At 71.2% G+C, this 56,462-nt stretch carries 51 protein-coding genes, 1 tRNA gene and 1 pseudogene (2 of these 53 cut by a window edge); 34 read left to right on the top strand and 19 right to left on the bottom strand.

Annotated elements, in window-relative coordinates; all coding sequences use genetic code 11:
- From ACGFYY_RS23355 to ACGFYY_RS23345, 3 genes are all read right to left on the bottom strand, one after another.
- A protein-coding gene (locus ACGFYY_RS23355) for a hypothetical protein (RefSeq protein WP_393711989.1) crosses the window boundary here: on the bottom strand, positions 1-228 show its 5' portion. It extends 15 nt beyond the left edge of the window; only the first 228 of its 243 coding nucleotides appear in the window; the start codon lies at positions 226-228; the stop codon falls past the left edge of the window.
- A 67-nt stretch (positions 229-295) separates the two neighbouring features.
- Positions 296-1,240: a ParB/RepB/Spo0J family partition protein gene (locus ACGFYY_RS23350; protein ID WP_393711987.1), complete on the bottom strand. Its 945-nt coding sequence runs from the start codon at positions 1,238-1,240 to the stop codon at positions 296-298.
- 191 nt (positions 1,241-1,431) lie between these two features.
- Entirely contained in the window at positions 1,432-1,755 is a 324-nt protein-coding gene (locus ACGFYY_RS23345) for a hypothetical protein (protein WP_393711985.1), read from the bottom strand.
- Positions 1,756-2,333: 578 nt separating this feature from the next.
- Between ACGFYY_RS23345 and ACGFYY_RS23340 the strand changes: the two genes are divergently transcribed.
- The 4 genes from ACGFYY_RS23340 to ACGFYY_RS23325 all read left to right on the top strand — a co-directional run bounded on the left by ACGFYY_RS23340 (position 2,334) and on the right by ACGFYY_RS23325 (position 5,447).
- On the top strand, positions 2,334-2,798 hold the full coding sequence (locus ACGFYY_RS23340; RefSeq protein WP_393711983.1) for a helix-turn-helix domain-containing protein: 465 nt from the start codon (positions 2,334-2,336) through the stop codon (positions 2,796-2,798).
- 228 nt (positions 2,799-3,026) lie between these two features.
- The gene (locus ACGFYY_RS23335; RefSeq protein WP_364852386.1) at positions 3,027-3,665 is read left to right on the top strand and encodes a hypothetical protein; all 639 of its coding nucleotides are present in this window, start codon (positions 3,027-3,029) and stop codon (positions 3,663-3,665) included.
- Positions 3,666-3,678: 13 nt separating this feature from the next.
- Entirely contained in the window at positions 3,679-4,836 is a 1,158-nt protein-coding gene (locus ACGFYY_RS23330; RefSeq protein WP_393712054.1) for an MAB_1171c family putative transporter, read from the top strand.
- Complete coding sequence (locus ACGFYY_RS23325; RefSeq protein ID WP_393711980.1) at positions 4,833-5,447, top strand: phosphatase PAP2 family protein; 615 nt, start codon at positions 4,833-4,835, stop codon at positions 5,445-5,447. Before ACGFYY_RS23330 ends, ACGFYY_RS23325 begins: the two co-directional genes overlap by 4 nt.
- 59 nt (positions 5,448-5,506) lie before the next feature.
- Here the strand turns inward: ACGFYY_RS23325 and ACGFYY_RS23320 are convergent, their stop codons facing one another.
- Positions 5,507-6,454, bottom strand: coding sequence for a hypothetical protein (locus ACGFYY_RS23320; protein WP_364852390.1), 948 nt, complete (start codon positions 6,452-6,454; stop codon positions 5,507-5,509).
- Between the two features lie 629 nt (positions 6,455-7,083).
- Between ACGFYY_RS23320 and ACGFYY_RS23315 the strand changes: the two genes are divergently transcribed.
- On the top strand, positions 7,084-8,736 hold the full coding sequence (locus tag ACGFYY_RS23315; RefSeq protein WP_393711978.1) for a tyrosine-type recombinase/integrase: 1,653 nt from the start codon (positions 7,084-7,086) through the stop codon (positions 8,734-8,736).
- A 104-nt stretch (positions 8,737-8,840) separates the two neighbouring features.
- Here the strand turns inward: ACGFYY_RS23315 and ACGFYY_RS23310 are convergent.
- Positions 8,841-8,913: transfer RNA gene (locus ACGFYY_RS23310), tRNA-Arg, on the bottom strand.
- A 306-nt stretch (positions 8,914-9,219) separates the two neighbouring features.
- On the opposite strand from ACGFYY_RS23310, the pseudogene ACGFYY_RS23305 reads away from it, so the two are divergent.
- The 8 genes and pseudogenes from ACGFYY_RS23305 to ACGFYY_RS23270 form a co-directional block, all read left to right on the top strand.
- Positions 9,220-9,645: pseudogene (locus ACGFYY_RS23305) on the top strand (class I SAM-dependent DNA methyltransferase); the annotation flags it as partial.
- A gap of 443 nt (positions 9,646-10,088) precedes the next feature.
- Positions 10,089-13,142: a HelD family protein gene (locus ACGFYY_RS23300; RefSeq protein ID WP_393711976.1), complete on the top strand. Its 3,054-nt coding sequence runs from the start codon at positions 10,089-10,091 to the stop codon at positions 13,140-13,142.
- Between the two features lie 410 nt (positions 13,143-13,552).
- Positions 13,553-13,918, top strand: a complete 366-nt coding sequence (locus ACGFYY_RS23295) for a hypothetical protein (protein ID WP_393711974.1) — start codon at positions 13,553-13,555, stop codon at positions 13,916-13,918.
- Positions 13,915-15,177, top strand: a complete 1,263-nt coding sequence (locus ACGFYY_RS23290; protein WP_393711972.1) for an RNase A-like domain-containing protein — start codon at positions 13,915-13,917, stop codon at positions 15,175-15,177. The genes ACGFYY_RS23295 and ACGFYY_RS23290 overlap by 4 nt, the downstream gene beginning before the upstream one ends.
- Before the next feature lie 22 nt (positions 15,178-15,199).
- Positions 15,200-15,850 (top strand): contact-dependent growth inhibition system immunity protein, encoded by a 651-nt coding sequence (locus ACGFYY_RS23285; protein WP_393711970.1) that lies wholly within the window; start codon positions 15,200-15,202, stop codon positions 15,848-15,850.
- 1,184 nt (positions 15,851-17,034) lie between these two features.
- Positions 17,035-17,193, top strand: a complete 159-nt coding sequence (locus tag ACGFYY_RS23280) for a hypothetical protein (RefSeq protein WP_393711968.1) — start codon at positions 17,035-17,037, stop codon at positions 17,191-17,193.
- A complete protein-coding gene (locus ACGFYY_RS23275) occupies positions 17,193-17,468 on the top strand; it encodes a hypothetical protein (RefSeq protein ID WP_393711966.1) in 276 nt (91 codons plus the stop codon). Before ACGFYY_RS23280 ends, ACGFYY_RS23275 begins: the two co-directional genes overlap by 1 nt.
- 51 nt (positions 17,469-17,519) lie before the next feature.
- Positions 17,520-18,248 (top strand): 4'-phosphopantetheinyl transferase superfamily protein, encoded by a 729-nt coding sequence (locus ACGFYY_RS23270; protein ID WP_365275171.1) that lies wholly within the window; start codon positions 17,520-17,522, stop codon positions 18,246-18,248.
- A gap of 99 nt (positions 18,249-18,347) precedes the next feature.
- Here ACGFYY_RS23270 and ACGFYY_RS23265 read toward each other — a convergent pair whose 3' ends face one another.
- The 4 genes from ACGFYY_RS23265 to cseB all read right to left on the bottom strand — a co-directional run bounded on the left by ACGFYY_RS23265 (position 18,348) and on the right by cseB (position 24,072).
- Positions 18,348-20,930: an ABC transporter permease gene (locus ACGFYY_RS23265; protein ID WP_393711963.1), complete on the bottom strand. Its 2,583-nt coding sequence runs from the start codon at positions 20,928-20,930 to the stop codon at positions 18,348-18,350.
- Positions 20,931-21,098: 168 nt separating this feature from the next.
- On the bottom strand, positions 21,099-21,872 hold the full coding sequence (locus tag ACGFYY_RS23260) for an ABC transporter ATP-binding protein (protein WP_393711961.1): 774 nt from the start codon (positions 21,870-21,872) through the stop codon (positions 21,099-21,101).
- Positions 21,873-21,934: 62 nt separating this feature from the next.
- Positions 21,935-23,302: a sensor histidine kinase gene (locus tag ACGFYY_RS23255; protein ID WP_393711959.1), complete on the bottom strand. Its 1,368-nt coding sequence runs from the start codon at positions 23,300-23,302 to the stop codon at positions 21,935-21,937.
- A gap of 41 nt (positions 23,303-23,343) precedes the next feature.
- Positions 23,344-24,072: a two-component system response regulator CseB gene (gene cseB / locus ACGFYY_RS23250; protein ID WP_393711957.1), complete on the bottom strand. Its 729-nt coding sequence runs from the start codon at positions 24,070-24,072 to the stop codon at positions 23,344-23,346.
- A gap of 362 nt (positions 24,073-24,434) precedes the next feature.
- Here cseB and ACGFYY_RS23245 point away from each other — a divergent pair, with 362 nt between their 5' ends.
- A complete protein-coding gene (locus ACGFYY_RS23245) occupies positions 24,435-25,373 on the top strand; it encodes a beta-ketoacyl-ACP synthase III (RefSeq protein ID WP_365275183.1) in 939 nt (312 codons plus the stop codon).
- Positions 25,370-26,146, top strand: a complete 777-nt coding sequence (locus ACGFYY_RS23240) for a thioesterase II family protein (RefSeq protein ID WP_393711954.1) — start codon at positions 25,370-25,372, stop codon at positions 26,144-26,146. Before ACGFYY_RS23245 ends, ACGFYY_RS23240 begins: the two co-directional genes overlap by 4 nt.
- Before the next feature lie 71 nt (positions 26,147-26,217).
- Here the strand turns inward: ACGFYY_RS23240 and ACGFYY_RS23235 are convergent, their stop codons facing one another.
- Positions 26,218-27,495, bottom strand: coding sequence for a M6 family metalloprotease domain-containing protein (locus tag ACGFYY_RS23235; RefSeq protein WP_393711952.1), 1,278 nt, complete (start codon positions 27,493-27,495; stop codon positions 26,218-26,220).
- A gap of 269 nt (positions 27,496-27,764) precedes the next feature.
- Between ACGFYY_RS23235 and ACGFYY_RS23230 the strand changes: the two genes are divergently transcribed.
- From ACGFYY_RS23230 to ACGFYY_RS23215, 4 genes are all read left to right on the top strand, one after another.
- Entirely contained in the window at positions 27,765-28,511 is a 747-nt protein-coding gene (locus ACGFYY_RS23230; protein WP_393711950.1) for a TetR/AcrR family transcriptional regulator, read from the top strand.
- Positions 28,512-28,573: 62 nt separating this feature from the next.
- Positions 28,574-30,118 carry an MFS transporter gene (locus tag ACGFYY_RS23225; protein WP_393711948.1) on the top strand — a complete coding sequence of 515 codons (1,545 nt, stop codon included), beginning with the start codon at positions 28,574-28,576 and terminating at the stop codon, positions 30,116-30,118.
- A 102-nt stretch (positions 30,119-30,220) separates the two neighbouring features.
- Positions 30,221-31,000 carry a dioxygenase gene (locus tag ACGFYY_RS23220; RefSeq protein WP_393711946.1) on the top strand — a complete coding sequence of 260 codons (780 nt, stop codon included), beginning with the start codon at positions 30,221-30,223 and terminating at the stop codon, positions 30,998-31,000.
- 518 nt (positions 31,001-31,518) lie between these two features.
- On the top strand, positions 31,519-32,496 hold the full coding sequence (locus ACGFYY_RS23215) for a sigma-70 family RNA polymerase sigma factor (protein ID WP_365275201.1): 978 nt from the start codon (positions 31,519-31,521) through the stop codon (positions 32,494-32,496).
- 80 nt (positions 32,497-32,576) lie between these two features.
- Here the strand turns inward: ACGFYY_RS23215 and ACGFYY_RS23210 are convergent, their stop codons facing one another.
- Complete coding sequence (locus tag ACGFYY_RS23210) at positions 32,577-33,542, bottom strand: helix-turn-helix transcriptional regulator (RefSeq protein WP_393711943.1); 966 nt, start codon at positions 33,540-33,542, stop codon at positions 32,577-32,579.
- Between the two features lie 62 nt (positions 33,543-33,604).
- Between ACGFYY_RS23210 and ACGFYY_RS23205 the strand changes: the two genes are divergently transcribed.
- Entirely contained in the window at positions 33,605-35,167 is a 1,563-nt protein-coding gene (locus tag ACGFYY_RS23205) for an MFS transporter (protein WP_393711941.1), read from the top strand.
- 486 nt (positions 35,168-35,653) lie between these two features.
- Positions 35,654-36,604, top strand: coding sequence for a 1-phosphofructokinase (gene pfkB, locus ACGFYY_RS23200; protein ID WP_393711939.1), 951 nt, complete (start codon positions 35,654-35,656; stop codon positions 36,602-36,604).
- Positions 36,605-36,611: 7 nt separating this feature from the next.
- On the opposite strand, the gene ACGFYY_RS23195 is transcribed toward pfkB, so the two are convergent.
- The gene (locus tag ACGFYY_RS23195) at positions 36,612-37,382 is read right to left on the bottom strand and encodes a DUF6227 family protein (protein WP_393711937.1); all 771 of its coding nucleotides are present in this window, start codon (positions 37,380-37,382) and stop codon (positions 36,612-36,614) included.
- Positions 37,383-37,574: 192 nt separating this feature from the next.
- Here ACGFYY_RS23195 and ACGFYY_RS23190 point away from each other — a divergent pair, with 192 nt between their 5' ends.
- Complete coding sequence (locus ACGFYY_RS23190; RefSeq protein ID WP_365275216.1) at positions 37,575-38,216, top strand: vitamin K epoxide reductase family protein; 642 nt, start codon at positions 37,575-37,577, stop codon at positions 38,214-38,216.
- 115 nt (positions 38,217-38,331) lie between these two features.
- Here the strand turns inward: ACGFYY_RS23190 and ACGFYY_RS23185 are convergent, their stop codons facing one another.
- On the bottom strand, positions 38,332-38,742 hold the full coding sequence (locus ACGFYY_RS23185) for a rodlin (protein WP_030717249.1): 411 nt from the start codon (positions 38,740-38,742) through the stop codon (positions 38,332-38,334).
- Positions 38,743-39,013: 271 nt separating this feature from the next.
- Here ACGFYY_RS23185 and ACGFYY_RS23180 point away from each other — a divergent pair, with 271 nt between their 5' ends.
- Entirely contained in the window at positions 39,014-39,478 is a 465-nt protein-coding gene (locus ACGFYY_RS23180) for a hypothetical protein (protein WP_365275220.1), read from the top strand.
- A gap of 154 nt (positions 39,479-39,632) precedes the next feature.
- Positions 39,633-39,872, top strand: a complete 240-nt coding sequence (locus tag ACGFYY_RS23175; protein WP_365275223.1) for a chaplin — start codon at positions 39,633-39,635, stop codon at positions 39,870-39,872.
- 84 nt (positions 39,873-39,956) lie between these two features.
- On the opposite strand, the gene ACGFYY_RS23170 is transcribed toward ACGFYY_RS23175, so the two are convergent.
- From ACGFYY_RS23170 to ACGFYY_RS23150, 5 genes are all read right to left on the bottom strand, one after another.
- Positions 39,957-40,301, bottom strand: a complete 345-nt coding sequence (locus ACGFYY_RS23170) for a hypothetical protein (protein WP_033223795.1) — start codon at positions 40,299-40,301, stop codon at positions 39,957-39,959.
- 191 nt (positions 40,302-40,492) lie between these two features.
- The gene (locus ACGFYY_RS23165) at positions 40,493-41,641 is read right to left on the bottom strand and encodes a chaplin (RefSeq protein ID WP_393711933.1); all 1,149 of its coding nucleotides are present in this window, start codon (positions 41,639-41,641) and stop codon (positions 40,493-40,495) included.
- Between the two features lie 122 nt (positions 41,642-41,763).
- Positions 41,764-41,997, bottom strand: coding sequence for a chaplin (locus ACGFYY_RS23160; protein WP_393711931.1), 234 nt, complete (start codon positions 41,995-41,997; stop codon positions 41,764-41,766).
- Between the two features lie 252 nt (positions 41,998-42,249).
- Positions 42,250-42,660: a rodlin gene (locus ACGFYY_RS23155; RefSeq protein ID WP_030761735.1), complete on the bottom strand. Its 411-nt coding sequence runs from the start codon at positions 42,658-42,660 to the stop codon at positions 42,250-42,252.
- Between the two features lie 118 nt (positions 42,661-42,778).
- Positions 42,779-43,033: a chaplin gene (locus ACGFYY_RS23150; protein ID WP_393711928.1), complete on the bottom strand. Its 255-nt coding sequence runs from the start codon at positions 43,031-43,033 to the stop codon at positions 42,779-42,781.
- 102 nt (positions 43,034-43,135) lie between these two features.
- Here ACGFYY_RS23150 and ACGFYY_RS23145 point away from each other — a divergent pair, with 102 nt between their 5' ends.
- The 9 genes from ACGFYY_RS23145 to ACGFYY_RS23105 all read left to right on the top strand — a co-directional run bounded on the left by ACGFYY_RS23145 (position 43,136) and on the right by ACGFYY_RS23105 (position 54,547).
- Positions 43,136-44,299, top strand: a complete 1,164-nt coding sequence (locus ACGFYY_RS23145; protein WP_393711926.1) for a DUF3344 domain-containing protein — start codon at positions 43,136-43,138, stop codon at positions 44,297-44,299.
- 19 nt (positions 44,300-44,318) lie between these two features.
- A complete protein-coding gene (locus tag ACGFYY_RS23140; protein WP_393711924.1) occupies positions 44,319-45,506 on the top strand; it encodes a glycosyltransferase in 1,188 nt (395 codons plus the stop codon).
- Complete coding sequence (locus ACGFYY_RS23135) at positions 45,503-47,023, top strand: exopolysaccharide biosynthesis polyprenyl glycosylphosphotransferase (RefSeq protein WP_393711921.1); 1,521 nt, start codon at positions 45,503-45,505, stop codon at positions 47,021-47,023. The genes ACGFYY_RS23140 and ACGFYY_RS23135 overlap by 4 nt, the downstream gene beginning before the upstream one ends.
- Positions 47,023-48,447 (top strand): O-antigen ligase family protein, encoded by a 1,425-nt coding sequence (locus ACGFYY_RS23130; RefSeq protein ID WP_393711919.1) that lies wholly within the window; start codon positions 47,023-47,025, stop codon positions 48,445-48,447. Before ACGFYY_RS23135 ends, ACGFYY_RS23130 begins: the two co-directional genes overlap by 1 nt.
- Positions 48,448-48,665: 218 nt before the next feature.
- Positions 48,666-50,489 (top strand): murein biosynthesis integral membrane protein MurJ, encoded by a 1,824-nt coding sequence (gene murJ, locus ACGFYY_RS23125; protein ID WP_393711917.1) that lies wholly within the window; start codon positions 48,666-48,668, stop codon positions 50,487-50,489.
- A complete protein-coding gene (locus ACGFYY_RS23120) occupies positions 50,479-51,255 on the top strand; it encodes a polysaccharide deacetylase family protein (protein WP_393711915.1) in 777 nt (258 codons plus the stop codon). Before murJ ends, ACGFYY_RS23120 begins: the two co-directional genes overlap by 11 nt.
- A complete protein-coding gene (locus ACGFYY_RS23115) occupies positions 51,252-52,520 on the top strand; it encodes a glycosyltransferase (protein WP_393711913.1) in 1,269 nt (422 codons plus the stop codon). Before ACGFYY_RS23120 ends, ACGFYY_RS23115 begins: the two co-directional genes overlap by 4 nt.
- Before the next feature lie 72 nt (positions 52,521-52,592).
- A complete protein-coding gene (locus ACGFYY_RS23110; protein WP_393711911.1) occupies positions 52,593-53,408 on the top strand; it encodes a lipopolysaccharide biosynthesis protein in 816 nt (271 codons plus the stop codon).
- Positions 53,405-54,547: a GNAT family N-acetyltransferase gene (locus ACGFYY_RS23105; protein WP_393711909.1), complete on the top strand. Its 1,143-nt coding sequence runs from the start codon at positions 53,405-53,407 to the stop codon at positions 54,545-54,547. Before ACGFYY_RS23110 ends, ACGFYY_RS23105 begins: the two co-directional genes overlap by 4 nt.
- Before the next feature lie 5 nt (positions 54,548-54,552).
- Here the strand turns inward: ACGFYY_RS23105 and ACGFYY_RS23100 are convergent, their stop codons facing one another.
- Entirely contained in the window at positions 54,553-56,259 is a 1,707-nt protein-coding gene (locus ACGFYY_RS23100; protein WP_393711907.1) for a glycosyl hydrolase, read from the bottom strand.
- Positions 56,260-56,409: 150 nt separating this feature from the next.
- On the opposite strand from ACGFYY_RS23100, the gene ACGFYY_RS23095 reads away from it, so the two are divergent.
- Positions 56,410-56,462: the beginning of an ATP-grasp domain-containing protein gene (locus ACGFYY_RS23095; RefSeq protein ID WP_393711905.1), read on the top strand. The gene runs 1,417 nt beyond the window's last position; the window shows 53 of its 1,470 coding nt (coding positions 1-53); the start codon lies at positions 56,410-56,412; its stop codon lies beyond the right edge, outside the window.

Below are 56,462 nucleotides of genomic sequence, written 5' to 3'. Positions count from 1 at the left end.
GAACAGCTCCGACTGCCCGGCGCCTGGCGCCCGCCGAGCTCCCGGCGCGTGGGGGGCCGCTGGTGCTGGCGGCTCCTCGCCGAACAGAGCGTCCGTGCCGGATCGGTGCTGCGCCGCGACGATGCGAGCCGGCCCCGGTTCGACGGCCAGCGTCAGCGGAGCCTTGGTGTCGAAGTCTGCCGTGGTCATGCCCGCCCAGCTGCTCGGCGTGCCGGTGTTGTCGTTCATCGGTTCCCTCATCGTGATGGTCGGTTGAGGCCAGGGGCGGGGCTTGGGAGCCCCGCCCCTGTCGGCATCAGGCCGCGACCGGCTCGGCCTGCTCGGTGTGCTCCTCGGCCTCGGCCTCGGGGTTCACCAGAATCTCCCGGGCCTCCGCGTGGGCCTTGGCCTGCTTGAGCTGGAACCGGGCCTTGGTCAGCGACTCGGCCACCCGGTCCAGCTGCTCCAGCCGCTTGCCGACCTCGCCCTCCAGGGCCTCGGCGAGCTTGAGTTCGCTGGTCGCGCCGATCTCGTCCAGCAGCACGCGGATCTGCTCGATCTTGTCGAGCGTGGTCTTCGTCTTGCGCTGCGAGGCGGCGCGCTTCTCCTTCTGCTCCGGCGACAGGTCCTCGGTGATCATCAGGACTTGCTGGTTCTGCTGCTGCTTCATCGCGAAGGCGAAGTGCACGACCTGGTTGTCGCTCTCGAACTCGCCGCGGGTGAACTTGGTCAGCAGGGCGCCCTGGTTGGCGAGGCTGAGCTGAGCGATCTGCACGGCCGCCTGCGTGCCGATCTTGCCCTCGGAGACGATCTTCTGGAACTCCAGCCGAAGGTTGAGCAGCTGGAGGCGGAGCCTCACGTAGGCCACGGTCTTGCCGAAGTCTGCGGCCACCGTCGCCTCGGTGGCGCCCTCCTCCTCGTCCAGGATCCGCTGGTAGGCGTTGGCCTCCTCGAAGGGCGTCATGTCCTCCCGGGTGACGTTCTCGGTGACCGACCGCTTGAAGGCGCGCAGGTCGTTCTTCTCGGAAATGACCGAGACCTTGATGGTGGTCTTGCCGAGGAGCTGGTGTGCCCGCCACCGGCGCTCGCCGGAGACGATCTCGTAGCCCTTGCCCAGGGGGCGGACCTCGATTGCGGTGATCAGGCCGTACTGCTTGATGGAGGCGGCCAGTTCCTCCAGGGCCTCCTGGTTGAAGTACTCGCGCGGCTGGCGCTCGTTGCGCTGGACCTGGGACATCTTGACGGTGCGGATCGTGGACATCTCGTGCTCTCCAAGAGGTAGTCGGTGTGGCTTCCCGCCCTCACCTTGTATCTAAATTCTACTACCTATTAGGGGGCTGTCCAGCTCGGGGGGATCCTGGGAGTGTGACCCCTGTCACGCATGTTGGGGGTGGTGACCTGCGGAAACGTGAAAGAGGGCGCCGCTGATCCGGCGCCCCCTCGGTCTGAGCCCTACGCGGCCAGTAGCCCCCCGGTCTCCACGCGCTCACGCCACGCCCGAACTTCCACCGGGGCCCCGGGGAGCAGGGCGGCGGCGCAGTCGTGACGGATTGGACAGCTTCTACACAGGCCGGCGGGGGAGCCTGCGCTCTGCATTGCTGCGGCGGCCGACCGGCACGCCGCGCTGCTCCACGCGATCGGCCGCGCGAGCGGCTCGGTCATGTGGCCAAGATCGCTCAGCATCATCAAGGCGCGCGAAGCGTCGGCCGGTGTGCCGGCCGCGCCTCCTTGCCGTGGCTGCTGAGACAGCGCGATCACGCGCTGCACGTCGATCACGTGCCCCCCAAGGGTCGGTCGAGGCATTGGTGCGGTCCCGCCTCGATAGCCCCGGCGTCCCCCGCGGACGCCGTTCTTGATCCGCGCAGGTCGGGGGAGCCTGATCTCCCAGCCTGCGCGGAGGCCGCCGAAGCTGGCCCGCCGGCCGGTGTCCGCTTGTGGCGGATCGGGTCGGTCGCGGGGAAGCTCGGCGGGCTGATGTCTTCTCGGCCTCGCTGTCTGCGAGGAGAGGTGGCCGCCTCAGGGGCGGTCGGTGTGCCGTAAGGGCGTCCGGCGTGCGTGCACGTACTGCTCCGATGTCAGGCCCGGGCCGCAGCGCCGGGCAGGGCTGATCGGCCCCCGCGTGGAACACGGTTATCCCAGGTCACGCGCGTGGCGCTCACCTGAGAGGGGTCGTTGACAACAGAACATAAGTCCCGGGACCGACACACTGTCAAGTCAGCAAGACAGCCATGGGGCGGGGTGGCCGCAGAACTGTCAAGCAAGCTAGATATCCTTGGAGACCCCGCAGGACAGCCCCGCCAGGGGCGAGAACAGATAGGACGGCCATGGGGAAGCACGCTCCCCCCAGCCGTGGTGTGATCGGCGACCGACTTGACCACCTGATCAAGGAGGTGCACCCGAAGGACCGAGACGCCTTCAGCGAGCGAGAGATCGCACGCAGGATGGCGGAGAAGGCGGCCCCGGGCGAACCGACCCTGACCCACGCGAGCATCAGCAACATTCGAAACGGCACCACGCGCAACCCAGGCGTCGACAGCCTCAGGGCGCTGGCGAAGTTCTTCGGCGTACCCGTCGCCTACTTCCTCGACGACGACGTGGCCGAACTCACGGACCGGCGGATGGCAGAGCTGAAGGCGGCAGCCGAACGGGCGCGAGAGGTCGAGAGCCTTGCTCAAGTCCTGGAGGACAACGACGTACGGGCGATCACGTTTCGCCTCAACGACCTTTCCACAGCGTCGCTTCACAAGGTCGCCGGGTTCGTTGAGGGCATGCGCGCGTCCGAGGGCCTGACCGACCACACCGACCGGAAAGCCCGCTAGCGCACCCCTGAAGATCTTGGATTCTCGGCCCCGCGTCTCACCGCTCGTTTCACCAGGTGAAATAAGGCGAAAGGTGTCAGCGGGGGCGGTTACTCTTGGCCACGACGCCGGAACAGCCAGGCGTTACCAGGGGAGCAGTGTCGGTGAGTCCGGCCAACGGCCGGATTGTGGGGCACGATCATGTGGTGGAGCAGGCGACGCCGCCATAGCGACCCACTCGCCGAGATCGTGGCCAAACTTCAGATGCCGCGACCGTTCGAACTCCACAGCTTTCTCGAGGCCGTATCCGCAGAGCGAGGCCGCCCGCTGATCATCGCCGAACTGAAGGAAATCAACCCTCTGATTCCCTGCGGCATGTGGATGAGCACGAGCGAAGCCGACCACATTCTCTACAAGCCAGCCGCCAGCCCGATCCTGCGCACACAGATCGTCTTGCACGAACTGGCCCACATGCTTCTGAACCACCGCGGCCCGGAGTTCAGCCTCCATGCGTCGACCACACCGACCGACGAGGACGTACGGCGGACCACCGAGGCGATGACGTCCCTCCTTGCGGACGAGGCGCACGCGTTCGGAACAACGGCCCCCGTCCTGCCCGCAGCAGCAGTGATGCGGGCGGAGGCTGCCCGGATCCGGGCCGCAGTCACCGAGACCACCGCCGAGGACGAGGCGCTGGGACTCGACGCGGACGCCATGTTCGCGCTGCTTGGCCGGACCAAATACTCCGCTCCGCAAGAAGCCGATGCCGAAGGTCTGGCCACCCTCATTCACGAGAGAGCCAGCCGAACCGAGGCGCGCTCCAGGACCAGCGACGGATCAGACGTCCTGGAACGACTCAACGACGCATTCGGTCACCCCACCCAGTAAGAAAGAACGACCCATCAAAACCGCAGTAGTCATCGCCCTTTGGGTAGTGGCCTTTTGGCGCCTGCCCGCAGCCATCCGAATTCCACGACAGCGCCCCCTGTGGACCGCGTTCGCGTGCGTAGCGGTGGCGTCCACGATCGCTCGGCCGGCGGTCAAGAGCATCATGATCTTGCCCATCGGGATAAACAATCTCGCCACCGTGATCCAGCACATCCTTGGGATGGGCGGGAGCACGGCTGTGCTCTTCTTCGTCATCGCCATGGCCAAGCCGGACGCCCTACGGTGGGGCCGGCCGCTGCTCTACTCCTGCGCCGCCTTCGGCTCGGCCCTCCTGGTGGTGTTCTTCGCACTCACCCCCCGCCCGGAGGAGACCCACAACTTCTTCGAGGCGAACCTCGGGCAGCCGATGGGTACCGCCTACTGCCTGACCTTCCTCGGCTACCTGACGATCGCGATGACCATCGCATCGTGGCTGTTCCTGTCCTACGGCCGACGCGCGGCCGGAACTTCCCTCAGGGTCGGGCTGCGGCTGCTGGGCGCAGGAACCGCCTTCGGAGCCCTCTACACCGGCTGGCGGATCGGCCACATGACGACCCGGCTTGCTGGTATCCCCTTCGTCACGGATGACGACACCGCCCAGTTCGTGGCCGACCTCGTCGAGTACGCGAGCATCGCGCTGATCATCCTCGGGAACTCCGTTCCCGCGGTCGGTGTGCTGTGGCGCACGATCACCTACAGGCGAGCCCTGACCGAAGTGCGCCCCCTGTGGGCTTGGCTAATCGAGGCGGCCCCCGGCGTCGTCCTGGATGAGCCCGTGGGCCGCAGCCCGCGCCTCCAGCTGCACCGGCAACTCATCGAAATCTGGGACGTCGTCCTCATCCTCAGGGCCCACGCATCCACAGACCTGATCGCCGCCGCCCGCCGCGAAGCCGAAGCTGCCCGGCTCGACCCGCAAGCCACCGACCGCCTCGCAGAAGCAATGTGGATACGCGCGGCCTGGCTGGCTGCCGTCCAAGGAGCGGAGCCGCGCACGGACGAGTCCGAGGCGACCGCCGCCGAGATGGACACCGACTTCGACGCAGAGGTGCGCAACGTACTCGGACTGGCCCGAGCCTTCCGTGACCCGCGCACCACCGCGTTCGCACACCAGCACCAGGAGCAGCCCGCATGACCACCACTCCCATACCCGCCGCCCCGGCGCCGGCCAGCGCGAAGAGCCCTCTGACCGCAGTGGGTACCGATGTCCTCGAACCACGCACGTGGATCGTCGCCGTCACCGTGCTCCTGGGCTGGCACGCCGACCAACTGGCGGGCGTCGCCTGGGGCCTCATCGCCGCCCTGTTCTGCGGGGTTATCCCCATCCTGTGGATCAAGTGGGGGCAGCGTCGCGGTCACTGGGGGGACCGGCACGTGCGCCGCCGCCAGGACCGTTTGATCGTCATCCCCGGCATCATCGTCTCGGTCACCGCGTGCATCGCGCTCATGGTCACCCTGGGGGCACCTCGCGAGATGACTGCCCTCATCGTGGCCATGCTCGCCACCTTGTTCGCGATCCTCGCCGTCACCACAGCCTGGAAGATCAGCGTGCACACCGCCGTCTCGGCCGGCGCGCTCGTCATGCTCACCCTCGCCTACGGTCCCTGGACGCTCTCGGCCGCGCCGCTCGTCGCCCTCGTCGGATGGTCCCGTGTCGTACTACGGGATCACACGCTCGCCCAGGTGCTGGCCGGGACCGGGCTGGGTTCCGTGCTCGCCGGCGCGGTCTTCATCTGGCTGCGCTGAACAGCACAACACGAGGCGGGCCCGACCATCGGTCGGGCCCGCCTCGTCGTCCCGCCAGCTCAGCTGACTGACGTACGCCAGTCGATGCGGATCCGGCTGCGCGGGTCCACTGCCCCACCGCCGGCCGCGAGGACGTGCACCTTCGCCACCGACAGCATGACCAGACCCCGCTGGCTTGCCCGCGGCGCGGTGTTCCACCAGCCGACCACGTCGCGCGGATCAGACAGGGGGACGCTGGTGATCTGCTCCAGGAACCGCAAGCGGGCCCGGGAAGCCGCCAGGTCGTCCTTGGTGGCCTTCTCGGCCGCCTTGTACGCGTCCGGCACCATCTGCTGGCGGAACGCCTTCAGATTGGCGAAGCGGCTGTCGGCGTCCTTGATGTGGGCGGCAAGCCGCTTAGCCTCCTCGTGCGCGTCCTGCTGAAGGCGCACCAACTTCTCATGCTGGCCCGGCCGGAGCAGATCGGCCAAGACCTCCTCGGCCACCACCGGCTCGAGACGATCAGCGTCCATGCGGATCTTGCCGCAATCCTGGCACCGGTAGTTCGGGCCTGCGTCTGCGTTGACCCGGCCGCCGGTCAGGTCGAAGCCGCACTCGTCGCAGTCAGCGATGCCCTTCGTCAGCAGGTAGTCGTAGGACTCGCGCCGCTGCACAGGTTCGCCCCGGATGGCGGCGCGTGCCTCCAGCAGGCCCCGCTGCTCGTCAGGCGTGAGCACGGTGTCCCCGAAGCCTTCGATCGGGTTGCCTTCGCTGTCGAGGCCAGCCATCCGAGGGTTGGAGAGCGTCTTCATCAGGGTGTCCCCCCGCCACAGCCCTCCCAGAGGGGTGCGCCCGCCCGTCTGGTTCACCCAGTCCGCCACCGCGTTCTGCGACTCAGGTGGATCGACGATCGACAGCCGCGATGCCGCGCGCCGTAGGAACGCCGCTTCCGCGTGGACGAGCCCGCCCCCGCCGTTGGCGTATCCGCACAGCCTCGCCATATCCCGCTGATCTCCGATCGTTCCCACCCTGATCGACTGCCGATGAGGGGGCGATCTCTATCTAATAGGCCAACGTCTGTGATGCATAACTCGCAGCCCGCCTACAACCTTCCTGCGACGGCATATCGCCAGGTCGGGGCGCCAAACGGTTGTAGATATGTGGCGGAGGTCACAAACGGCAGGGGCTTGGGACCGCACCCTCCGGTGCGCCGTCCACGCGAAAACACCTGATGGCCCACCCCTTCCAGGGGTGGGCCATCAGATATAGGTCAGCGTCGATCTCAGGGGTGGATCCTGAGCACTTCCCACAGGGAAGCAGTCGCAACGCGGCATGTCGCACCCAGAGGGATCACTCGAGCCGGGAACTGATCCGCCTTGATGAGGTCGTACGCCTTGTCCTTGCCGATTCCCAGAGCCCTCGCCGCGGTCGTCACGCTCACCGTCGGCGGTAGTCCCAGCAGCTCCGTCATCGTCATGGGCTCCGACCGAACCCCGCTCGCCGGCCGCTCCGCATACTCAAGGACAGAAGAGGACATAGGTGGTCACATCCTTCGCCCCCGCGCCACCTGGCGACAAGCCTACTGTGCCGAACGAAGCGTCCCGCTCGCTACAGAAGGATGAGGACACGTAAGGAAGCCCAGCTCAGAGGGGGACGCGTGTTCAAGGGTTCGACCTACAAGCGATGCAAGTGCACCGCGCCGAAGCTCGACGCCGCCGGCGAGCCGATCATCAAGGCGAACGGCGAGTCCGCCACGCGCGAGCTGGGAGCTGAATGCCCCGACCTCAAGAGAAAGGAACACGGCTCCTGGTACTACTACGTCAACCTCTCCGAGTTCCCCGGCACGGGCAACCGCCGCCCCCGAAAGGGCGGGTTCCTCACAAGCAAGGCCGCCGAGAAGGCCGCCCAGAAGCTGTGGGACGAAGCCAGCAACGGCATCGACGTCGACTCCAAGGAGACCGTTGAACAGTTCCTGCTCCGCTGGCACGGCACCCGCGTCGACCTCAAGGAGAGCGTCCGGGAGTACCACCACGACTTCATCCACCGCCTGTACATCCCCAGCTTCGGCGGAGTGCTCATGCGCGATCTGCGCACCAGGCACATCCAGGCGATGTTCAAAGAGATCTGGGCCTTCAACGAGATCAAGAAGGCCAACCGCACGGCCGCCGAGGTGGCCAAGGTCGAGGTCGACGAAGCCCACCGGGCCTGGAAGCAGGCCCCCAAGCCCCGCCCGCCCCACCTGCGCGAGAGGTGGACCGTAGCCCGTGCCGCCCTCAAGGAGGCGTACGCGAAGCCCCGGCAGGACACCGGGCCCGGCCGACAGGAGAAGTTCCACCAGTGCCTCTCAGGCGCGATGGCCTTCGCCGTCGGAGAGAAGCTGATCACGGAGAACTGGTGCGACTCGGTCGTCATCCCCAAGTACGAGAAGCCCGACCCCCTCGTGTGGACGCCCGAGCGGATCGCCCGCTGGCGCGAGACTGGTGAGGTCCCCGGCCCCGTCATGGTTTGGACCCCGGAGACGACCGGCGAGTTCCTGGACCTGGCCGTCGACCACCCCATGTACGTCATGTGGCATTGGATGACCTTCCGAGGCCCTCGCCGCGGCGAGGCCACCGGCCTGCCCTGGACGGAAGTTGACCTCGATCAGGGGTACGCCAACCTGGTCGCAACGCTGGCCGTCCGATCCTCGTACGAGACCTACGCCGAAACTCCCAAGAGCAAGGCCAGCCGCCGCACGGTCACCTTCGACTCCGTCACCCTGACGCTGCTCGCCGCCTGGCGGGAGTCGCAGAAGGGCCAGCGTGAGCGGTGGGAGCTCAAGCGCGCACAGTGGAAGGCCGACAACCCCGACAAGGATCAGAAGTACGGCCCATTCGTCGACTCGGGCAAGGTCTTCACCATGGAGGACGGCCGCCCCTGGAACCCCAAGCACGTCAGCCAGACGTTCGAGCGGTTCCTTGAGCGCCACGATCTCCCGCCGATCCGCCTGCACGACCTCCGCCACTGCGCCGCGTCCCTCTCGCTGATCGCAGGCCTGAGCATGAAGGCGATCCAGCTGCTCCTGGGCCACGCCAGCTTCAGCCTCACCGCGGACACCTACACCTCGCTCATGCCGCAGTTCGACAAGGCGAATGCCGACGCCACCGTAGCTGTCGTCCCGCGCGCCCAGGCGGCACCGCCCACGAGCCCCGGCGGGGGACAGTCGCAGCCCGGAGAGACGCCCGAGCCTGCGCCGGCCGCCGATCCGGCGCCGCGCCTGGTGTTGATCAGTGGTGCATCGGACGCGGAGGGTCAGGGGATCGCTGCCTAGCGTGCTGTCCCCCCTGTGTCCCCCGGGAACGCCGAAGGGCCCTTGGATGTCAGATCCAAGGGCCCTTCTCGGCACTCAAACGCCTGTGACCAGGCAATTCTCTGTGCCCTCGGCAGGATTCGAACCTGCGACACCCGCTTTAGGAGAGCCGTGCTCTATCCCCTGAGCTACGAAGGCGGGGGCTTGACGAAAACCTTGCCGGAAACCCCAGAGGGGTTCTGCGCACTGCTTCGACAAACACACTGGTCAGATGATGTACGCACACTCAGGTGGAGAAGCCCTCGCGGACACTTTCCCGAGCACGCGCTTGGTAGCCAACTGACCGCTGACAGCCTAGCGGATCGTGCTGGGAGTAGGCGCATGGATTCCCGCGGGAGCGGGGCTGGGGTGAAGGGATGGCCGTGACCTGCGCGTTCTGAGCGTCTGGGGTGTCGGGCGGGGAGACTCGGGGCGCCGCGGGTGCGAGGAGGGGCGGCTGGAGTGTGGGGCGGATCTCGCATCGCCATCGTCTTCAACGGCTCCCCGCTGTTCACGGGCGCGGCTGATTCCGGCGAGTCCAAGATCCGCCGCTGGATCCTGGAGAACGACTGGCTGGAGGCGATCATCGCCCTCCCGGACCAGCTCTTCTACAACACCGGCATCTCCACGTACTTCTGGATTCTCACCAACCGCAAGGACGCCGACCACAAGGGCAAGGTCGTCCTCCTGGACGCGCGCGACCAGTGGGTGAAGATGCGCAAGTCGCTCGGCGACAAGCGCAAGGAACTGGGCGACGGGACGAACGGCCGCCCCGACCACATCGGCGACATCACCCGCCTGTACTCGGAGGCCCTCCAGGTCGCCAAGGACCCCGAGCACCGGCTGCACGGCAAGGTCAAGCTCTTCACCAACGAGGACTTCGGCTACCAGAACCGCGTCCCCGTCGGCATCACCACCACCCCAACCGACCGGACACTGCGCTCCGCGGATAGCGGCAAGCGCATCAAGAGCGACACCGAGCGCGGCTTCCACCGAGCCGAATACCTCCAGCAGATCCCCCAGGCCAGCCTCACCCACCAACTGCTCTACCCGTACCGGGCCGACTCCGAGTCCGTGCACAGCCAGTTCGACCTCAGCCTCTGGAACCGCCGCATGATCGCCTACGGCGTCGAACGCCAGAGGATCTTCGTCCTCGGGTTCGCCCTCTCCCAGAACGCAACCAGCCACCAGATCCACCTCCAAGCCCGCAGCAGCGCCCAGCAGAAGCTCCGCGTCGCCTGAGGCACTCCGACCCAACGACGGCCGCACCCACCCCGGGGCGCGGCCGTCGCCGCATTTGCAGCCCCTCCAGGGGCAAGCGGAGCAGAACGGACGTGGTCCTGCGCCGTCAGCTCCGCTGCGTACAGCGCATCGTCGAGGGCTACTTCGACGAGATCTCCCCGCCGGCACCCGCTCTCGTACCCGTACCCGAGCCCGTCGGCGCACCCGAGTCCGCCGACGTACCGGTGCCCCGTCGGGCTGCCGACGACAGCGCGGCGGAGGAGGTGGAGACGGCCCTCATCCCGGAACGTACGACAGCCCCCACGCCCGGCGATGTCGTACGACGGCAGCGGCGTAAGACACTCCAGCCGGACGACTTCCTGCTGCAGGAGCTCCAGCGGTCGCGCGGCGGCCGGATGAGGGACATCGTCGAGACCATCCGCCGCGACCAGATGGCGCAGGTCACCGGCTCGCCTGCGGACATCCTCGTCGTGCAGGGCGGCCCCGGTACCGGCAAGTCGGCGGTCGGTCTCCACCGGGTGACCTGGCTCGTCAACAACGAGCACTTCAAGGCTCAGGACATCCTCGTCATCGGCCCCCACCAACGGTTCCTCGACTACGTCGGCCAGGTCCTCCCCACTCTCGGCACCCGGGACGTCAACGCCGTCCAGCTGGACCGCCTGTGGGAGGGTGAGACCCTCGGTGTGGATTCTCCGAAGGCGCGTCTGGCGAAGTCGGGGGAAGGCATGGCGGCCGTGCTGCGGCGCCGTGTCGAGAGTGACTACCGTCCCGAGGCCCTCGACGCCCTCACCGTCGTCCCCTCCTACGAGGGCGACGAGCCCGGGGTTGTTGTCACTGCCGGCAGTACGACCCTCCGTGTGCCGAAGTCCGAGGTGCTCGCCCTCCTCGACCAGGCTCACGCCGGCGACGGGCCCTTCCGGGAGCGGCGGGACCGCTTCCGCGGCCTGTTCGTCGACCGGCTTCTCCAAGAGCTCGCCGATGTCGCACCGCGCCGCGGACAGGCCGGCATGATCCGCCGCGACCTGGAACGCAACCGCCGGGTCGAGCGCCTCGTCGAACGTGTCTGGCCCTCCCCCGGCCCCCGGGAGGCCCTGCGCAGCCTCTACGACTCGGCCGACCTCCTGCGGGACTGCGCCGACGGCATCCTCGACGAGGACGAGCAGGCAGCCCTGCTGCGGGCGCGCGCCGCCAGCGCCGACGCCGACCCCTGGACCCTCGACGACCACGTCTGCCTCGAAGAGCTTCGCGTGCTGATCAGCGGCGAGACCCCGCCGCGATACGGCCACATCGTCGTCGACGAGGCCCAGGACCTCACGCCCATGCAGGCCCGCTCCCTGCGGCGGCGGTGTGCCGTGGGCGGCTCCATGACCGTCCTGGGCGACCTCGCGCAGGCGACGGGCGCCCACACCCCGACGAGCTGGGACCTGCTGGGCGCACTCCTTTCCGACCACGGCGACTGGAGCGTGGCTCAGCTCACCACCAGCTACCGCGTCCCCGCCGAGATCATGGAGTTCGTCGCCCCTCTCGCCCGCGTGGTCGCCCCGTCCCTGCCATATCCACAGGCCGTCCGTGAGGCGGGCGTGGACGCCGTGCGGACCGTGGCGACCGAACCGTGGAAGCTGCTCGACGACACCGTCGCCCACGTGGCACGACTGGTGCGCACCAGCGACGGCAACAACCCCCGCTCCGTTGCCGTCATCGTCCCCGACGACTCCGACTGGCTGGACGCCATCAGCCACCGGATCCACGAGGGCGGCGACATCGCCGAGCGCGGTCGCGATGCCGTGTCCGTACTGGCCGCCTCGCAGGCCAAGGGAATGGAGTACGACCACGTCCTGGTCGTCGAGCCCGCGACGATCGCCGACCGTGGTCCGGCCGGGCTGCGCCAGCTGTACGTGGCCCTCACCCGCAGCACTCAGAGCCTGACCGTCCTGCACACCGCCGCGTTGCCGGAGGCGCTCATCGCCTCCGCGGACGACGCCGAACCCGCGGCACCGGACGTCCGGCCGGCGGGCGCGGCGGAAAGCCTTCCCCGGATCGGCAGCGATGTCCGGGTCGAGGTCGTAGGCCACGTCTCCGGCGGTCGCTACAAGGTCAGGCCGACGTCTCCGGTGATCGGTCGGCCGCTCGTGCTCACCGTCCGCCAAGGATCGGTTCCCCCGCGGCGGGGTGACGAGCTGGACTGCTGGGTGTTCGCGAACGACACGAGCCAGACGGTGCTCACCGCAGATCAGCGTGGCCGGTCGCCCGTCTCGGAGCGAATGGCGGGGCGCTATCTCGCGGCGCTGGACGTGCTGAGAGAGCTGACCGGCAGCGACGGCGACGTTCCCGACACCCGCAGCCGCCTCTCCGAACTTCAGGGCATGGCCAACCGCATCCTGCGCCGGGACCAGGCCGACTGGGTCGATGTACTTCACCTGTTCGGTGATCCGGACAGGGAACGACGCGGAGTTCTTCGAGACCTTGCCGCGACAACCAACCGTGCGCTCAAGGAGGGCACTTTCGACGCAGGCCGGCTCGCGGAGGGGCTGGATGCCTCCGGCTGGGCAGGGCCCCTCGCTGCAGCACGGCGAGAGCTCCAGGAGCGCTTCAGCATGGCGACGAGGCCGAACTCCGACGGCGCGACCCCCGTCGTCCCGACGCAACCCGATCAGAAGGAAGAGGTGCAGATGACCGCCGCGGACACCGCCGCCGCAACACCGGCTGCGACCACGAAGGACGGTTTCCTCCGCGCGCTGGAAGCGGCTGCCGGGGCCGACCGTACGTGCAGGAAGCACGAGGCTGTCCGTCATGCGCTGAAGGCATCGCTTCTCTGGGCGGACCTGCAGCCGACCGACTCCTCGGTCGTCGACGTCAGCTGCGTCACCCAGCACGGTCTCTTCCTCTACGAGGCCCTGGGTGCAGGCTGCTCCACCTATGCGGACCTGCGATCGGGCGCGACCCGGCTGCTCGAGATCAACCACACGCTGCCCGAGCCGGCCGACGGTCTCTACCTTGTCCTCTCCGAACCGCCTTCCGAGGACTGGTCTGTAGACACGATTCGCGACGTCTTCCGTGTCAATGTCATCTGGCGCAGCCCGACCGGTTGGGGCGGAGAGAACGCGCACACCGCCTTCGGCCACTCCGGGGTGAGTAATCACCAGTAGCCGTCGGCCTTTCTTTGCTGAGCGCCTGCGAGTTGTGCCCCTGGCTGCCAGGGCCAGCGCTTCAGCAGGCGCAGGCAAGAACTGAACTTGGCCCTCGGGAAGCCACTTCTCGATGTATCCGGTGGTCAGCGGGACGATGTACTCAGGGTGGATCTCCCGCCCGTCCCTCGGTGTCGCTGATGCGGACGATGAAGGTACGTGGCGCACGCGACCGGGTTGACGTGTGCTGGCAACACCACTGTGCGGTCCGCGGCGATCTTGAATGCGATCCGCTGGACCGCCTGACGCAGTCCCCCGAACCTCCCTGACAAGAACAACTTGATCTTTGCTTGTTCTTTGAGCTGTCCGCAGTTGCGAACGTCCGGCCGCAGTTAGGGTCGTATGGCTCGAGCGCCACGGGAGGGGATGCGGTGGGCGACGAAGGCAAGATCCTTGACATCAAGACGGCGGATCTGAAGGCGACAGCGCCGGTTTTCCACGATCAGAGCGAGGCGCTCGGCACAGCCCTGGGCACGCTTGCCGCCTCGCTGGCGAAAGCCGGGGCCGCTTGGGGAGACGATGAACCGGGCAAGGAGTTCTACACCAAGTACGGGCCGATCGTCGCCCAGATCGAGAAGTCCGCAGGCATCCTCAAGGAGGGCCTGGCGAGCATCCACACAGCGATGACGGACATGGCAGACGGTCACATAGAGAACGACGCCCTGGTCGGGGCCATCTTCCGCAAGGTCGCATCCGGGCCCCAGAGTGGGTCCGACACGGCGGGTCACCAGCAGTGAGTACCGGTGACAAGGTCCGGGAGATCATCACCGACGTCACCGGAATCGAGTGGCCCGCGGCCGACGTAGGCAAACTCCGTGCCATCGCGAACGCCTGGCGCACGTTCGCCGACGACATGGAAGACGTCGCAGCAGCCGCCAACAAGGCGGCTCAAACACTGATTCACAACAACACCGGCGAGGCCATCTCGGCGTTCGCCGACCCCTTCTGGGCCCGCTACTACCGGGACAAGAAGGGGTGGCTCCAGGACCTCGTCGACGGCCCCCGTTCCCTGGCGGCCGGGATCGACCAGTACGCCGATGCCGTAGCTGACGCGAAGAAGAAACTCGACCGCGAACTGGAGATCGCCGGCGCCGTCATCGTCGCCGGCACGGCCCTCGCGTTCTTCACCCTCGGCGCCACCGAAGTTGCCGCGGCGGCGGCCACCGCCACCATCGTCGAACTGGCGGCAACCGTGGGCGTGGCACTCACGACCGAAGTAGCCGCGATCGCCGGCACTGTCTTCGCGACCGCTGCCATCGCGGGCATCGAATCCGTCACCGTCGACCTCGCCGTCGCACAACCGCTCAAGATAGCCGCAGGGCTGCAGATTGGCTTCAACCTCGACGAGGCGCAGGACGCCGGAGTCTACGGAGGCCTTACCGGCGGAGCCTTCGGCGGAGCAGGGAAGGCGTTCCAGCTCGCGAGGGAGGGCGGTGGATGGACCAGTCTCCTGGGAGGTGTCCGTCTGCCGGGCTATACCCCGGAGTTCGCGCTGCCCAGCGGGCTCGCGGTCGAGGCGGGCGATCTCGGGATGCTCCTCCGCGACGGAGAGCCGAACGCCTGGCCTCGAAGTAAGCGCAAGGGGCCCGTAAATCCCAAGTACCGTGCCGATATAGCCGGTGACGAAGGAAACAACGGTTCGCATACCATCGAGCGGCACGTGACGATGACGACACGCGACCTGCGCGCGCGTCTGCGAAGCACCCCTGGAATGGACGCAGCATCCAGATACATAGACGAGGCCTCGGCCCAGAGGTTCACTGATGCCGCGATGCTTAAACACCAGAAGGAGATCGGCGAATGGCTCGCTAACCCCAGGAGAAAGAAGATGGATTTCTCCGAGTACTTCGACGAGGCAACCGGGATGAGTCTGACCCGGGAGAACTTCAAGCGCGGAACCGCCGCACAATGGGTGAACGGAGTGCAAGTGGTCCTGAAGCGCGATCCATCCGCTGCGAGCGGCTACCGAGTCCTCACGTCATATCCCATTCCATAGCGCGAGAGTAAGGCATGAACTGGTGACACCGTCGAACGATCGTTTCCGTGAGCTGCGCCAGCTGCTGCGCTCCTACGAAGTGACCGGCTACGTCTTCGATGACACGGAGGATCGCAGCGGAGCTGCGCTCAGCGCCTACCTCAGGCAAGCCGCGATCGAGCCCGCGCGCGCAGCCGAGGCGGCAGCCGAGATCGATGATCTCCTCGGGACGGGCCTGTTCAACGAAGAGGTCGCGGACGACGTCGACCTCCTGCCCCATATCCACCCTCCCCACGGGATGACGGTGGAGGGCTGTCTTGCCGTGATCGGCGGTCACCTCCGGCAGTTCCTCGCGGAGCCGGTGGCTCCGTCCCAGACGGCTCCTCAGACCGCATGGGAATGGAAAGAGCGTTTTCCTGAACTCTCGCACCTGCTGGGGGCGTACTTCCACCAAGACTTCTCGCTGGAGTACTCCTCGCACAGGGAGGCTCTGGACGACTACACTTCAGACGCTCCGGAGAGCGACCTGCGGAAGTTGGCGGATGAGATCCATGAATTCCTCAGCCTCAATGAATCCGATCAACTGCTCAAGAGGTCGGCGGCGACACTGGGGCTCGGCATTCTCCCGCCCAAGGGTGTGCGGCTGCGCCAATGGCTGGCAGACGTGCGGGAGATCATTCTCCACCAGATGTAGGCACGAGTGAACAGGCTGCACCAGCTACTGCGAGAGGCCGTCACAGGTCAGCAGCGGCTCCGCCAACGGCCCTGAGTCGTGCCACGCTTCCTTCAAGGCAGCAGGGGGCCTGATGATCACCGCAGTTCGCCACCGGCTTGAGAGGCGTGAGTAGGGCCTGGCCCGCGGTAATTGGCCGTCGCTGCGGTCCGACATCGTCCTGGTGGGCGACCTGCGTGTCGCACACGGAGGCGAGCCGGGGAATCTGCGGCGGGGTACGGCCACCATCTGAGCGAGACCAGGGAGCCGCCGTTGAGGGAGGCCAGTAGGGCAATACGCGTCGTGGGTACAGAGGTCTCGTGCCAGCCCGCGCTGGGGGCATATTCGACGACGCTGCCTACGCCCGAGAGCCCCTGGAAGGCTCTGCCGGCAGAGAAGCACTCCCTCACCCTGAGGCTGCCGATGGCCGAGGCGGCACAGTCGTAGCGATGTGATCACTGAACGCATCGATTGCGGCCTGCAGACTCTGGGAGCGGTAGTGCCCAAGAGCTCGTGTGGGTTTACCGGGCGTGTGCATTTCAGGGGGAGACCGTGCCCGTCAGAGCGAGGCTTTCCCGGGACGACGGCACCGGCAGCCCCATCTGGTCCGCAAAGGACAACCTGGTCGTGTGGGAGCGGGTCATCCTGCAGATGGAATCCGGTTGGGCTCCCTCGGGCTGGTATCCGGCCGACCTCTACCGGGAGAGGCTGGAAGCCCGAGACGAGCTGGCCGGCATCGGTGCTCGCTTCCCGCGCGAGGTCACCGAGCTGCTCGGCAAGGCGTTGGAGGAACTGGAAGGGCGGTTCGCCGCAGCAACGAAGGAAGATCCGTCAGGGAGCGTTCGCAGGGAACTGACCGGCTCGTCCGGAGGACGGGGCCCCGGTTGGCTGGTGGTGGCATCGTCGGCCGGAACCCACGCCGTGGGAGCAGGTCTGACTTCGTGCAGATCAGCCGGACCTGGGCTTGTACGCCCCGAGCAGGTGCGAGATCGGCTCGTAGGACTGCCGCCGGCAGCTTGGCCCTGTCTCCTGCCCATGTTGCGCAGTGTCCGGCCGGCACTGATCGGATGGCACCACGAGCGACCTGCACTGGTTCGGCCGTTCGCCGTCGGCAAGGATCGAGGCAACGGAAGAGACTGCCGCAGCACGTCGACAAGGAGCAGGCCATGACGCGGACCGCCGAAGCCGAGAAGGCGGCGCACTCGCCTCCGGCACGAAACTCCGCGGACGCGCCCGCGCTGCCTGTCCACCGGCCGCGCCACCCGCAGTTGCCGATCCCTCCGATCCACGTCGAGCGGCCCGTGACGAGCGGGGTGGCGTTCTGATGACGGTCTCCGTGTCCGACGCCGTCGTGTCGGACGTGGGCGCCCGTCGGTTCACGCGGTTCTGGACCGCGCAGACGGTGTCGCAGGTCGGCCAGCGCTTCGGGATGGTGGCCCTGCCCGTGGTCGCGATCGAGACCCTCCACGCCGTGGCGGCGATCCTGGCCGGATGGCTCGGCTCGCACATCGGCATCGTGCCCAGCCTGTGGATCGGTGTGGCCGGTGCCTGCCTGACGGCACTTCCCATCATCGGGATGGACCGGCTGATCCGCGGGTAGCGGGCGAGGCGTGGACCTTTCTGATCCAGAGGCCTTGGATAGGATTTCCGGATGATCACACCCGCAGGCCTCAGCTCCGTCGCGATGCGGCTCGACCGGCCCGTCGGGGCACAGTTGATGCCCACCCTCGGAGAGGCGCTGGTGCGGTTCGTGGACGCCGCGACGCAGGCCCCCTTCGCGGAACGCCTCGCGCCCGACGTGCTCGACGAGGCCGAGCGCCGCCGCGCCGACCGGTTCGTGCGCCCCCAGGACCGCGGCTCCTACCTGGTCGCGCACGTGACGCTGAGGCTGCTGCTGGGCGCCCTCCTCGACACCGCGCCGCGCGATCTGGTGATGGCCCGCGACACCTGCCCCGAGTGCGGCGGCCCGGACGGGCGGCCGGTCCTCGTGGGCGGCCGCGCCCACTTCTCCCTGTCGCACAGCGGCGACGCGGTCTTCGTGGCCTGCGCGTCCACGCCGGTCGGGGTGGACGTGGAGGCGGTGCCTACGCCGCGGGTGGTGGCGCAGAGCGTGGAGTTCTTCCACCCCGACGAGAGCGCGGAACTCGCCGCCTTCCCCGAGGCCGAGCGCCCCGCGGCGTTCGCCCGCCTGTGGGCGCGTAAGGAGGCCCACCTCAAGGGCACCGGAGCGGGACTGGGGCACGACGGCCACCGGAACTACCTGGGGACCGGCCCGGCCGCCGATTCCGTCCGCCCGCACTGGTCCCTCGCGGACCTGCCGGCCCCCGAGGGCTACGCCGCCGCACTCGCGCTGCGCGCCCCTTCGGCGCACTGGCGCTGAGGGGATCTGACAGGCCCGGCCGGTCCCCGGGGCGGGGCGGACTAGGTCGGCGGTGCTGCCGGGCGGCAGGATCCCGTCCCCCGGGAACAGGGCTGGGTACTACAGCTCGGCGACGGCCTCCAGCGGGCTCAGGGCCGACGCGCGGCGGGCCGGCAGGGCGGCCGCCACCACGCCCGTGGCGAGGGAGATCAGGCAGACCAGGAGCAGCGTGCCCCAGGGCAGGGTCAGGGAGTAGTCCTTGAGCGCGCCGTTGGTCAGGGCGCCGACCGTCCAGGCCCCGAACAGGCCGGTCGCCAGCCCCAGCAGGGTGCCGAAGGCGGCCACGGTGAGGGATTCGAGGCGGATCATCCGGCGGACGCCGGCGCGGTCCAGACCGATGGCGCGCAGGACGCCGATCTCGCGGGTGCGGTCCGACACCGACATGGCCAGGGTGTTCATGATGCCGAGGGCGGCGATCACGCCACCGATGGCGAGCAGGCCGTACGTCAGGGTCAGCAGGGTGCTCAGGGATCCGGCGGCCTGCCGGACGAGTTCCTGCCGGTCCTGGACCTGGAGCAGCGGGTTGTTGCCGGTGGCGGTCCGCAGCCGGTCCTTCGTGGCGTCGTCCGTGGCGCCGTCCGTGCGGACGAGGACGCGCTGGACGGAGCCGGGGGTGAGGGCCTTCTCCTGGACCTCGGTGCGGGCGCCCAGGGCCTCCTGGGCGGTGGGGTTGTCCTCGTAGACGCCGACGACCGTGTACGGGGTGAGGCCTTGGCCGGGCCCGCCGATCCGGGCGCCGATCCGGTCGCCGGCGCCGACGCCGTTCTCGTGGGCGAGTGTGCGGGAGAGGGCGATGCGGCCCGGTCCGAGGTCCTTCAGGGAACCGCTGACGAAGTCCAGCCTCATGACGGACGGGGCGGCGGCCGGGTCGATCCCGGAGATCCCGCGGACGCCACCGCCGATGAAGAGGGTGGAGTCGGAGACGGCGGTCGCCGTCCGCACGCCGGGGGTGGCGGACACCCGCTGGACGGCGTCCGGGTCGATGTCGGCCGACGAGGTGTGGGTGCTGATCACGTAGTCGGCGCTGAGACCGGCGGCGGCCCGCCGGTCGAGGGCCTGCCCGGTGGAGTGGCCGATGACGGAGAGCCCGGCGACCAGGGCGGTGCTGATCATCAACGCGGAGGCGGTGGCGGCGGTGCGCCGAGGGTCGCGCAGCGCGTTGCGGTGGGCGAGGTGGCCGGTGATCCCGAGGCGCCCGGTGAGCCGGCCGCTCAGCCGGAGTACGGGGACGGCGAGCAGCGGAGCCAGCACGATCACGGCGACGACGAGGAGGGCGCAGCCGAACATCGCGCTCCGCAGGTTCTCCTCGGAGGCGTCCTTCACGCCGGCGAGGGACAGCAGCAGGCCGGCGCCGAGGGCGAGCAGGAGGGCACCGGCCGCGCCACGGACCCGGGACGCGGCCGCGGTGGGGGGCTGTTCGGCGGTGCGCAAGGCCTCGACCGGGGCGATCCGGGCGGCCTTGCGGGACGGCAGCCACGCGGCGAGCACGGTGATGCCCACCCCCACGGCGAGCGCGGCCACCACCGGGAGCGGGCCGATCACCAGGGGGCCGTGGGGCAGCGCCTCCCCGGTGGTGCTCAGGATCCTCGGCAGTACGGAGGCGATCCCGAGGCCCAGCGGGAAACCGAGGGCCGAGGCGGCGAGGCCGAGGAGGACGGCCTCCCAGAGGAGGGAGCGGACGACCTGGCGGCGGGTGGCACCGATCGCGCGCAGCAGGGCGATCTCCCGGGTACGCCGGGCGACGAGCATCGTGAAGGTGTTGACGATGAGGAACGACCCGATGAAGAGGGCGACTCCGGCGAAGACCAGCGACAGCTTCTCGTTGCCGCGGGTGAGCGTGTCGACGAGGACGGCCTGCTGGGCGGCCTGGGCGGTGCCGGTGGTGGCCTCGGCCCGGCCGGCGGGGAGCAGGGCGGCGACCCGGCGGGAGAGTTCGGCCTGGTCGGCGCCGGGTACGGCGGACAGGTCGATCGAGGTGTAGCGGTCCGGGGAGGCGAACAGCCGCTGTGCGGTGGCCTTGTCGAACAGGGCGAGGGTGCCGCCGGCCGTCACCCGGGTGTCCCGGGTGGTGACGATGCCGACGAGCCGCTTCGTCATGACCGGGCCGTCCGTCGCCAGGGTGATCCCGTCGCCGATACGGAACCGGCCGGCGGCGGCGGTGCCGCTGTCCACGGCGATCTCCGTGCCGTCGCGAGGGGCCCGACCCGCGGTCAGCGGGTGGCGGCTGTCCTTGCCGTCGGCGCCGGGGACGTAGGCGGCCGCCCGGTGCGCCCAGATCCTGCCGGTGCGCAGGGGCGAGCCGTCCGCGGCGTTCAGGGTGGCCAGGCCGTCCGCGGACGGCCGTACGGCGGCGACGCCGGGCAACCCGGCCAGCTTGCGGGCGAGTTCGTCGTCGAGCACGGTGGCGTGCTCGTCCGCGACGGGTCGGTCCGCGGGCGCCGTGCCGGGCGGGGGGTCCTTCGGGGTCACGGTGACCGCGATGTCGGCGTAGTCCTTGGAGACGGCGGCCCGGTGGGCGGCGGTGGAGGAGTCCGCGAAGACGAGGGTGCCGGAGACGAAGGCGACGCCGAGGGTGACGGCGAGCACCGTCATCAGCAGCCGGGCCTTGTGCGCCAGGACGTTGCGCAGGGCTGTTTTCAGCATGGGTGAGTGACTTCCGGAGGCGGGGAACAGGCGGGGCAGGGGCGGGAGCAGGGCCGGGGCCGGGGCTGGGGCCGGGCCGGGGCCGGGCCGGGGCCGGGGCCGGGCCGGGCCGGGCCGGGGCCGGGGCGGGACGCGGGAGGAGCACGGGCCGACGCCGGAGGGGGAGGGTCAGCTCGTGCGTGCGCGGGTGTCGAGCTGCTTCATCCGGTCCAGCACCCGGTCCGCGGTGGGCCTCACCATCTCGTCGACCAGCCGGCCGTCGGCGAGGAAGACGACGCGGTCCGCGTAGGAGGCGGCGACCGGGTCGTGGGTCACCATCACCACGGTCCGGCCCAGTTCGCGTACGGAGTCCCGCAGGAAGCCGAGCACCTGCGCCCCGGCACGGGAGTCGAGGTTGCCGGTGGGCTCGTCGCCGAAGACGATCGCGGGCCGGGTGACGAGCGCCCGGGCCACCGCGACCCGCTGCTGCTGCCCGCCGGAGAGCTGCCCTGGCCGGTGGCCGAGGCGCTCGCCGAGGCCGACCATGGACACGACGCGGTCCAGCCACTCCCGGTCCGGTCGGCGTCCGGCGATGGCCGGCGGCAGGGTGATGTTGTCCAGCGCCGTCAGGGTGGGCAGCAGGTTGAACGCCTGGAAGATGAATCCGATCCGGTCCCGCCGCAGTTCGGTGAGCTGCCGGTCGCCGAGCGTGCCCAGCTCCGTGGTGCCGATGCGGACCGAGCCCGAGCTGACGGAATCGAGGCCCGCGGCGCAGTGCATGAGGGTGGATTTGCCGCACCCGGAGGGACCCATGATCGCGGTGAACTCGCCCTCCCGGAAGGAGACGCTCACGCGGTCCAGGGCCACCACGCGGGTGTCGCCGCTGCCGTAGACCTTCGACAGCTCGGTGGTGCAGGCCGCGACACCGGACGTCGGGCGGGGCGGGAACAGGTCGGCGGTCACAAGGACTCCACTTCGGGCGCGGTGGGAAAGGGGTGCACGCCGAAGGGTGTCCGGGGGACGTATCAGGGGCGGGGCCGCCGTGTATCGGCTTCCGCGCCGTCGCGCGGCGATCGCGCACCGGCCGGTGGGGGCGGGAGCCGCAGGGTGGCGACCGCGCCGCCGTCCGGCGCGTTGTCCAGGCGCAGTTCGGCGCCGAGCACCCGGGCCTGGCCCAGGGCGATGGTCAGCCCGAGGCCGTGCCCCGCGCCTCGGTCCGCGGCGCCGGTACGGAAGCGGCGCGGGCCGTCGAGCAGCAGATCGGCGGGGAAGCCGGGGCCGTGGTCGCGGACGACGACGGTCAGGCCCTCGACGGTGACCCGCACCGGGGTGCGTCCGTGCCGGTGCGCGTTGCTGACGAGGTTGCCGACGATCCGCTCCAGGCGGCGCGGGTCGGTCTCCACGTACTCCGCGTGAGCCACGTACTCCGCGTGATCCACGGTCTTCGCGTGTTCCGCGGTCTCCGCCCGCCCCTCGGCCCGTGACGCGGTGACGGCCACCTCGGCCACCTCCGTGTCGAGGCCGGTACGGGCCACCGCTTCGGCGACCACCGCGGCCAGGGGGACCCGGGCGCGTACCGGCGCCTCCGCGCCCGCGTCCAGCCGGGAGATCTCCAGCAGGTCCTCGACAAGGCCGCGCAGGTCCCGTACGCGGGCCCGCAGCAGGTCCTCCGTCTCGCCGGGCGGCAACAGGTCGGTGGCGGCCAGCAGCCCGCCGACGGGGGTGCGCAGCTCGTGGGCCACGTCCGCCGTGAACTGCCGCTCGATGCGCAGCCGTCGGCCGAGGCTGTCGGCCATGAGGTCGACGGTGGCGGCGATGTCGGTCACCTCGTCGCGACCCCGGGCGCCTTCCAGGGCGGGGCCGGTGCGGGCGTCGAGGTCCCCGGTGGAGATCCGCGCCGCGGTCTCGGCGACCCGGCGCAGTCGGCGGGCGACCAGGGCGGCCCCGTACACCGCCAGGGGCAGTGCGGCGGCGAGCGAGACGAGCGAGGCCACCGCCATGCTCACGTCGAGGCGGCGCAGGTCGTGGAGTTGTGGGCTCATGTTGATCCGGACGGCCAGCACCGGGCTGCCCGGGCCGCCGACCCGCTGGGCGCCCCAGACGCTCGGTCCGAGGTTCCCCTCGACCCGCCCGTCGTAGGCCAGCCGCCGGTCGTCGCCGGTCGGGTGGCGCAGGGCGGCGGGCAGTTCGGCCGGATCGAGCTCGGCGCCGCCCGCGAGCGTTCCGGTGCGGCGGTACACGTCCATGGCGGAGTACACCGTGTTGGTGGCGTCCATCCGGGCGCGGTCGCGGATGTCCATCGCGGTCCACACGTGGACGAGGACGCCCACCGCCAGGGCGACCAGACAGGCCGTGGCGGCCGCCAGTGCGGCGATCTTCCAGCGCAGGGGCACACGGGCCGGCCACCCCGGCCGGCGCGGGGAACGCACCGGCCTCAGCGCCTGAGCTTGTAGCCGAAGCCGCGGACCGTCTCGATCCGCTCCCGGCCCAGTTTCTTGCGCAGCCGCTGGACGGCCAGGTCCACGACCCGGCTGTCGCCGTCCCAGCCGTACTCCCAGACGTTGCGTAGCAGCGTGTGGCGTTCCAGCACGATGCCCGGGTGGGCCGCGAACTCCAGCAGCAGCTTCAGCTCGGTGGGGGTGAGCGCGACCGGGGCTCCGGAGACGAAGACCTCCATCCCGGCGGTGTCGACGCTCAGGTCGCCGAAGACCAGTACGTCCTGCTCCCGGCCGGCGGCGGGTTCGCCGCCCGCGGCGGGCGCGTAGGAGGCTCGACGCAGCAGCGAGCGGATGCGTGCCACGAGTACGTTCGTCTCCACCGGCTTGACCACGTAGTCGTCGGCGCCCGCCTCCAGACCGGCGACGACGTCGAGGCCGTCGCCGCGGGCGGACATCATCAGCACCGGCACCAGGCTGCTCTCGCGGACTCGGCGGCACAGCCCGATCCCGTCGAGGCCGGGCAGCATCACGTCCAGGACCAGCAGGTCGAAGGCCTCGTCGTCGCGGAAGGCCTCCAGGCCGGTCAGTCCGTCGGCCGCGGCCGTGACCCGGTAGCCGTAGCGTTCGAGGGCGATGGTGAAGGACCGGCGCATCAGCTCGTCGTCCTCGACCAGCAGCACGCGGACCGGAGGCAGGGATTCCGGCGCCGGGGCGGGTGAGGGCACGGGCGGGACTCCTGTTCGTACGGGTCGGGCGAAGCGCCGCTCCGGCGTGAACCCCCACGCGGTCGGCGACCCGGAAGGAACGATACGGGAGGCATCGCAGGCGGGGGCCGAGGCCGGGGCCGGGGGCGCGGTTCGATCGGTGGCCGAGCGGCCACCGATACACGGCGGATACAAAAGACGGTGCCCGGGACGCGTCCGAGCTCGTGCAGCGGTTCCGCGCCGCTCGAAATCGGCTGGATCCACCGGTGGTGCCGGCGGAAAACCATCCGCTGAAGGGATGAGTCCGGCCGAGCAGCTGCATAGTCTGATCATCGGTCGATCGGGATCCGCATCGGGGGTCCATGGAGCGAGGAGAAACACTGATGGTCGGGTCGCGTGTCCTTGCCCTCGGGCATTATCAGCCGTCAAAAGTCTTGACCAATGCCGACCTCGAGCAACTGGTCGACACCACCGACGAGTGGATCCGGAGCCGGGTCGGGATCAAGACGCGCCATGTGGCGGCCGAGGACGAGTCGGTTTCGGACATGGCCACGAAGGCCGCCGAGCGCGCACTGGCCAACGCCGGACTCACCGGCGCGGACATCGACTTCGTCATCGTCGCCACCTGCACGGCGCTCGACCGCTCGCCCAACACGGCGTCCCGGGTGGCCGCCGCGGTCGGGGCGAAGACCCCCGCCGCCATCGACGTGAACACGGCCTGCTCCGGATTCCCGCACGCCATGGCACTGGCCGACCAGAGCATACGGACGGGCTCCGCAACGAAGGCCCTGGTCATCGGCGTGGAGAAGCTCACCGACTTCGCCGACTGGACCGACCGCACCACCTGCGTGCTGGTCGGCGACGGTGCGGGCGCGGCCGTCGTCGTCGCTTCCGAGGAGCCGGAGATCAGCCCGGTCGTGTGGGGCTCCGTACCCGAGATGGGTCGGGCCGTGCGCATCGAGGCGCCGTCCAACACCTTCGCCCAGGAAGGGCAGTCGGTCTACCGCTGGGCCACCACGACGCTCCCCGAGGTCGCCCTCCAGGTCTGCGAGCGGGCGGGCGTGAAGCCCGAGGAACTGGGCGCCGTCGTCCTCCACCAGGCCAACCTGCGGATCATCGAACCCCTGGCACGCAAGATCGGCGCGGTCAACGCCGTCATAGCCAAGGACGTCGTCGACTCGGGCAACACCTCCGCAGCGAGCATCCCGCTGGCGCTGTCCAAGCTCGTCGAGCGGGGTGAGATCGAGAAGGGATCGCCCGTCCTGCTCTTCGCGTTCGGCGGGGGCCTGTCCTACGCCGGCCAGATCATCAACTGCCCGTGAGCGGCGCCTACGGATCGACGGCGACGACGCCCCCGCGCGTGCCGTGGTGGCCGCTGCTGCGGCTGCGGGAGGCGGCGACCGCGCCCCGGGCGCGGCTGCTGGTGTTCCCGCATTCCGGGTCCGGCCCCAACACCCTCTTCCCTCTGTTCGCCCCGCTGCCCGACCACGTGGAAGTGCTCGGGCTCTCGCTGCCCGGGCGGGAGCGCCGGTTCGGTGAGCCGCCGGGCTGCCGGCTCGACCAGGTACTGGACTCCGTGGCCGACGAGGTGCTCGGCCGGGACCCGCTGCCCACGGTGGTCTTCGGGCACAGCCTCGGCGCACTCCTCGCCACCCGCGCCGCGCGCCTGCTCGGCCCGCACTGCCGGGCGGCCGTCGTCAGCGGGCAGGCCCCCGGTCGGACCCCGCGCCGGGCCCACGGGACCACGACCGAGGAGGACGCCGTCCGGCTGCTGCGGGACGGCGGCGGCACCGCGGAGTGGGTGCTGCACGATCCGGAGATGCTGGCGCACGTGACGCGCGTCCTGCGGGCGGACATCGAACTCAGCCGGGAGGCCGCGGTGGGCTTCGAGGACGTACGGCTCGACGTGCCCCTGCACGTGCTGGGCGGCACGGCGGACCCCTTGATCCCGCACGCGTCGCTCGACGGCTGGGCCGACCACACGACCGGGGCGTGCCAGGTGCTCCGGTTCGACGGCGACCACTTCTTCCTGCTGGCCGACGCGCACCGCCCCGCGGTCGTGGACGTGCTGCGCCGCGCGCTCGCGGAGCACTGACCGAAGGGCCGGAGGCCGGAGTCACATGGCGCGTGACTCCGGCCCGGGGGCCCGGCGGGCCCACCGGGACGTCACGGTCGGATGATGCGGACCTGGTAGCTGCCGTTGCGCATCTCACCCACCACGGACACGCTGATGCCCGCCTTCTCGTCGGTGAAGGTCTCGCCCGGCCGGAACGGCGCGTCCGAGAGCTCCGCGTGCACATTGGGCCGCCGGGTGCAGCCGCCGCTCGTGCTCGCGCTGTCCGACACGGTGATCGGGCCGTGCCCGGTGTCCACGTCGGAGTCCACCTTGTAGATGAGGACGCCCGGCTTGCAGACGGCCTCGTCGTTCCCGGCCCGGGTCCGCACCTCCACCGCGTACCCGGAGCTCTCCGACAGCGGGATGAAGGCCAGCTTGGTGCCGCCCGCCGTCCCCAGCGGGGCCAGGGTGTGGTCGCTGGTGCCCGACTTGGCCGCGCAGCTGATCTGCGTACTGTCCAGCCAGCCCAGCTTCCACTTGTGCCAGCCCATCAGGTCGTTGTTGGCACCCCAGTCCTCGCTCATGATGTCCCAGTGTCCGACCGTGCTCCCGCCGTCGGCGGTGTAGAGGTCCGGCAGCCCGAAGACGTGCCCGTTCTCGTGCGGGAGCACCCGGTAGCCGGTCTCCTGGTAAGTGCCGGAGCCGTCGTCCTGCCGGCTGTAGACGAAGGACGTGTTGGCCAGCGGTACCCCGTCGGCGACCGGAGCCTCGCCGTTGCCCGAGAAGGTCACCGACAGGACGGTGTCCAGGGCGGACGGCCCGGCGTTCGGCGTGACCAGGATGTTGATCAGGTCGTACCGGGTGAAGTCCACCTCCGGGTCGGCGGCCTTCGCTATGTGCTCGACGAGCTGCCGGTAGCCCGGCTCGTACGCGGACCCGCGCTCGATCCCGTACGCCGCGAAGGGCATCGGCATCCGCAGCCAGTCCTTTATCGGTGCCTCGGCGCGGTAGGCCAGCCGGCCGTAGGAACTGGTGCGGAACCATTCGGCCGTCTGGGGGAAGAACTCCGCCATCCGGTCCGCCGCCGTGCCCTCGCCCTTGGCGTCGGGGAAGTCGATCATCAGGTTGAGGGCCCGGACCTCGCCGGTGGAGCGCGAGTACCCCGGTGGGGTCGGCATGCCCTCGGACATCTGCACACCCATGGTGCCCGCGATCCGACAGGGCGCGAGAGCCGATTCGACGGTCGTGGCCACCGCTCCGGCCGCCGAGTTGCCGCGACCGGATATGCCCGTGCTCGCCGTAGCCGTGACGCCGAGGGCCAGCGCGGTCAGGCCGATGTACGCGCTGGTGCGACGTGGTCTGCGTATCCGGTGGCGGGTCTGCGACATGGAGATCGCCTTCGGGTCCGCGGCAGCCGGCCCTGCCCGGTCTGCGCTCTGTTCGATCACCCTCCGCCGGGCGCGGCGCGCCCGCGCGTCGAGAGAGGCCGAACGTGGACACGCCGGTGACTCAGGTCACACGAGGGAGTGAAATAACCGGGGACCGGATCCCCGTTTGTACGTGAGTCCCGCTAAGCGGGGAGCGGCTCCCCGTTTGGGCGGGGTGGTCGCGCAGTCCGCACCACGAGCCCGCGAGTCCGCGCCAGGGAGGCCCCGGAATGAAGAGCTCCACCCGTACCGCTCCGGCACCCCGGCGCACCCCGGACCAGGCGCAGGTGCAGGCGCAGGCGCAGACGCAGGCGCAGGGGAGGACGGAAGGGGCGGCTCAGGTCTCCGCGGCAGGCGTCCCGCGTCCGCGTGCCGACGCCGTCCGCAACCGTGAGCGGATCCTGGCGGCGGCCCGGGAGGCCTTCGTCGAATCCGGCTCCGGGGCCCCCTTCGACGAGGTGGCCCGCCGGGCCGGCATCGGCAATGCCACGCTCTACCGACACTTCCCGGACCGCGCCACCCTCGTCCACCACGTCGTGCTCTTCACGATGGGCCGGGTGACGGCCTCGGCCGAGGCCTCCCTCGCCGAGGAGCCCGACGCCTTCGCCGCGCTGTGCCGGTTCACGCACGCTGCCGCGGACGAGCGGATCGGCGCCCTGTGCCCGATGCTCGGCGACGGATTCGACGGCGATCACCCCGAACTCCTGGCGGCGCGAACCGCGTTGGAGGAGGCCGTCGTCACCCTGCTGGCGGCGGGCCAGGACTCCGGGCTGGTCCGTACGGACATCGGCGTCGGTGACCTGATGGTCGCGCTGTCCCAGCTCAGCCGTCCGCTCCCGGGAACGGCGTGCGTCGACACCGACCGCTTCGCCCACCGCCATCTCCAGCTCTTCCTCGACGGGTTGCGGGCCCCGGCCCGCTCCGAACTCCCGGGTTCGGCAACGACCCTGGACGACCTGCGGCAGAAAACCATGTAACACGCCAAATGCTTACGAACTAACCTTTTTCAGTCATTCCGCACAGTGAAGTGGGTACCCCCATGTCGAAAACAGCCGCGAGCCTCGCGCCGGCTGCCGATCCCAGTCGCTGGAAGGCACTCGTCTTCATAGCCCTGGCCCAGCTGATGGTCGTCCTCGACGCGACCATCGTGAACATCGCCCTCCCCTCCGCCCAGACCGATCTCGGCATCTCGGACGCCAACCGCCAGTGGGTCATCACCGCGTACGCGCTGGCCTTCGGCGGACTGCTCCTCTTCGGCGGCCGCATCGCCGACAAGTGGGGCCGTAAGAACGCCTTCGTCGTCGGCCTCGTCGGCTTCGCCCTGGCCTCCGCGCTCGGCGGCGCCGCGAACGGCGAGGCCATGATGCTCGGCGCCCGTGCGCTCCAGGGTGCCTTCGGCGCGCTGCTCGCCCCCGCGGCCCTGTCGCTGCTGGCCGTCATGTTCACCGACGCCAAGGAGCGGGCCAAGGCCTTCGGTATCTACGGAGCCATCGCGGGCGGCGGCGGCGCCGTCGGCCTGATCCTCGGCGGCTTCCTGACCGAGTACCTGAACTGGCGCTGGACCTTCTTCGTCAACATCCCCTTCGCGATCGTCGCGGCCGTGGGTGCCTGGATGGTCATCCGTGAGCCCGCCGGGTCCCGCAACCGCGCGCCCCTCGACATCCCGGGCGTCATCCTGTCCACCACCGGTCTCGTCGCGCTCGTGTACGGCTTCACCCGCGCCGAGTCCGCCGGCTGGTCGGACGTCCTGACGGTCGCCATGTTCGCCGCCTCGGCGGTGCTGCTGGCCGGCTTCGTCCTCGTCGAGTCCAAGGTGAAGTCCCCGCTCCTGCCGCTGCGCGTCCTGCTGGAGCGCAACCGCGGCGGTGTCTACCTCTCGCTCGGCCTCGCCGTCATCTCGATGTTCGGCCTCTTCCTCTTCCTCACCTACTACCTGCAGGTCGTGAAGGGCTTCTCGCCCGTCAAGACCGGCTTCGCCTTCCTGCCGATGATCGCGGGCATGATCACGGGCTCCACGCAGATCGGCGCCCGCCTGATGACCCGCGTCCCGCCGCGCCTGCTGATGGGCCCCGGCTTCATGGTCGCCGGCCTCGGCATGCTGCTGCTGACCCAGCTCGAGGTCGGATCCTCGTACCCGGCGCTGATCCTGCCGGCGCAGCTGCTGCTCGGCCTCGGCATGGGTACGGCGTTCATGCCGGCGATGTCCCTGGCCACGCACGGGGTGAACCCGGCCGACGCCGGTGTCGCCTCCGCCATGGTCAACACCTCGCAGCAGGTCGGCGGCGCCATCGGCACCGCGCTGCTGAACACCATCGCCGCCTCGGCGACCACCGCCTACCTGACCGACCACGCGGCCGAGGCCGCGGCGGGCGGCCCGGCGGCGCAGCTGATCCAGGCGCAGGCCATGGTCGAGGGCTACGCGTCCGCCATCTGGTGGGCGGTCGGCATCCTGGTCGCCAGCTCGGTCATCGCGCTGACGCTGATCAACACCGGCCGTCCGGGTGCCGGTGGCCCGGTGGCCTCCGGCTCCGGCTCCGGCTCCGGCGAGGAGGCCGAACTCAAGATCCCGGTGATCGCCCACTGATCGGGGCCGAGCGCCCACGGGAATGACTGATGCCCCGTCTCGTTCAAATTTGAACGAGACGGGGTTAGTCTGTTTCGGTACGCATTTCAACTACGCGGAGGAGTGCCCGCTGTGACCCGCATACCGGCCCTCTACCTGAGCCACGGCGCACCCCCGCTGGCCGACGACCCGATCTGGCCCGGCGAGCTCGCCGCCTGGTCCGCCGACCTCCCGCGCCCCCGGGCGATCCTGATGGTCTCCGCGCACTGGGAGGAGGCCCCGCTCGCCCTCGGCGCCACCGAGCGCGTCCCGCTCGTGTACGACTTCTGGGGCTTCCCGGAGCACTACTACCAGGTCCGCTACGACGCCCCCGGAGCCCCGGAGCTGGCCGCGTCGGTCCGCAAGCTGCTGCGCGCCCCCGGCACCCCCGTCCAGGACATCCCCGACCGCGGTCTGGACCACGGCGCGTACGTCCCCCTGGTGGAGATGTATCCGGAGGCCGACATCCCGGTCCTCCAGATCTCCCTGCCCACGCTGGACCCGGCCGCCCTGATGGACATCGGCCGCAAGCTCGCCCCGCTGCGCGACGAGGGCGTGCTGATCGTGGGCAGCGGCTTCTTCACCCACAACCTGGCGGCCCTGCGCCACACGGGCCCGGGTGTCCCCGCCTGGTCGGCGGAGTTCGACGCGTGGGGCCGCGAGGCCCTGGCCGCGTCCGACGTGGACGCCCTGCTGGACTTCGAGCACAAGTCCCCGGCCGGCCGCCTGGCCCACCCCCGCACGGAACACTTCGCCCCGCTCTTCGTCACCCTCGGCGCGGCCGAGTCCGACCTGACCACCGCCCGCACCCCGGTGGACGGCTTCTGGATGGGCCTCTCGAAGCGCTCCCTCCAGTTCGGCTGACTCTTCCGCCCGGGCCGTGTGCCGAGCCGGCGGACGTCCGGTTCGGCGGCGGGGGCACGGCGGTCGATTCGGGGTGGAATGCGTGGCTCGGGGCGTATCCGGGCATTCGATCGTCTGTCCAGGCAACCAGAAGCCGGTGCGGCCCGTCTTCAGGGTCGGAAGTGCAGCCGAGGATGGCGCCGTTCCGGAGCGAAAACGGTTGTGTCAAGTGTGACGGCGGTCTCACGGGCGTGGCGGTGGCGGATGTCCGCGAGGAGCGACGGATCGGCGTCCGTTCCGTGCCTGACCTGCACCTCTTCGCGTTCTTGCGGCACACGCACCCCGCTCGCGGCGGGGCAGGATACTGCAAGATCTCGAGAATGAGGGAGCGACGTGGGAATTCTGTCCCGATTCCAGTCGTTGTTTCCTTCGGAAGCGGGCACTCGGGAGAGTGTCCGTGACGCACCGGACCGGTCGGCAGCCGCCCCGGCGGCGTCCACCAGCCGCACCGCGACCGAACACTTCGCAAGGGAGCACGCATGGCAACCCGCGCCGTCGCCCGTCGTCAGTCCACGAGCAGCGCCCGCGCTGTGGGCGGGGAGATCGCAGACCGCGACCTGGTCGGCATGTACCTGGACGAGATCGCGCGCACCCCGCTGCTCGACGCCGCCAAAGAGGTGGAGCTCTCCCAGATCATCGAGGCGGGCGTCTACGCCCAGCAGATCCTCGACGGCACGATAGAGCGCGACGGGGACACCCCGGCCCGCGAGGAGCTGGAGGCGCTGGCCGCCGAGGGGGAGCGGGCCAAGGAAGTCTTCATCCGCTCGAACCTCCGCCTCGTCGTGGCCGTCGCCCGCCGCTATCCGCGCAGCGGCCTGCCCCTCCTCGACCTGATCCAGGAGGGCAACGCGGGCCTGGTCCGCGCGGTCGAGAAGTTCGACTACGCCAAGGGCTTCAAGTTCTCCACGTACGCGACGTGGTGGATCCGGCAGGCGATCACCCGGTCCATCGCGGACCAGTCCCGCACCATCCGCCTCCCCGTCCACCTCGTCGAGGAGCTCGGCCGGATCCGCCGCGTCCAGCGCGAGTTCAACCGCGAGAACGGCCGCGAGCCGGAGCACGCCGAGATCGCCGCCGAGCTGGACTCGACGGAGAAGCGCGTGGGTGACGTACTGGACTGGGCCCGCGACCCGGTCAGCCTCAACATGTCGGTCGACGACGACGGCGACACGCAGTTCGGTGACCTCCTGGAGGACACCTCGGCGATCTCGCCCGAGCAGTCCGTGCTCTCCCTGCTGCGCAGCGAGGAGCTGGAGGACCTGCTGGGCAAGCTCGACCAGCGCACGGCGTCGATCATCAAGATGCGGTACGGCATCGACGACGGCCGCGAGCGGACGCTGACGGAGGTCGGCAAGCAGCACGGCCTGACCCGTGAGCGGATCCGCCAGATCGAGAAGCACGCGCTGCTGGAGCTGAAGCGGATGGCGCGCGACACCGGCTTCGACGCCGTGGCCTAGAGCGGCCCGCCGACAAGCCCCCTCGGACGAGCCCCGGTGCCTATCCCCCAGGCGCCGGGGCTCCCCCCTGCCCGCGCCGGTCAGCCGGGATCGCCCACGGCCGCCGCCCCCGTGAGCCGGGCGGCCAGCGCCCCGGCCGCCGCACGCAGCTGCGCCGGCTCCCGCACGGTGAAGGACAGCCCGGTCAGGGCCAGCCGCGCCACCGTCCACTCCGGCGCGTCCGCGCTCTCGAAGCTCACCGAGGTCCGCGTCCCGTCACCCGGCAGGGCCGCGGCCCGCAGCCAGGCCGGCAGCTCCGCCGGATCGGCCGCGAAGTCGACCTCCACCCGGTACGGCTGCTTCTCCCCGCCCCGCAGCCCCCGCCGGACGAACTCCTCCGCCTCCATCGGCAGGTCCCGCCGCGCGAACCGGGCGCCCGTCGCGAAGGCCTCGTCGACCCGGTCCACCCGGAAGGTCCGCCAGTCCTCCCGCTCCAGGTCGTACGCGACCAGGTACCACCGACTCCCGGTGCTCACCAGCCGGTACGGCTCGACCAGTCGCCGCGACTCGGCCCCGTTCCCCGCCCGGTACGCGAACCGCAGCCGCTCCGGCCCCGCCACCGCCGCCGCCATCGTGGTCAGCGTCCGCGGGTCGACGCTCGCCCCGTCGCCGCGGGACAGGGCGATCGTGGCCGACTGGAGGGCGCTCACCCGGTGCCGCAGCCGGGAGGGCAGGACCTGCTCCAGCTTCGCCAGGGCCCGTACGGAGGCCTCCTCGACCCCCTCGATCGCATGCCCGGCACCGGCCCGCAGCCCCACCGCGATCGCCACGGCCTCCTCGTCGTCCAGCAGCAGCGGGGGCATCGCCGCCCCTGCCACCAGCCGGTATCCGCCCTCGGCGCCCAAGGTGGCCTCCACCGGGTAGCCGAGGTCCCGCAGCCGCTCGATGTCGCGTCGGATGGTGCGCGCGCTCACGTGCAGCCGCTGTGCCAATTCGCTCCCCGGCCATTCCCGCGGGGTCTGCAGGAGGGACAGCAGGGACAGCAGTCGTCCGGGTGTGTCGGTCATGAATCCAGGCTGCCGGCGAAATAGGACACGGACTGACCTAGACGCCGTCTAAGTTTCTCCTCATGAGCACCGAGACGTCCAAGACATCGCCCGCAAGAGAGAACGGGCCCGTACAAGAAGAGCGGAACGACGTAGCCCACGACGCACCCAGCTCGCCCGCCGACCGCCGCCGCTGGCTGGCGCTCGCCATCGTGATGACCGCGGCCTTCATGGACCTGGTCGACGTCACGATCGTCAACATAGCCATCCGCACCATGCGTGAGGACTTCGGCGCCTCCACCAGCGCGATCCAGTGGATCACCGCGGGCTATGCCCTCGCCTTCGCCGCGGGCCTGATCACCGGCGGCCGTCTCGGTGACATCTACGGCCGCAAGCGCGTCTTCCTCATCGGCATCGCCGGGTTCACCGCCGCCTCGCTGCTCTGCGGCATCGCCGCGAACCCCGACATCCTCGTCGTGGCCCGCCTCCTCCAGGGCGGTATGGCCGCTCTGATGGTGCCGCAGGTCCTGGCGATCATCCACGTCACCTTCCCGCCCCAGGAACGCGGCAAGGTCTTCGGCATGTTCGGCGCGATCGTGGGCCTCGCCGCCGTCTCGGGCCCGCTGCTCGGCGCGCTGCTCATCGAGTGGGACCTCTTCGGTCTCGGCTGGCGCCCGATCTTCCTGATCAACCTGCCCGTCGGCATCATGGGCGTGATCCTGGGCCGCAAGTTCATCGCCGAGTCCAAGGCCCCCAAGGCGCTGCGGCTGGACCTGGTCGGTGTCGTCCTCGCCACCCTCGCCCTGGTCCTGCTGATCTTCCCGCTGACCCACGGCCACGAGAACGACTGGCCGGTGTGGGGCTTCGTCTGCATGGGCGCGGCGCCGTTCGTCTTCGCCGCCTTCATCGCGTACGAGAAGTACAAGATCAAGAAGGATGGCTCCCCGCTCGTCGAGCTCTCCCTCTTCAAGGTCAAGAGCTTCGCCGGCGGTATCGCCGTCCAGCTCACCTTCGGCATCGCGACCGGCATCTTCTTCCTGGTCTGGACGATGTACATGCAGATGGGCCTCGGCTGGAGCGTGCTGCGCGCGGGCCTGACCGGCATCCCGTTCTCCATCGCGGTCTCGGTCGCCGCGGGCCTCTCGGTCGAGAAGCTCGTCCCCCGCTTCGGCCGCAAGGTGCTCCAGGCCGGCGCGCTGATCATGGCCGCCGGTCTGCTCCTCTACATCTGGGAGTCGCAGCACTACGGGATGGAGATCGCCTCCTGGCAGATGGCCGCCCCGCTGATCGTCATGGGCGTCGGCATGGGCCTGATCGTGGCCCCGCTGAACGACACCGTGCTCTCCGAGGTGCCCCGTGAGCACGCCGGATCCGCCTCGGGCCTGATCAACACCACCGGCCAGATGGGCAACGCCCTGGGTCTCGCGCTCACCTCCGTCGTCTTCTTCGGGCTGATCGACGACGACATGGTCTTCGGCCCGCCGTACGTGGAGGCCTTCCGTGGCGCGCTGTGGTGGGTCGTGGCCGTCCTGGTCGTGATCTTCGCGGTGATGTTCGTGCTGCCGCGCAGGGCGCTTGCGATGGAGAAGCGCGAGGGCGCCGCCGAGCACGCCGGCCGCACGCCCGAGAAGGTTCCGGCCGTCTGAGTCGCCCCCCCGCGACACCGAACGGACATGCCCGCCCTCCGGGGCGGCATGTCCGTTCTTTTTTGTTTCCGCCCACACCCCTGCGTACAGTGGTGCGAATCCATCGATTAGCGAACGAAACGGACGTGTATCCAGATGTGCGCACCGGAGCGACGCCCCGAGATCCCGCGTCTCGCCCCCGAGGCGGGCGGCGTCGCCCTGGACGCCGGCAGCGCCATCGCCCGGCCGGCCCGTTCCCGGTCGAAGGCGGCCTGACCGCACCCGACCTGGTCGAGGCGGCCCGCCGACGCGACGCGCCGCCCGCCGGACGCGCCGCCCGTCACGTCGCCCGTCACGTCGCCTTCCTCGCCGACCCGGCCACGGCCGGCCGGGAGTGTCTCGCGCGCTTCGGGTCCTTCATCGGCATCGACCCGCTCATCACGGACACGGGGCTCGCCCCGCCGACAAGGCCTCGATCGAGGCCGCCGGTACGGAAGTTGTGCTCGCATGATCCTCACCGTCACCCCCAACCCCTCCCTCGACCGGGCCTACGAAGTCCCCCCGCTGGACCGCGGCCGCGTGCTGCGCGCCGGCGGCGAACGGGTCGACCCCGGGGGCAAAGGCGTCAACGTCTCCCGCGCCGTGGCCGCTGCGGGTGTCCGTACGACGGCGGTCCTCCCGCTCGGCGGCGCCCCCGGCGTCCTGCTCGCCGAACTCCTCGGCGCGCGGGGCGTGGACGTCACGGCCGTCTCGATCGCCGGTCAGACCCGCTCGAACGTCGCGCTCACCGAACCCGACGGCACCCTCACCAAGATCAACTCGCCCGGTCCGGCGCTCTCCCCGGACGAATCGGCGCTCCTCCTGGACACCGTCCGCACCGCCGCCGCCGAAGCCACCTGGGTCGCCTGCTGCGGCAGCCTCCCGCGCGGCGTCGGACCCGACTGGTACGCCGAACTGGTCGCCCGGGCGCACGCCGCGGGCACCCCTGTCGCCCTGGACCCCTCGGGCCCCGCGCTGCCCGAGGTGACGGCGGCCCGGCCGGAGGTGATCAAGCCCAACGCGTCCGAGCTGGCGGCCGCGGTGGGACGCCCGCTCCCCACCCTGGGGGACGTGATCAAGGCCGCCGAGGAGCTCCGCGACCGGGGCGCGGGGGCCGTACTGGCCTCCCTCGGCGGGGACGGCGGGCTCCTGGTCTCGGCGGAGGGCACCTACTACGGCACCGCCCCGGCCCCGGTGGTGCGCAGCACCGTCGGGGCGGGCGACGCCTCGCTGGCGGGCTTCCTGATCGCGGGCGGCACCGGCCCCGGCGCCCTCGCCTCGGCCCTGGCCCACGGCGAGGCCGCCGTCCAACTGCCGGGCGGCGCCATGCCGACCCCGGCGGACCTGCGCCCCGACCGGGTCCACGTCACCGATGACCCGCCCCTGGACCTCCAGCTCACCGACCCCGGCATGCCGTAGGGCCGGATCACCGTACGCGGGCGCGCAGTTCCATCGCGCCGCGGGCGGCCGCCTCGCTCTCGTACACCTCGCACATGTGCCGCCCGTCGGGCGTCGCCGTGTGCTCGACCTCCCACAGGCTGACCTCGGTCCCGTCCAACAGCACGAAGGCGTGCTCGTACAGGCTGAAACCCGCGCCGCGCCCGTCCGCGAGGCAGTGCCGCGCGCCGAACGCCTGCGTGATCTGGTGCGCGTACGCCGACCGCAGCAGCGTCACCACCGGCTCGCCCGGTCGGTCGACGTTCTCCGCGCGGCGCAGCACCCGCCGGGCGTGGTCGGCGGAGTCCTCCACCGCGTACTCGCGGTGGCGACGCACCGGGGCCCGGGCCGCGTACAGCGCGCTCAGCAGCGCGACGTCGCCGGCCGGCTCGTCCTCGCCCGGCACCGTCGACGGATCCGGGGACGCCCCGGCGGACGCCTCACCGAACAGCCGGGTCACGGCCAGGCAGGTCTCCGCCTTGCTCGCGAAGACCTCGTGCCGGACCGACCGGTCGCCCTCCAGCCGGTAGGTCAGCTCCCACAGCGAGACCGAACCGCCGTCGGTCAGCAGATAGGTGTGCCGGTGCGTCTCCCGCCAGATGCCCGCCTCCGGGCTGTGGTGCGTGGTGTGGAGCGAAGAGCTGTGGGCGAGCGCCGTACCGAGGCGCTCGACCAGCCTGTCGGGCAGGTCGAAGGAGTTGAGGGCGCGGCCGAGGAGTCGTTCGAGGTGCGCCTCGGTTGTCTCGTACGGATCGCTCAAGGTGGGTCTCCAGGCCGTCGCAGCTTGTCACTCAGCGGAAGCTCAACGTAACGCCTGGTGCTGACATCACGTCCGGGGTTCGGTAAAACGTCCGGGAAGCATCGGAGGTTCCCGCCACACCTTCAGGTCAACTTGCGTATGGATGCGCACGGTTGGGCCCGATCTGAGGGGAAGCGCGGGAGTATGGGCCACATGGCAACGAATACAGTGGGCCTCCCGCGTCAGCAGGTAAGGCCCCGCAGTGGACACGAGGGCGAACAGAACGCCGTGCCGAAGGGGTTGGCCTGGCTGCTGGCCGTCACCGGGGCGGCCGGGCTGCTGGCCTCGTGGGTGATCACCCTCGACAAGTTCCTCCTGTTGGAGGACCCGGACTTCAAGCCCGCGTGCAGTCTCAACCCGGTCGTCTCCTGCGGCAGCGTCATGACGAGCGAGCAGGCGGCGGCCTTCGGATTCCCCAATCCGATGCTGGGGCTCGTCGCGTACGCCGTCGTGGTCTGCGTCGGCGTGGGCCTGCTGGCGGGCGCCCGCTACCGCGGCTGGTTCTGGCTCGGACTGAACGCCGGCACGCTCTTCGGCGTCTGCTTCTGCGGCTGGCTGATGGTCCAGTCGCTCTACGAGATCAACGCGCTCTGCCTGTGGTGCTGTCTGGCCTGGGTCGCGACCCTGCTGATGTTCTGGGCGGTCACCGCGCACAACGTCCGTACGCGGGTCCTGCCCGCCCCCGGCCCGCTGCGGGGCTTCTTCACCGAGTTCGGCTGGGCCCCGCCCGCCCTGCACATCGGAGTGATCGGCATGCTGATCCTCACCCGCTGGTGGGACTTCTGGACCGGCTGACCGCCGGCGGCGGAACGCGAAGAGGGCCCCGGCGGCTGTACGCCGCCGGGGCCCTCGTCATTCACTCCACAGGCTCAGCGGCCCGCGATCACCCGAAGGGCGGAGGAACCGGAGATCAGCTGCCGGCCGAGAGGTTGCCGGAGAGGACCGGGATGTTGTCCAGGATGTGCGAGAGCGGCTCGTCGCCCTTGGCCTGGGTGGAGTTCTCGGTGCACTGCTGGTTCTGCGGGTTGGACAGGACGTTGATGTCCTGGACGCCGATGTTGAGCGCGGCGATCAGCGACTGGGCGTTGACCTTCGCCGGCAGGCCGATGCAGGGCTTGTTGAGGGTGCCCTGGACCAGGCTGAGCTGCGGGCTCATGTCGCCGTGGGTCTTCTGGTTGCCGTAGATCTGCTGGGCACCGTTGCCGTTGACGGTGTTGACCCCGTTGTCGTTACCGATGGCCATGGCCGGGGCCGCGGCGGCAGCGCCCGCGCCGATCGCAACGGCGGAGACCGCGGCGGCGGTCATGAACTTCTTGAACATCTTGATCCTTCTGTCGCACGAGTGCCCGCTGATGGAGCGCCCTGGTCAACTGCCCGACCAGCGGCTTGGTTCCGCTGCTTCACTCAAACGGCCTGCGGGTGGCGAGGTTTTCCCCACCCCGGGTGAGTGGGCTCCGGACGCCTGCGCGAAGCCCGTACGCCGCCGGCACCGATCGAGGTTCCGGTTGCGCTCCGTGCGAGCTGTTCGCACGGTGGGTGACGGGGCGGATCGTTCGGGTCCGCCTCCGTGTCCCCACCACGAAGGAACATCCATGCACCGCACGAAGTCGTCCCGCGCCCGCCTCCTCGTCCCGTCGGCCCTCGCCGTCGTTATACTGTCCGGCGCGGCTGCCCCCGCGGGCGCCGCGGAGGGTGACGGCTCCGCGGCCCTCACCGATCGCGTGGCCTCCGTCAAGCAGCAGGTCGAGAAGATCGAGCGACGTGCGGCGGCCGCCGGTCCCATCGACGACCTCCTGGCGGGCCTCACCAAGACCCTCGAAGGCCTGCTCGCGACGGTCGGGGGCCTCCTGCCCGCCGGGGTGACGCTGCCGCCGATCGAGCTGCCGAAGCTGCCGGAGATCAAGCTCCCCGAGCTTCCGGACCTGTCCGGCCTCATCCCCGAGCTGCCGCCGGTGGAGCTCCCGCCGGTGGACGCCCTGCCCGAGGTGCCGACCGCTCCGGCGATCCCGGCCGCCCCCGTGATTCCCGCACTTCCGGACATTCCGGCCCTCCCGTAGGCCCGGTACAGACCGGTAACCCGTCGGACGGTTACGACAATTGAGCCGAACAGGTCTCATCGTGCGCGTGGCCGTGTCGTCTGGGAAGCTGGACCGTTTCGCTCGGTGTGAGCCCCGGTTCGGGGCAGAACATCGAACAGAAGGTGCACTTCCCATGAACTCTGCCAAGAAGGCCGCCCTGGTCCTGGCCACCGCTGGTCTCGCTGCGGCCGGTGCCGCCGGCTCCGCCGCCGCCGACTCGCTGGCCGAAGGCGCGGCCGTGGGTTCCCCCGGCGTCCTGTCCGGCAACCTGCTGCAGGTGCCGGTGCACGTCCCGGTCAACGTCTGCGGCAACACCGTGAACGTCGTCGGCCTGCTGAACCCGGCGTTCGGCAACGTCTGCGTCAACAACTGACGTCTGTCGCACGACCGACTGTGGGCGCCCCGGCCATGCCGGTGGCGCCCACAGTCGTGTCGGCGGGTGATCAGCCGGGACGGCTCACTGACCGCCGTTGAGCTTCACGCCGCCGAGCATCGGGGACGCCTGGGTGGCGCCGTTCGCGAGGCCGAGCACGGTGCCGGGTACGTCGTTACGGACCTTGTTGACCTTCTGGGCGGTACCCACGACCTTGTTGACGGTGTCGCCCTGCTCGGCCAGCCCGTTGCCGACGGTCTGCGGAAGGGACTCGGAGACGGGCCCGACGGCGTTCAGCGTCTCGGTCACCCCGCCGGTCAGGCTCATGGGGGGCATCGCGGCCGCGGGCTCGGCGGCGAAGGCGGTGGCGGAGGCGCCGAGGGCGGCGACGGAGCCGACGACGACAGCGGCGACCTTCGTGAGCTTCATTATCGAAATCCTCTTCTTTCGTGGACAGAGGCATCAGTGGCGACCGTCGCGCCACTTTCACCCTGGGTAACGATTCCCCGCCGCTACGGAAACGCGAACCCGCCCGGATAGGTGGTGCGGGCATGACAGCGGCCGGAGAATCCGACGAGGATTCTCCGGCCGTTATTTATTCCGATTACCGGTATTGCCGGTCAGGAGACGCGCGACCGCCGGTACAGAATGGCGCCGCCCAGGATCAGGGCGGTGGCGAGGGCCGCCGCGGCGGCGGGCTGCCCGGCGCCGGTCTCGGCCAGCATGGGCCCGGTCACGTGCGCCGGAGCGGGGGCCGACGGCTGTACGGGAGCGGGCGCGGGCGCGGGTGCCGGGGCCGGGGCCGGAGCCGGGGGGAGGGTGACCGGGGTGTCACCGCCGGGGGCGGCCGGCGGCTGGTCCGCGGGAGGGACGACCTCGGGCGCGGGCGCCGGGGCCGGAGCCGGGTGCTCCACGGGCAGGCTGCCGTGCGGCGGCCCGGACGGGTGCTCCTCCATCACGGGAGGCGGGCCGGGCACGGGCGCCGGCAGCGGGTGCGGAGCCTCCTCGACCGGTGCCGGGGCGGGCTCCGGGGCGGGCAGGGTGTGCGGCGGCTCCTCGACCGGGGGCGCGGGAGCCTCCTGGACCGGTTCCGGGGTGGGCAGCGGGGCCGGGTGCTCCTCCACCGGTTCCGGCATGGGGTGCGGCTGCTCGGGCGCGGGGGGAGCGTGGTGTGCCGGCGGGGGCGGCGGTGACGACCGGGGGTGGTCGTCGCACTCCTCCTCGCCCGGCTGCTCACCGGGGCCGCCGTAGCCACCCTCGTGGCGCGGCTCCTCCTGGCGCGGCTTCGCGTGCCGCGGGCCGTCCTGCCGGGCCTGCTCGTGCCGGGGCTGCTCGTGGCGGGCCTGCGCGTGGTGGGGCTGCTCGGCCGCGCCCGCGTGGCGCGGCGATCCGTGGCGCTGCTCCGGCACCGTGTGCCGGCCCTCCCGCTCGTCGAGGTAGCGCTCGAGGGCCTGGGCGTTCTCCGGGCTGAGGTAGCGCCCGTAGTCGTAGCCGTCGTCCGTGTGCGAACCGGTGTCGGTGACGCACGTGTTCCCCATCGCAGGGTTGAGCGCCGCACCGCCGTCCACGCTGTTGCCGCACACGTTCGGTGCGAAGGTGATCGGTACCGAGACGCTGTTGCCGGCCAGCACGCCCGGCGAATGCGAGGCCTCGGCGCTCGCTCCGGGGTGCGCGTAGGCCGCGCCGGTCGCGATCGACAGCAGACTCGACGCGGCTGCCGCCGTGAGCATCCCCTTGCCCAGTACCTGTCGGCTCAGTACCTGTCGCATGGGTCCTTCCCTGTCTACCGGCGCCGTGGCCGGTGTGGAATCGGAGGTGGCCCCGGAGTGCACCGCCGCGCACTCCGAGGCCACTCCGAGGAGGCTTGCCCTCGCGGGGCGGAAGCGCTTCGTCAGGCGTTGACGCAGGTGTTGCCGAACGCCGGGTTGAGCAGCGCGATGACGTTCACGGTGTTGCCGCAGACGTTGACCGGGACGTGCACCGGCACCTGGGCCTGGTTGCCGGACAGGACGCCCGGGGAACCGACGGCCTGGCCGGCCGCGTGCGAGTCGGCCATGGCGGGGGAGGCGGCACCGGCGAGCATGAGAGCGCCGGCGGCCAGCACCACTGCCTTCTTGTACGTCATTTTGATTTCTTTCCTTCCCGCAGAGGCGTGTCCACTGCAGAATCAACAACGAGCGGTCCGGGAAAAAGAAACCGCACATTCTCGGTGGCTTGTCGGTAATTCACCCCGATGCCCGGTCCGATGTCCGGACAGAATTCCGGTGGCCCGACGGATTCATATCGACAATTCCAGGGCCGGAAGGATTTCCGGCCCTGGACGCGGCGAGGCCGCCGCGACCCCGTGGGTGCGACGGCCTCGCGGGCGGGGCCTCGGTCAGCTGCCGTTCGAGACGTTGCCGGAGAGGACCGGGATGTTGTCCAGGATGTGCGAGAGGGCCTCGTCGCCCTTGGCCTGGGTGGAGTTCTCGGTGCACTGCTGGTTCTGCGGGCTGGACAGGACCGGGATGTCCTGGACGCCGACGTTGACGAGAGCCAGCACGGACTGCACGTTGGCCTTCGCGGGGAGGGCGATGCAGGGCTTGTTGAAGGAGCCCTGGATCAGCGCCATCTGCGGGCTCATGTTGCCGTAGGTGGCCTGGTTGCCGTAGATCTGCGCGGCGCCGTTGCCCTGGACGGTGTTGACGCCGTTGTCGTTGCCGATCGCCATCGCCTGCGGGGCCATGGCGGCACCGATGCCCACGACCGAGGCGGCAACCGCGGCCGAGGCCATCATCTTCTTGATCATTGTCGTCCCTTTTTTGCAGGATTGCCCGGTAGTGGAGCACCCGGATCAACGCCCCGGGCCCGGTTCGGGTTGCGTGGCTTCACCCGGATGCGGGCGTTTCGGGCAACACGGTTGACGGTCAGGCGCTGATGCAGGTGTTGCCGAACGAGGGGTTCAGCAGGGCGATCACGTTCACCGTGAGGCCGCAGGCGTTCACCGGGACGTCGACGGGCACCTGGAGCAGGTTGCCGCTCAGGACGCCGGGGGACCCCGCGGTGACGCCGTGAGCCGTCGCGCCGTCCCCGCCGTGCGCGGAGGCGAGGCCCGCGCCGCCGATCAGGGCGGCGGCGCCCGCGGCGGCGATGGTGGTGCCGCGCACCAGCCTCTTCTTCATCTCCGTATTTCCTTTCGGTTCGAACAATGGTGCAACCGATAACGACCCGCCCGTTGTGAGGGTGCGTGCTATCGCCCAAAAGGCCGTACGAGCGAGTCCGACGTGATTTCCAGCCCGAGTTCTGACAAAGTTCACTCCTGTTTTGTCCCCTTGATCGAAAATGGAGACGGGGTCATGGGTTCCTCCCGCAGAATCCTCGGCGCGCTCGGTCTGCTGTCCTGCCTCACCCTTTCCGTGAACGCCCAGACGGCGGGGGCGGCGGCTCCCGCTCCCAAGGAGCTGCCCCGGATCCCCTTCACCCAGCGTTACCAGGCCGTGCAGCACGGCGGGCTGGTCCGTGCCTCCAACTCCGGCATCAGCTGCCGCAAGGAACAGTCCCCGCAGGCCGAGTCGTGCGCCGAGGTCAAGAAGGGCGCGGCCGGCGTCAACAGCGACTTCGAGATGTTCTACAGCGAGGTCGACAAGGACCCGGACACCTACAACTCCACCCGGGCGGAGCTCAAGGTCCCGCAGGGCGCGAAGGTCTCGTACGCCCGTCTCTACTGGGGCGGGAACCTGCGCGTGGGTGAGCAGAAGCCGCCGCAGGACGACGGCCGGGTGCTGGTCGCCGAGCCCGGCGGCGCGTACAAGGAGGTCCTCGCCGACACGGTGATGGGCCACCGCACGGACGCCGGCAGCGATGCCTACCAGGCTTCGGCCGACGTGACCCCGCTGGTCCGCAAGGGCGGCGCCGGCCTGTGGACGGTGGCCCAGCTCAACATCGCGATGGGCCACTCCGAGGTGGGGGCCTGGGGCGGCTGGACGCTGGTCGTGGCCTACGAGCACCCGCAGGAGCCGGTGCGCCGGATCTCGCTGTGGGACGGCTTCGAGTCGCTCGCCGCCCGCGGCGGTGACGCGGCCGTCGAGATCGAGGGCCTGGACGCGCCGGCCGGCTCCGCGGGCCGGGTCGGGGTGGTCGGGTACGACGGGGACCGCGGAACCCTCGGGGATTCACTCAGCGTGACGGCCGACAGTGGTCGCCGGGTGAATCTCAGTGATGGAGAAAATCCTTTTAATGATGTTATGAATTCCACCATCACGGAATTCGGTGATCAGTCGTTCGTGCGACAGCCCGAACATATGAACAATCTCGGATATGACGCGGACGTGTTCGACCTGAGTCCCGTGCTGTCCGATGGCGCCCGCAGTCTGAGCTTCAGGTTCACGGGCGAAAGTCAGGGTCATTTCCTCGGTGTGCTCTTCGTTCAGACAGACGCGCGCCGCTGAACGTAGGAGACCACTCCACGTGCCCAGTCAACCCCGGGCCGCACAGCCCACGACCGTCCTCCACCTCGTACAACCCGTCGACGGCGGTGTGGCCAGGGTCGTCACCGACCTCGTCCGCGCGCAGACCGCCGAAGGGCTGCGCACCGTCGTCGGGTGTCCGCCCGGAGGCACGCTCGGCGACGCCGCCCGCGCCGCCGGGGCCGAAGTGCTCACCTGGCGCGCCGGGCGGGCCCCCGGGCCCGGACTGCCCGCCGAGATCATCGGCGCCCGGCAGGTACTCCGCCGGGTACGCCCCGACCTCCTGCACGCCCACAGCGCCAAGGCCGGCCTCGCCGGCCGGCTCGCCGCACGCGGGAGCCTGCCCACCGTCTTCCAGCCCCACGCCTGGTCCTTCGACGCGGTCGGCGGGGCCACCGGCGCGCTCGCGCTGCGCTGGGAGCGCTACGGGGCCCGCTGGGCCGACCGGGTGCTCTGCGTCAGCGACGCCGAACGCCACGCGGGCGAGACCGAGGGGATCGCCGCCCGCTGGTCGGTGATCCGCAACGGCGTGGACCTGGACCACTTCCGCCCGGGCGGACCGGACCCCGACCGGGACCGGGCCCGGGCCCGCGCCGAACTGCCCCTGCCCACGGGCTTCCCCGCCGACGGGCCGCTCGCCGTCTGCGTGGGCCGGATCTGTCACCAGAAGGGGCAGGACATCCTGCTGCGGGCCTGGCCGGAGTTGCTCGCCGCCGTTCCCGGAGCCCGCCTCGCCCTCGTCGGCGACGGCCCCGACATCGAACGGTTGCGCCGCATCGCCCCACCCGCAGTGCACTTCGCGGGCGCCGCCGACGACATCCGACCGTGGCTTCGGGCCGCCGATCTCGTTGTACTGCCGTCGCGGTGGGAAGGCATGGCGCTCGCCCCGCTGGAAGCCATGGCCTGTGGCCGCCCGGTCCTGGTCTCCGACGTCAGTGGTGCCAGGGAGAGCCTGCCGCCGGGCCAGGGACGCCTGTGCCTGGTGCCGCCGGAGGACCCGACGGCCCTGGCCGAGGCCCTGGGACGGCTGCTCGCCGAGCCGCGGCTCCTCGCCGAACTCGGGGAGCAGGCCCGGCAGCACGCCCGGACCGACTTCGACGTGCGGCGGACCACGGACGCGGTCACCGGCCTGTACCACGAACTGCTGGGCAGGCCCCGGCCCTTGAACCAGGAGCGCATCAGCCGATGACCATGGACAGCGCACCCGCCCGGCACACCGGGCAGGGCGGCACGGGGCCCACCGGTGCAGGCGCCTTCGCGCCCGCGCACCCCGCGGCGGCCCGCCGGTCAGCGACCGCCATCCACCCCCCGCGCCGGCCCAGGGTCGAGCAGGCCCGCTCCGCCGTACGCCCCCGGCGCGTCCGCCGGCGCGGCCGCGTGCTCCCGCTGCTCACCACCGACGCGCTGGCCGCCGTACTCACCGCGACGACCCTGCCCGCGACCGCGCCGCCCGCCCTGTACGCGGCGCCCGTCCTGCTCGCCGCGCTGCACGCGCAGGCCGGGCTCTACCGGCCGAGGCTCGCCCCCTCCGCACTCCTCGAACTGCCCGTGCTGGCCGCCCGGTCCGCCGTCCTGTGGTGCTCGGTCGCCGCCGTGACGGCCGCCGCCGCCCCGGCCCGGGCCATGGGCTGGAGCGCCCTGCTCACCGCCGTCTGCCTGCAGGCCGTACTGGCCTGCGCGGGCCGCGGCCTCGTCAACCAGCTCCACCGCCGCTCGGCCGTACGCCGCCCCGCCTCCGCCCTCGTCGTCGGACCCGGCGCCGGGGCGAGCGCGGTGGCCGCCGCCCTGCACGGCCGCCCCGAGTTCGGGCTGCGCCCGGTCGGACTCGCCGACACCGCGACGCCCGCCGAAGGCGACGGCGGCACCCTGCCGCTGCTCGCCACCCACGAGGACATCCGGCGCGCGGTCATCCAGAACTCCGTCGGGCACGCGGTGTTCACCCGCCCCCCGGAGGCCGACGAGCGCACCGCCTCCCTGGTCCGCCTCTTCCACGACCACGGCTGCCGGCTGTGGCTCGCCGACCCGGCCGGCACCGCCAAGATCACCGGCATGCGGGTGGCGCACCCCACCGACCAGCTGTGGGGGTACGCCGTCCAGCCGCTGCTGCCGCGCCCGACCCGGCCGCTGGAGCGCTGGGCCAAGCGGGGCATCGACACCGTGCTCGCCCTGATCGCCCTGCTCGCCGCCGCACCCGTGATGGGGGCCTGCGCGCTGGCCGTACGGATCTGGGACGGGCCGGGGGTGATCTTCCGGCAGGAGCGGGTCGGCCTGTACGGGCGCCCCTTCACCCTGCTGAAGTTCCGCACCCTGCGCGCCGACGCGCACGAGGCCGCCACCCGCTGGACCGTCGCGGGTGACCGCGCGATGAGCCCGGTCGGCTCCTTCCTGCGCAAGTCCTCGCTGGACGAGCTCCCGCAGCTGTGGAACGTCGTACGCGGAGACATGGCCCTGGTCGGCCCGCGCCCCGAACGGCCTTTCTTCGTCGCCAAGTTCTCCACCGTCCACCCCGGCTACGAGGCCCGGCACCGGATGCCCGTCGGCATCACCGGCCTCGCCCAGATCAACGGCCTGCGCGGGGACACCTCCATCGAGGACCGGGCCCGCTTCGACAACCACTACATCGACACCTGGTCGTTGTGGCAGGACCTGTGGATCCTCGCCCGCACCGCGGCCTCCTTCTTCCGCTTCCGGCTGGGGGGCAGCTGATGAGCCTCGCCCTGACGGGCCGGTGGGCCCGGCCCGACGTGCCGGGTCTGCTGCGCCGGCACTGGCCGCTGCTGCCGCTCGCCGCGACCGTGCTGTTCCTGCTCGCCCCGCTCCCGGCCGGGGACGCCACCGCCTCCGGGAAGGTCGGCCCCGCCGACGCCGCCTCGCTGCTGCTGGTCCTCGTCTGCGCGGTGCAGGCGCTGCGCGGCCGGGTGCGGGAGCTGAGCCCGCTGGGCGTGCTCGTGCTCGGGGCGCCGGCCGTGGGCCTCGCGGTCGCCACGATGACCGCGGGGGATCCGTACGCCGCCCTGCCCGGCTTCGTGCGCTACCTCCAGGTCTTCGTCCTGGTCCCGGCGGCCGTGGTGCTGCTGGTGCGTGACGCGGCGGAGTTCCGGCTGGCCGCCGGGTGCTTCGTGGTCCTGGCGCTGGTGCAGGGCGCGGTGGGGGTCGTGCAGTACGCCACCCACACCGGGGCCTCGTACCAGGGCGAGGACGTCCGGGCCGTCGGCACCTTCGGCCCCGGTGACGTCATGGGCATGGCCACCGTCGTGGCGTACGGGCTGATCGTGGCGACCGCCGCCGCGCTCGCCCCGGGCCTGCCGCGCCGCCTGCGGCGGATCGCCGGCGGCTGCGCGCTCGTGCTGGTGCTTCCGCTGGTGCTGTCCTTCAGCCGGGGCGCGTGGATCGCCACCCTCGGCGCGGCGGTCCTGGTGATGGCCCTGGCCGGGATCCGGCGGGCCCTGAAGGTGGTCGCCGCGCTGGCGGCCGCCGGGGTGGTCCTGGTCGGCGGGTTCGGGGTCGGCTCGGAGATGGTCGCCGAGCGGCTCACCTCCATCACCCAGGTCTCCAGCGCCCCCGACCAGTCGGTGACCGACCGCTACACGATGTGGGCCGCCGCCGAGTCGATGTGGCGCGAGCGGCCGGCGGTCGGGGTGGGGCTCAAGGGCTTCCCGTCCCACCGGGACGGGCACGCCTCGCTGGGCCTGTCCTCCGGCAGCGACACCGCGGGCGCCGGCCAGGCGTACCTGCGCCAGCCGCTGCTCTCCCCGCACAACATGTACCTGCTGATCCTGAGCGAGCAGGGCCTGATCGGGCTGATCGCACTCGTCGGCGGCTGGGCGGCCCTGCTGGTGGCGGGGCTGCGCCGGCTCGCCTCCGGCGGCGGAGTCAGGGACTGCGGTCTGATCGCGATCGGACTGTTCGTGTGGCAGCTGACCGACTTCCTCTACGCGGACATCGGGGGGCCGTCCACGGTGCTGACCGGAGTGATCATCGGCCTGGCGGCCTGGTGGGCGCTTCCCTCCCGAGGAGCCGGTCCACTGCGTGGGGCCGCCGGTCCGGCGCGTGGGGCCGCCGCCGACAAGGAGGCTTCCGCCGGGGCGGGTTCACGGGGTAGGTCCCCCGGGGTTGCGGCTCGCCCGTGACGGACACCACGCCTTGGCGGCCCGCCTCCGGCCCCCCGGCCGGGGCGGGCCACGCCCGTGTCCCGGGCCCCCCGCCCCCCGGCTCCGCCGGCCACCCGCCGAGCGCCCCCGGGCCCGCGGGCCCCACGAGCGTGGGCGGGTCCGGTGGGTCGGGCCCGGCGGATCCCGGGTTCGTCACCGGCGGGATCCCGGGCGGCGAACCGGAGGCGCGTAGGGCCGTGTTCGGCTCCGCCGGGTATCCGGGTGGTGCCTCGGGCCGGCGCAGCGTACGGGTGGCGGCGCGGGCCGCGAGCGGCTCCGCCGACGCCCCCGGCGGGCGGAACCGGTGGCGCCAGGCCCGGCGCGCGAGCGGCTCCGGCGTCGGGTCCGAAGGCCGGGCGACCGGGTCCGCGACCCCCGCCACCCCCGCCGGGGGCACTCCCGCCCCCCCCGGCGGGAGCCAGCCGCTCGGCAGATTCCTGGCCAAGGCCGCCGCCGTCACCGCCGGGCTGACCGCCGCCGGGGCGCTGTTCGGTCTGGTGCGCGACCAGACCATCGCGCACCTCTTCGGAGCCGGGCACGAGAGCGACGCCTTCCTGATCGCCTGGACCGTGCCCGAGATGGCCTCGACGCTGCTGATCGAGGACGCCATGGCGCTGCTGATGGTGCCCGCCTTCAGCCACGCCCTGGCCCGGCGGGCCGCCGGCCGGGCCGGGCTCACCCGCCGGGAGGCCCGCGCGCAGGACCCCGTACGACTCCTGGTCGGGGCGACCCTGCCGCGTCTCGTCGTGCTCCTGGCCGCCGTCGCCACCGTCCTCGTGATGGCCGCGCCGGCCGTCGTCTCCGTGCTCGCCCCCGGCCTGCCCGACCCCGCACTCGCCGTCGAGTGCACCCGGCTCACCGCGCTCACGGTGCTCTCCTTCGGCATCGCCGGATACTTCAGTGCCGCACTGCGGGCGCACCGGTCCTTCCTGCCGCCCGCCGCGATCTACGTCTCGTACAACGTCGGCATCATCGGCACGATGGTGGCCCTGCACGCCGCGTGGGGCGTCCGGGCCGCCGCCGCGGGCGTCGCGGTCGGCGGACTCCTGATGGCGCTCGTCCAACTGCCCGCCTTCGTACGGAACGTGGGCTTCGGCCTGCCCCGCGTGAAGAAGGCCGCCCCGCGCTGCCAGCGCGACCGGGACCGTCCCACCCTCATCGCCTTCGGGGTCATCGCCCCCGTGATCTTCTTCGCCGTCTTCCGGCAGTCTCAGGTGCTCGTCGAGCGGTTCCTGGCCGCCTCGCTCCCGTCCGGTGCGATCTCCCATCTCAACTACGCGCAGAAGGTCGCGCAGATGCCGATGGTGCTCTCGCTGATGATCTGCACCGTCACCTTCCCGGTCGTCGCCCAGGCCATGGCCGGGGGCGAGCGGGAGAAGGCCCGGCGGCGGGTGGAGCAGGACCTCTCGCTGGCCTCGCTCGCCGTCCTGATGGGCACCGCACTCGTCGTCGGCTACGCGCCGCAGATCATCCAGGTCCTCTTCGAACGCGGCGCCTTCACCCACCAGGACACCCTCGCCACCGCCTCCGTCATGCGGGTCTACGCACTCGGACTCCTCGGCCACTGCCTCGTCGGCGCACTGTCCCGGCCCTTCTTCTCGACCGCCCGGCCCATCTGGTTCCCGGCGTTCGCGATGGGTGCCGGACTGCTCGTCAACGTCGTGGCCGGAGCCTTCGCCGTCCGCTGGTGGGGCACCTACGGCATCGCCGCCGCCAACGCCGCCGGCATCTCCACCACCGCCGCCCTGCTGCTCACCGGCCTCGGCTCGCGGATCATCGCCATCCAGGTCCGCCGGGTCGCCGGCAGCATCGGCCGGCTCGCCGTCGCCGCCGTCGCCGCGGCCGCCACCGGCTGGATCGCCGGCCCCATGATCCCCGACCCGATGCTCAGCGCCGCCCTCGGCTGCCTGTTGGTCCCGGCCATGTTCGGAGCCACCGGCATGACCATGCACGCCCTCGAAGTCATCGCCCTGCCCGGTCAGATCTCCCAGCTCACGCAGAGGTTCCGCAATGTCCGCTGACACCGACACGGCCCCCGCCGCCGTGGTGGTCCCCGCCCGCCGGGCCGCTTCGCCGTGGGTCCTGATGTACCACTCGGTCGCCGAGTTCACCGACCCCGCGGAGGACCCGTACGGGATCACCGTCACCCCGCTCGCCCTGGAGGCCCAGCTGCGGTGGCTGCGCTCCCGCGGCCTGCGCGGGGTGTCCGTCGGGGAACTGCTGCGGGCCCGCGCGGCCGGTCGCGGAGCGGGGCTCGTCGGTCTGACCTTCGACGACGGCTACACCGACTTCCTCACCCACGCGCTCCCGCTGCTGAGCCGCTACGACTGCACCTCCACCCTCTTCGTCCTGCCCGGGCGGCTCGGCGTGGACAACGTGTGGGATCCGCTGGGCCCCCGCAAATCCCTGCTCACCGCCGAGGGCATTCGTGAAGTGGCCGACGCCGGGCAGGAGATCGGCTCGCACGGACTGCTCCACCAGGACCTCACGGCGACCACCGACGACGTGCTCCAACAGGAACTGCGGGGCAGTCGTGACCTGTTGCGGGAGTTGACCGGCACCCTGCCCGAGGGGTTCTGCTACCCGTACGGGCACCTCGACGCCCGGGTCGTCGACGCCACCCGGGCCGCCGGTTACGGCTACGCCTGCGCCATCGACCCGGGCCGGCTCGCGGGCCCGCACGCCCTGCCGCGTACGCACGTCAGCCAGGCCGACGGCGGCGCGCGGCTGCGGATCAAGCAGTTCCGCCACCAGGCGCGCGAGCTGCGGCGCGGGGTGCAGCGGTGAAGGACCTCGGATCGGTCAAAGCCCTGCACATCATCACCGGCCTCGGCGTCGGCGGTGCCGAACAGCAACTGCGGCTGCTGCTGCGGCACATGCCGATGCCGTGCGACGTGCTGACCCTGACCAACCCCGGGCCCGTGGCCGAGGGGCTGCGTGCCGACGGGGTCCGGGTCGTCCACCTCGGCATGCGGGGCAACCGGGACCTGGGGGCGCTGCCCCGGCTGGTGCAGTTCATCCGGCGCGGCCGCTACGACCTCGTGCACACGCACCTGTACCGGGCCTGCGTCTACGGGCGCCTCGCGGCCCGGATCGCGGGCACCACGGCGACCGTGGCCACCGAACACTCGCTCGGCGAGGGCGAGATCGAGGGCCGGCCGCTGTCGGGCGGGGTGCGCAGGCTGTACCTGGCCAGTGAACGTCTGGGCGCGGCCACGGTGGCCGTCTCCGACACCGTGGCCGCCCGGCTGGAGGGGTGGGGGGTGCCGGCCGCGCGCGTGCACGTCGTACCCAACGGGATCGAGGCCGTCCGCTTCCGCTTCGACGAGGGCGTCCGGCGGGCCACCCGGGCCCGCACCGGGCTGCCCGAGCGGGCCTTCGTGGTCGGCGGGGTCGGCCGGCTGGTCCCCGGCAAGCGGTTCGACGTCCTGGTGCGGGCCGTCGCCGCGCTGCCGGGGGCGCACCTGCTGCTGGCCGGGGACGGGCCGGAGCGGGCGGGACTGCGCCGGCTGGCCGCCGAACTCGGCGCGCAGAGCCGGATCCACCTGCTGGGCGAGCGGGACCCGCTGGGGGACAGCGCGGACGGCCGCACCCCGGGCATCCCGGCGTTGCTGGCCGCCATGGACGTCTTCGTCTCCCCGTCGCGCGAGGAGGCCTTCGGCCTCGCCGTGGTGGAGGCCCTGGCCGCCGGACTCCCCGTCCTGCACGTGACCTGCCCGGCCATCGACGACCTGCCCGCCGCGCAGGCCCCCGGGGCCCGGCGGATCGGCACCGGCACCGAGGAACTGGTCGCGGCGCTGCGGGGCCACATGGAGGCGGGGGCGCGCCGGTTGCCCCCGCCGGCGGTGGTCCGTCGCTACGACATCGCCCGCAGCGCGCGGCAGCTGCTGGACGTGTACGACCTCGCCCTCTCGGCCGCGCCGGGCGCCGCCGGGGCGGCCAGGGGCGGCGCCGCCACCGACCCGCCGCCCGGTACCGGTGGCCCGACCGTCGTCGGTGCCCGGCGCGAACCGGTCGGGCCGGGACCGGCGGAGCCGACCGGCACCGGCTGATCCCTCCCCAGCCCGAAGGGGTCCCGACGGGACCCGAAGGAACTCCCCTCCACCCAGGAAGCGAGCACGTCCATGGCCGACACGTCCGAGAAGAACTCCGAGAAGTCCGAGAAGAAGGCCGAGAGCAGGCCGGAGAGCAGGTCCGAGCGGAAGCCGGACCACCGCTCCGAGCGGAGGCCGCGCCGCCGCAGGCCGGCGGCACCCCTGTGGTGGCCGCTGCCCGCCTGCGCCCTGCTGGGGCTGGCCGCGGGCGGGGCGTACGGGGTGCTCAAGGCCCCCGAGTACGCCGCCACCAGCTATGTCGTCGCCGTACCCGACGACACCACCGAGCCGGCCACCGCCCTCGGCTTCGCGCAGGCCTACGCCCGCATCGCGACCAGCAGTTCCACCCTCGCCTACGCCCAGCCGCGGGCCGGCATCGGCGCAGCGAAGCTGCGGACCCAGGTACGCGCCGAGACCTCCCCCGAGTCCCCGATGATCGCCGTCACGGGTACCTCGAAGAGCCCCGCCGAGGCCGCCGACATCGCGAACGCGGTCGCCGACGCCCTGTCCCTGAGCAGCAATCAGGCAGCCAAGAACACCGGCGTCCAGCTGCTCCTGTTCAACCAGGCGGTCGCCCCGTCCGAGCCCGCCTCCCCCTCCGCCGCCATCAGCGGCGCCGTCGGCATGTGCGCCGGTGGGCTGCTGGGCGGGCTGTGGCTGCTCGCCCGGCCGGGCCGCGCACGGCGTACCGAGGACGACGCGACGGGCTCCCGGAGCCGGTCCGTGGACGGGGCCTCGGTCGATTCCTCGGTGGTGGCCGCCGCCGAGACCCCGGTCGAGGAGTACGCCTCGCTGCCCGCGCAGGGTGAGCCGGTCTCGGCCAAGGAGAAGGAGTCCGTTCGATGAGTTCGGGCTGCGCCGGGGGCCTGTCGGTGACGCTGTGCCGCGACCCCCGGCAGTTCGCCGCGCTGGAGGAGTCCTGGAACAGGCTCTTCCGCGGCTGCCCCACCGCCACCCCCTTCCAGAGCCACGCCTGGCTGCACTCCTGGTGGCTCTCGTACGGCAAGGACGGCCGGCTCCGGATCGTCCTCGTCCGGCGCGGCGAGGAGCTGGTCGGCGCGGCCGCCCTGATGCTCGTCCATCGGCCGATGCCGCTGTTGGTGCCGCTCGGCGGATCCATCACCGACTACTTCGACGTGCTCGTCGCGGCGGAGCACGCCGACCAGGTCGTGCCGGCGCTGGCCCACGGGCTGCACCGGGCCGCCCGCGGCGCCGTCGTGGACCTGCGGGAGGTACGTCCCGGGGCCGCCGCCGAGCATCTGTACCGGCAGTGGCCCGGGGTCTCCAGCGCGCTCACCGACTCCACGTGCATGGAGCTGCCGACGCTGCCGTTCGACGAACTGGTCAAGCGGATGCCGGCCTCCGGCGCCCAGCGGGTGCGGGCCAAGCTGCGCAAGACCGACGCGGCCGGCATCGAGGAGCACGAGGTCGCCGAGCAGGAGGTGCCGCGCGCCGTACGGACCCTGCTGCGGCTGCACGAGAAGCAGTGGCGCGGCCGTGGGGTGACGCCCGAGCACCTGCGGCCCCGCTTCGCCGAGCACCTGACCCGGGCCACCCGGCGGATGGTGCGGGCCGGGGAGAGCCGGCTGACGGAGTTCCGGCTGGACGGGAAGGTGGTGGCGGCCAACGTCACGCTGCTGTCGTCCGGGCTCAGCGGCGGCTACCTGTACGGGGCCGACCCCGACCTGCGGAACCGGAAGGTGGACGTCGCGACGCTGCTGCTGCGCTACGAGGCCGGGCGGGCCCTCGCCGAGGGCCGCCCGGTGGTGAGCTTCCTGCGCGGCAACGAACCGTACAAGAACCACTGGCGGCCCGAAACGGTCGTCAACCGGCGGTTCCTGCTGGCCACCGCGGCGCTCGCGCCCCTGCTGCGCGTACACGAGTCGCAGGTGACGGGGCGCGAGCGGGCGGTGGACGTGCTGCGGGAGGCGCTGCCGGCCGCCAGGGACTGGCGGGCGCGGCTCAACGAACTGCGGGTGCGATGACCCGTCTAGAAGGGCCAGATGCCGGAGTTCTTGCCGAAGTCCACCTTGATGCAGACCGACTGCGTGCCGACCAGCTTGGAGAGCCACTCGCCGAAGTTGAGCGGCACGCACCAGTGCTTGCTGTTGACGGGCGGCGGTGTGGGCTGCGGCAGGGGCTTCGGCGGCGTGGGCTCGGGCTTCGGCGTGACCGGCCCGGGGGTGACCGGCGAGGGCGCCGGGACCTGCGGTGTCGGGACCGCCGGCGAGGGCAGGGGAGCGGGCTCGTCCTCGGGGTCGGTGTCGGGGTCGGTGTCGGGGACCTCGGGTGTCGGGACGGGCGGGCTGGGCGTGACCGGCAGCGGGACCTGCGGACTCGGGGCGACCGGGCTCGGGGTGACGGGCGCCGGGGTGACCGGGCCGGGGCTGACCGGAGCGGGGCTGACCGGCGCCGGGGTGACCGGTGTCGGGACGAGCGGGCTCGGGCTGACCGGCGGCGGGGTCTGCGGGTCGGTGGCCACCGGGGTGGGCGTGGGCGTCGGAGTCACGGGCGTGGGCACCACGGGCGTCGGGACCACCGGCGTCGGCGTGGGGATCTGCGGCGTGGGGATCTGCGGCGTCGGGACCTGAGGAGTGGGCACCTGAGGAGTGGGCACCTGGGGCGTCGGGACCACCGGCGTCGGGACCACCGGCGTCGGGACCACCGGGGTGGGGACCACCGGGGTGGGCACCACCGGGGTCGGGACCACCGGGCCCGGGCGCTCGGGCGTCAGCGCGTCGCGGAAGGCCTTGGCGGAGTCCGGGTTGTCCTTGCACTGCCACACGCCGTGCGGACAGTAGTCGGTGATGGTGTGGTAGAGCGGCTTGTGCTGCGCGATCCACTTCAGCATGCGCCGCACGTACTCCGGATTGTCCCCGCGCCGGAACAGGCCCCACTCCGGGTAGGAGATCGGCTTGCCGTGTGCTTTCGCGAAGTCGACCTGCTGCTGGAGCCCGTACGGCTGGGTGATCTGGTCGTCGAAGGTCTGACCGGGACCCTGGTCGTACGAATCCATCCCGATGACGTCGACCACGTCGTCGCCCGGGTAGCACTTCGTCCAGCCGATGGCGTCCGTGCCCCTGTTCGGGGCGAAGTCGAACCTGAACTTCTGCCCGGGGACGGAGCGCATCGTCCGGACGATGCGCTTCCAGTACGCCTTCCAGTTCTCCGGGTCCGGACCGCACCGGTGGGTGTAGGTGATGCCGTTCATCTCCCAGCCGAGCACGATCACCGTGTCCGGGACGCCCAGCTCCACCAGCCGCTCGGCCAGCCGCTGGAAGTGCCGGTCGTACTCGCCCGCCGCGCCCGCCCTGATCAGCCGGGCCACCTGACGGTCGGGCACCCGGCCCTCGTTCCGTTCCTGCATGGGCACGTTGAGGACGAACAGCCGGTCGTCCTCGGCCCGGCGCCAGTCGGCCCAGTTCTCCAGGAACGACACCCGACCCTCGATGCCCGCCCAGGAGTCGCCGGGCAGATAGGTGTGGCCGACCCGGATCTCCTTGCCGCCCAGCCAGTTCGACAGGTGCGGGATCCGGGCCACGCCGGGCGGCCCGTAGTCGAGATAGGCGCCCATGGCGATGTCGGAGCCCTCGGGCCGGTCGTTCTCGGGCGTCGTGAGGGCGGCTCCGGTGGCCAGCAGTCCGGCCGTGACCGTACCGATGCAGGTGCTCGCCAGTCGGCGGCGTGGTCTGGGCATGGCGTCTCCCGAGCTTTCCTGAATCGGTGTGCTTGCCGAAGACGTTAGGCATCACATCTGACGAATGGCCTGTCCGGTGACTGCCGCGTAGGCCATTCGCAGGTGCGCACCACCCCCGCTTGGTCCGACTAGGTGAAAGACACCGCTGCCATGCCCGCGTATCTCAACCATGTGCCCGCCGTTGTGCTCAGACTCGATCGCAA

The organism is Streptomyces sp. NPDC048331, assembly GCF_043201215.1.
Classification (GTDB): domain Bacteria; phylum Actinomycetota; class Actinomycetes; order Streptomycetales; family Streptomycetaceae; genus Streptomyces.
The sequence above is the reverse complement of the archived record's forward strand: the minus strand, read 5'-3'. Positions and strand labels throughout refer to the sequence as shown.

What these genes read in the sequence shown, in the direction of transcription:
- ACGFYY_RS23175 (WP_365275223.1), top strand. Translation starts at nt 39,633, where the DNA reads ATGAACTCTGCCAAGAAGGCCGCCCTGGTCCTGGCCACCGCTGGTCTC.
- ACGFYY_RS23270 (WP_365275171.1), top strand. Translation starts at nt 17,520, where the DNA reads ATGATCACACCCGCAGGCCTCAGCTCCGTCGCGATGCGGCTCGACCGG.
- ACGFYY_RS23265 (WP_393711963.1), bottom strand. Translation starts at nt 20,930, where the DNA reads ATGCTGAAAACAGCCCTGCGCAACGTCCTGGCGCACAAGGCCCGGCTG.
- ACGFYY_RS23190 (WP_365275216.1), top strand. Translation starts at nt 37,575, where the DNA reads ATGGCAACGAATACAGTGGGCCTCCCGCGTCAGCAGGTAAGGCCCCGC.
- ACGFYY_RS23180 (WP_365275220.1), top strand. Translation starts at nt 39,014, where the DNA reads ATGCACCGCACGAAGTCGTCCCGCGCCCGCCTCCTCGTCCCGTCGGCC.
- ACGFYY_RS23275 (WP_393711966.1), top strand. Translation starts at nt 17,193, where the DNA reads ATGACGGTCTCCGTGTCCGACGCCGTCGTGTCGGACGTGGGCGCCCGT.
- ACGFYY_RS23245 (WP_365275183.1), top strand. Translation starts at nt 24,435, where the DNA reads ATGGTCGGGTCGCGTGTCCTTGCCCTCGGGCATTATCAGCCGTCAAAA.
- ACGFYY_RS23185 (WP_030717249.1), bottom strand. Translation starts at nt 38,742, where the DNA reads ATGTTCAAGAAGTTCATGACCGCCGCCGCGGTCTCCGCCGTTGCGATC.
- ACGFYY_RS23130 (WP_393711919.1), top strand. Translation starts at nt 47,023, where the DNA reads ATGAGCCTCGCCCTGACGGGCCGGTGGGCCCGGCCCGACGTGCCGGGT.
- ACGFYY_RS23170 (WP_033223795.1), bottom strand. Translation starts at nt 40,301, where the DNA reads ATGAAGCTCACGAAGGTCGCCGCTGTCGTCGTCGGCTCCGTCGCCGCC.
- ACGFYY_RS23155 (WP_030761735.1), bottom strand. Translation starts at nt 42,660, where the DNA reads ATGATCAAGAAGATGATGGCCTCGGCCGCGGTTGCCGCCTCGGTCGTG.
- ACGFYY_RS23280 (WP_393711968.1), top strand. Translation starts at nt 17,035, where the DNA reads ATGACGCGGACCGCCGAAGCCGAGAAGGCGGCGCACTCGCCTCCGGCA.
- ACGFYY_RS23150 (WP_393711928.1), bottom strand. Translation starts at nt 43,033, where the DNA reads ATGAAGAAGAGGCTGGTGCGCGGCACCACCATCGCCGCCGCGGGCGCC.
- ACGFYY_RS23215 (WP_365275201.1), top strand. Translation starts at nt 31,519, where the DNA reads ATGGCAACCCGCGCCGTCGCCCGTCGTCAGTCCACGAGCAGCGCCCGC.
- ACGFYY_RS23205 (WP_393711941.1), top strand. Translation starts at nt 33,605, where the DNA reads ATGAGCACCGAGACGTCCAAGACATCGCCCGCAAGAGAGAACGGGCCC.
- pfkB (WP_393711939.1), top strand. Translation starts at nt 35,654, where the DNA reads ATGATCCTCACCGTCACCCCCAACCCCTCCCTCGACCGGGCCTACGAA.
- ACGFYY_RS23135 (WP_393711921.1), top strand. Translation starts at nt 45,503, where the DNA reads ATGACCATGGACAGCGCACCCGCCCGGCACACCGGGCAGGGCGGCACG.
- ACGFYY_RS23210 (WP_393711943.1), bottom strand. Translation starts at nt 33,542, where the DNA reads ATGACCGACACACCCGGACGACTGCTGTCCCTGCTGTCCCTCCTGCAG.
- ACGFYY_RS23325 (WP_393711980.1), top strand. Translation starts at nt 4,833, where the DNA reads ATGACCACCACTCCCATACCCGCCGCCCCGGCGCCGGCCAGCGCGAAG.
- ACGFYY_RS23225 (WP_393711948.1), top strand. Translation starts at nt 28,574, where the DNA reads ATGTCGAAAACAGCCGCGAGCCTCGCGCCGGCTGCCGATCCCAGTCGC.
- ACGFYY_RS23160 (WP_393711931.1), bottom strand. Translation starts at nt 41,997, where the DNA reads ATGACGTACAAGAAGGCAGTGGTGCTGGCCGCCGGCGCTCTCATGCTC.
- ACGFYY_RS23120 (WP_393711915.1), top strand. Translation starts at nt 50,479, where the DNA reads ATGTCCGCTGACACCGACACGGCCCCCGCCGCCGTGGTGGTCCCCGCC.
- ACGFYY_RS23230 (WP_393711950.1), top strand. Translation starts at nt 27,765, where the DNA reads ATGAAGAGCTCCACCCGTACCGCTCCGGCACCCCGGCGCACCCCGGAC.
- ACGFYY_RS23350 (WP_393711987.1), bottom strand. Translation starts at nt 1,240, where the DNA reads ATGTCCACGATCCGCACCGTCAAGATGTCCCAGGTCCAGCGCAACGAG.
- ACGFYY_RS23110 (WP_393711911.1), top strand. Translation starts at nt 52,593, where the DNA reads ATGGCCGACACGTCCGAGAAGAACTCCGAGAAGTCCGAGAAGAAGGCC.
- ACGFYY_RS23235 (WP_393711952.1), bottom strand. Translation starts at nt 27,495, where the DNA reads ATGTCGCAGACCCGCCACCGGATACGCAGACCACGTCGCACCAGCGCG.
- ACGFYY_RS23165 (WP_393711933.1), bottom strand. Translation starts at nt 41,641, where the DNA reads ATGCGACAGGTACTGAGCCGACAGGTACTGGGCAAGGGGATGCTCACG.
- ACGFYY_RS23100 (WP_393711907.1), bottom strand. Translation starts at nt 56,259, where the DNA reads ATGCCCAGACCACGCCGCCGACTGGCGAGCACCTGCATCGGTACGGTC.
- ACGFYY_RS23105 (WP_393711909.1), top strand. Translation starts at nt 53,405, where the DNA reads ATGAGTTCGGGCTGCGCCGGGGGCCTGTCGGTGACGCTGTGCCGCGAC.